Source organism: Streptomyces sp. NPDC030840 (assembly GCF_055572015.1).
Window position 1 is genome coordinate 542,155 of record NZ_JBVIEE010000003.1, and the last position, 57,351, is coordinate 599,505.

The 57,351-nt window shown below is 71.5% G+C and carries 48 protein-coding genes and 3 pseudogenes (1 of these 51 only partly in view); 29 read left to right on the plus strand and 22 right to left on the minus strand.

Features of this window, described 5'->3' with window-relative positions; all coding sequences use genetic code 11:
• Positions 1–424: 424 nt before the first annotated feature.
• Positions 425–1,924, plus strand: a complete 1,500-nt coding sequence (locus ACZ49J_RS09780) for an MFS transporter (protein ID WP_467447051.1) — start codon at positions 425–427, stop codon at positions 1,922–1,924.
• Between the two features lie 101 nt (positions 1,925–2,025).
• On the plus strand, positions 2,026–3,120 hold the full coding sequence (locus ACZ49J_RS09785; protein WP_467447052.1) for a Gfo/Idh/MocA family protein: 1,095 nt from the start codon (positions 2,026–2,028) through the stop codon (positions 3,118–3,120).
• Positions 3,121–3,435: 315 nt separating this feature from the next.
• Here ACZ49J_RS09785 and ACZ49J_RS09790 read toward each other — a convergent pair.
• Positions 3,436–3,483, minus strand: a pseudogene (locus ACZ49J_RS09790) (hypothetical protein); the annotation flags it as partial.
• Positions 3,484–3,809: 326 nt separating this feature from the next.
• Complete coding sequence (locus ACZ49J_RS09795; protein ID WP_467447054.1) at positions 3,810–4,754, minus strand: alpha/beta hydrolase; 945 nt, start codon at positions 4,752–4,754, stop codon at positions 3,810–3,812.
• Positions 4,755–4,950: 196 nt separating this feature from the next.
• Here ACZ49J_RS09795 and ACZ49J_RS09800 point away from each other — a divergent pair, with 196 nt between their 5' ends.
• The gene (locus ACZ49J_RS09800; RefSeq protein WP_467447055.1) at positions 4,951–6,096 is read left to right on the plus strand and encodes a PucR family transcriptional regulator; all 1,146 of its coding nucleotides are present in this window, start codon (positions 4,951–4,953) and stop codon (positions 6,094–6,096) included.
• A gap of 685 nt (positions 6,097–6,781) precedes the next feature.
• Here the strand turns inward: ACZ49J_RS09800 and ACZ49J_RS09805 are convergent.
• Positions 6,782–10,099: a family 78 glycoside hydrolase catalytic domain gene (locus ACZ49J_RS09805; protein WP_467447057.1), complete on the minus strand. Its 3,318-nt coding sequence runs from the start codon at positions 10,097–10,099 to the stop codon at positions 6,782–6,784.
• A gap of 571 nt (positions 10,100–10,670) precedes the next feature.
• Here ACZ49J_RS09805 and ACZ49J_RS09810 point away from each other — a divergent pair.
• Positions 10,671–12,359: a peroxidase family protein gene (locus tag ACZ49J_RS09810; RefSeq protein WP_467447058.1), complete on the plus strand. Its 1,689-nt coding sequence runs from the start codon at positions 10,671–10,673 to the stop codon at positions 12,357–12,359.
• Positions 12,360–13,155: 796 nt separating this feature from the next.
• Here ACZ49J_RS09810 and ACZ49J_RS09815 read toward each other — a convergent pair.
• The gene (locus ACZ49J_RS09815) at positions 13,156–13,722 is read right to left on the minus strand and encodes a TetR/AcrR family transcriptional regulator (RefSeq protein WP_467447060.1); all 567 of its coding nucleotides are present in this window, start codon (positions 13,720–13,722) and stop codon (positions 13,156–13,158) included.
• 85 nt (positions 13,723–13,807) lie between these two features.
• Between ACZ49J_RS09815 and ACZ49J_RS09820 the strand changes: the two genes are divergently transcribed.
• The 5 genes from ACZ49J_RS09820 to ACZ49J_RS09840 all read left to right on the plus strand — a co-directional run bounded on the left by ACZ49J_RS09820 (position 13,808) and on the right by ACZ49J_RS09840 (position 19,256).
• Positions 13,808–15,268, plus strand: coding sequence for an MFS transporter (locus ACZ49J_RS09820; protein WP_467447061.1), 1,461 nt, complete (start codon positions 13,808–13,810; stop codon positions 15,266–15,268).
• 92 nt (positions 15,269–15,360) lie between these two features.
• On the plus strand, positions 15,361–16,617 hold the full coding sequence (locus ACZ49J_RS09825) for an FAD-dependent monooxygenase (RefSeq protein ID WP_467447063.1): 1,257 nt from the start codon (positions 15,361–15,363) through the stop codon (positions 16,615–16,617).
• Between the two features lie 293 nt (positions 16,618–16,910).
• A complete protein-coding gene (locus tag ACZ49J_RS09830) occupies positions 16,911–17,348 on the plus strand; it encodes an NfeD family protein (RefSeq protein WP_467447064.1) in 438 nt (145 codons plus the stop codon).
• Positions 17,349–17,377: 29 nt separating this feature from the next.
• On the plus strand, positions 17,378–18,487 hold the full coding sequence (locus ACZ49J_RS09835) for an SPFH domain-containing protein (RefSeq protein WP_467447066.1): 1,110 nt from the start codon (positions 17,378–17,380) through the stop codon (positions 18,485–18,487).
• A gap of 280 nt (positions 18,488–18,767) precedes the next feature.
• Positions 18,768–19,256: a hypothetical protein gene (locus ACZ49J_RS09840; protein ID WP_467447067.1), complete on the plus strand. Its 489-nt coding sequence runs from the start codon at positions 18,768–18,770 to the stop codon at positions 19,254–19,256.
• A gap of 17 nt (positions 19,257–19,273) precedes the next feature.
• Here the strand turns inward: ACZ49J_RS09840 and ACZ49J_RS09845 are convergent, their stop codons facing one another.
• Complete coding sequence (locus tag ACZ49J_RS09845; protein ID WP_467447068.1) at positions 19,274–19,540, minus strand: hypothetical protein; 267 nt, start codon at positions 19,538–19,540, stop codon at positions 19,274–19,276.
• Positions 19,541–19,887: 347 nt separating this feature from the next.
• On the opposite strand from ACZ49J_RS09845, the gene ACZ49J_RS09850 reads away from it, so the two are divergent.
• From ACZ49J_RS09850 to ACZ49J_RS09860, 3 genes are all read left to right on the plus strand, one after another.
• Positions 19,888–20,967 (plus strand): PucR family transcriptional regulator, encoded by a 1,080-nt coding sequence (locus ACZ49J_RS09850; protein WP_467447069.1) that lies wholly within the window; start codon positions 19,888–19,890, stop codon positions 20,965–20,967.
• Between the two features lie 198 nt (positions 20,968–21,165).
• Positions 21,166–22,482, plus strand: coding sequence for a Na+/H+ antiporter NhaA (nhaA, locus tag ACZ49J_RS09855; protein WP_467447070.1), 1,317 nt, complete (start codon positions 21,166–21,168; stop codon positions 22,480–22,482).
• A gap of 97 nt (positions 22,483–22,579) precedes the next feature.
• The gene (locus ACZ49J_RS09860; RefSeq protein ID WP_467447071.1) at positions 22,580–23,437 is read left to right on the plus strand and encodes a potassium transporter TrkG; all 858 of its coding nucleotides are present in this window, start codon (positions 22,580–22,582) and stop codon (positions 23,435–23,437) included.
• Positions 23,438–23,741: 304 nt separating this feature from the next.
• Here ACZ49J_RS09860 and ACZ49J_RS09865 read toward each other — a convergent pair whose 3' ends face one another.
• The 6 genes from ACZ49J_RS09865 to ACZ49J_RS09890 all read right to left on the minus strand — a co-directional run bounded on the left by ACZ49J_RS09865 (position 23,742) and on the right by ACZ49J_RS09890 (position 32,194).
• Positions 23,742–24,089, minus strand: coding sequence for a hypothetical protein (locus tag ACZ49J_RS09865; RefSeq protein WP_467447072.1), 348 nt, complete (start codon positions 24,087–24,089; stop codon positions 23,742–23,744).
• A 41-nt stretch (positions 24,090–24,130) separates the two neighbouring features.
• Positions 24,131–28,627 carry a CHAT domain-containing protein gene (locus ACZ49J_RS09870; RefSeq protein WP_467447074.1) on the minus strand — a complete coding sequence of 1,499 codons (4,497 nt, stop codon included), beginning with the start codon at positions 28,625–28,627 and terminating at the stop codon, positions 24,131–24,133.
• Positions 28,624–29,565, minus strand: a complete 942-nt coding sequence (locus ACZ49J_RS09875) for a hypothetical protein (RefSeq protein ID WP_467447075.1) — start codon at positions 29,563–29,565, stop codon at positions 28,624–28,626. The genes ACZ49J_RS09870 and ACZ49J_RS09875 overlap by 4 nt, the downstream gene beginning before the upstream one ends.
• Positions 29,562–29,960: a hypothetical protein gene (locus ACZ49J_RS09880; protein WP_467447076.1), complete on the minus strand. Its 399-nt coding sequence runs from the start codon at positions 29,958–29,960 to the stop codon at positions 29,562–29,564. Before ACZ49J_RS09880 ends, ACZ49J_RS09875 begins: the two co-directional genes overlap by 4 nt.
• 46 nt (positions 29,961–30,006) lie before the next feature.
• On the minus strand, positions 30,007–31,275 hold the full coding sequence (locus tag ACZ49J_RS09885) for a class I mannose-6-phosphate isomerase (RefSeq protein ID WP_467447078.1): 1,269 nt from the start codon (positions 31,273–31,275) through the stop codon (positions 30,007–30,009).
• 76 nt (positions 31,276–31,351) lie between these two features.
• The gene (locus ACZ49J_RS09890; protein ID WP_467447079.1) at positions 31,352–32,194 is read right to left on the minus strand and encodes an SDR family oxidoreductase; all 843 of its coding nucleotides are present in this window, start codon (positions 32,192–32,194) and stop codon (positions 31,352–31,354) included.
• Between the two features lie 321 nt (positions 32,195–32,515).
• On the opposite strand from ACZ49J_RS09890, the gene ACZ49J_RS09895 reads away from it, so the two are divergent.
• The 6 genes from ACZ49J_RS09895 to ACZ49J_RS09920 all read left to right on the plus strand — a co-directional run bounded on the left by ACZ49J_RS09895 (position 32,516) and on the right by ACZ49J_RS09920 (position 38,867).
• A complete protein-coding gene (locus ACZ49J_RS09895) occupies positions 32,516–34,210 on the plus strand; it encodes an NAD-dependent malic enzyme (protein WP_467447080.1) in 1,695 nt (564 codons plus the stop codon).
• A gap of 409 nt (positions 34,211–34,619) precedes the next feature.
• Complete coding sequence (locus tag ACZ49J_RS09900; protein ID WP_467447214.1) at positions 34,620–35,450, plus strand: hypothetical protein; 831 nt, start codon at positions 34,620–34,622, stop codon at positions 35,448–35,450.
• A gap of 408 nt (positions 35,451–35,858) precedes the next feature.
• A complete protein-coding gene (locus ACZ49J_RS09905; protein WP_467447081.1) occupies positions 35,859–36,419 on the plus strand; it encodes a hypothetical protein in 561 nt (186 codons plus the stop codon).
• 342 nt (positions 36,420–36,761) lie between these two features.
• Entirely contained in the window at positions 36,762–37,247 is a 486-nt protein-coding gene (locus ACZ49J_RS09910; RefSeq protein ID WP_468348586.1) for a hypothetical protein, read from the plus strand.
• 369 nt (positions 37,248–37,616) lie between these two features.
• Positions 37,617–38,273 (plus strand): pYEATS domain-containing protein, encoded by a 657-nt coding sequence (locus ACZ49J_RS09915; protein ID WP_467447084.1) that lies wholly within the window; start codon positions 37,617–37,619, stop codon positions 38,271–38,273.
• 270 nt (positions 38,274–38,543) lie between these two features.
• Positions 38,544–38,867: a hypothetical protein gene (locus ACZ49J_RS09920; protein WP_467447085.1), complete on the plus strand. Its 324-nt coding sequence runs from the start codon at positions 38,544–38,546 to the stop codon at positions 38,865–38,867.
• A gap of 254 nt (positions 38,868–39,121) precedes the next feature.
• On the opposite strand, the gene ACZ49J_RS09925 is transcribed toward ACZ49J_RS09920, so the two are convergent.
• Both ACZ49J_RS09925 and ACZ49J_RS09930 read right to left on the minus strand, forming a co-directional pair.
• Entirely contained in the window at positions 39,122–39,646 is a 525-nt protein-coding gene (locus tag ACZ49J_RS09925) for a GNAT family N-acetyltransferase (protein WP_467447086.1), read from the minus strand.
• A 212-nt stretch (positions 39,647–39,858) separates the two neighbouring features.
• Positions 39,859–40,407: a hypothetical protein gene (locus tag ACZ49J_RS09930; RefSeq protein ID WP_467447087.1), complete on the minus strand. Its 549-nt coding sequence runs from the start codon at positions 40,405–40,407 to the stop codon at positions 39,859–39,861.
• Between the two features lie 107 nt (positions 40,408–40,514).
• On the opposite strand from ACZ49J_RS09930, the gene ACZ49J_RS09935 reads away from it, so the two are divergent.
• The 3 genes and pseudogenes from ACZ49J_RS09935 to ACZ49J_RS09945 all read left to right on the plus strand — a co-directional run.
• The gene (locus ACZ49J_RS09935) at positions 40,515–41,147 is read left to right on the plus strand and encodes an RNA polymerase sigma factor (RefSeq protein WP_467447089.1); all 633 of its coding nucleotides are present in this window, start codon (positions 40,515–40,517) and stop codon (positions 41,145–41,147) included.
• A 1-nt stretch (position 41,148) separates the two neighbouring features.
• Complete coding sequence (locus ACZ49J_RS09940) at positions 41,149–42,096, plus strand: CU044_5270 family protein (protein ID WP_467447091.1); 948 nt, start codon at positions 41,149–41,151, stop codon at positions 42,094–42,096.
• Positions 42,097–42,191: 95 nt separating this feature from the next.
• Positions 42,192–42,432: pseudogene (locus ACZ49J_RS09945) on the plus strand (site-specific integrase); the annotation flags it as partial.
• Positions 42,433–42,626: 194 nt separating this feature from the next.
• On the opposite strand, the gene ACZ49J_RS09950 reads toward ACZ49J_RS09945, so the two are convergent.
• Genes ACZ49J_RS09950 through ACZ49J_RS09960 form a run of 3 tightly spaced genes read right to left on the minus strand, consistent with a single transcriptional unit; the run spans position 42,627 to position 45,940 of the window.
• Entirely contained in the window at positions 42,627–43,274 is a 648-nt protein-coding gene (locus ACZ49J_RS09950) for a MerR family transcriptional regulator (protein ID WP_467447092.1), read from the minus strand.
• 54 nt (positions 43,275–43,328) lie between these two features.
• The gene (locus tag ACZ49J_RS09955) at positions 43,329–44,984 is read right to left on the minus strand and encodes a phytoene desaturase family protein (protein ID WP_467447094.1); all 1,656 of its coding nucleotides are present in this window, start codon (positions 44,982–44,984) and stop codon (positions 43,329–43,331) included.
• Positions 44,981–45,940, minus strand: a complete 960-nt coding sequence (locus tag ACZ49J_RS09960; protein WP_467447095.1) for an ACP S-malonyltransferase — start codon at positions 45,938–45,940, stop codon at positions 44,981–44,983. Before ACZ49J_RS09960 ends, ACZ49J_RS09955 begins: the two co-directional genes overlap by 4 nt.
• Before the next feature lie 234 nt (positions 45,941–46,174).
• Between ACZ49J_RS09960 and ACZ49J_RS09965 the strand changes: the two genes are divergently transcribed.
• The 5 genes and pseudogenes from ACZ49J_RS09965 to ACZ49J_RS09985 all read left to right on the plus strand — a co-directional run bounded on the left by ACZ49J_RS09965 (position 46,175) and on the right by ACZ49J_RS09985 (position 49,839).
• Complete coding sequence (locus tag ACZ49J_RS09965; RefSeq protein ID WP_467447097.1) at positions 46,175–46,450, plus strand: acyl carrier protein; 276 nt, start codon at positions 46,175–46,177, stop codon at positions 46,448–46,450.
• Positions 46,443–47,699, plus strand: coding sequence for a beta-ketoacyl-[acyl-carrier-protein] synthase family protein (locus tag ACZ49J_RS09970; RefSeq protein ID WP_467447098.1), 1,257 nt, complete (start codon positions 46,443–46,445; stop codon positions 47,697–47,699). Before ACZ49J_RS09965 ends, ACZ49J_RS09970 begins: the two co-directional genes overlap by 8 nt.
• Positions 47,696–48,787 (plus strand): beta-ketoacyl synthase N-terminal-like domain-containing protein, encoded by a 1,092-nt coding sequence (locus tag ACZ49J_RS09975; RefSeq protein ID WP_467447099.1) that lies wholly within the window; start codon positions 47,696–47,698, stop codon positions 48,785–48,787. Before ACZ49J_RS09970 ends, ACZ49J_RS09975 begins: the two co-directional genes overlap by 4 nt.
• 117 nt (positions 48,788–48,904) lie before the next feature.
• Positions 48,905–49,330, plus strand: a pseudogene (locus ACZ49J_RS09980) (FAS1-like dehydratase domain-containing protein); the annotation flags it as partial.
• A 101-nt stretch (positions 49,331–49,431) separates the two neighbouring features.
• Positions 49,432–49,839, plus strand: coding sequence for a MaoC/PaaZ C-terminal domain-containing protein (locus tag ACZ49J_RS09985; protein ID WP_467447100.1), 408 nt, complete (start codon positions 49,432–49,434; stop codon positions 49,837–49,839).
• On the opposite strand, the gene ACZ49J_RS09990 is transcribed toward ACZ49J_RS09985, so the two are convergent.
• The 5 genes from ACZ49J_RS09990 to ACZ49J_RS10010 form a co-directional block, all read right to left on the minus strand.
• Positions 49,742–51,148 carry a DHA2 family efflux MFS transporter permease subunit gene (locus ACZ49J_RS09990; RefSeq protein WP_467447101.1) on the minus strand — a complete coding sequence of 469 codons (1,407 nt, stop codon included), beginning with the start codon at positions 51,146–51,148 and terminating at the stop codon, positions 49,742–49,744. The genes ACZ49J_RS09985 and ACZ49J_RS09990 overlap by 98 nt on opposite strands.
• Positions 51,149–51,242: 94 nt before the next feature.
• Positions 51,243–51,686, minus strand: coding sequence for an ester cyclase (locus ACZ49J_RS09995; protein ID WP_467447102.1), 444 nt, complete (start codon positions 51,684–51,686; stop codon positions 51,243–51,245).
• Between the two features lie 60 nt (positions 51,687–51,746).
• Positions 51,747–52,451, minus strand: a complete 705-nt coding sequence (gene fabG, locus ACZ49J_RS10000) for a 3-oxoacyl-ACP reductase FabG (protein ID WP_467447103.1) — start codon at positions 52,449–52,451, stop codon at positions 51,747–51,749.
• Positions 52,448–53,122 (minus strand): HAD-IA family hydrolase, encoded by a 675-nt coding sequence (locus ACZ49J_RS10005; protein WP_467447104.1) that lies wholly within the window; start codon positions 53,120–53,122, stop codon positions 52,448–52,450. Before ACZ49J_RS10005 ends, fabG begins: the two co-directional genes overlap by 4 nt.
• The gene (locus tag ACZ49J_RS10010; RefSeq protein WP_467447106.1) at positions 53,119–54,111 is read right to left on the minus strand and encodes an AfsA-related hotdog domain-containing protein; all 993 of its coding nucleotides are present in this window, start codon (positions 54,109–54,111) and stop codon (positions 53,119–53,121) included. The genes ACZ49J_RS10005 and ACZ49J_RS10010 overlap by 4 nt, the downstream gene beginning before the upstream one ends.
• 199 nt (positions 54,112–54,310) lie before the next feature.
• Here ACZ49J_RS10010 and ACZ49J_RS10015 point away from each other — a divergent pair, with 199 nt between their 5' ends.
• Positions 54,311–54,952: a MerR family transcriptional regulator gene (locus ACZ49J_RS10015; protein ID WP_467447107.1), complete on the plus strand. Its 642-nt coding sequence runs from the start codon at positions 54,311–54,313 to the stop codon at positions 54,950–54,952.
• Here ACZ49J_RS10015 and ACZ49J_RS10020 read toward each other — a convergent pair.
• Positions 54,940–55,602 carry a class I SAM-dependent methyltransferase gene (locus ACZ49J_RS10020; protein ID WP_467447108.1) on the minus strand — a complete coding sequence of 221 codons (663 nt, stop codon included), beginning with the start codon at positions 55,600–55,602 and terminating at the stop codon, positions 54,940–54,942. The two genes, ACZ49J_RS10015 and ACZ49J_RS10020, sit on opposite strands and share 13 nt — an antisense overlap.
• A gap of 210 nt (positions 55,603–55,812) precedes the next feature.
• Here ACZ49J_RS10020 and ACZ49J_RS10025 point away from each other — a divergent pair, with 210 nt between their 5' ends.
• Together ACZ49J_RS10025 and ACZ49J_RS10030 are read left to right on the plus strand one after the other, a co-directional pair.
• Complete coding sequence (locus ACZ49J_RS10025) at positions 55,813–56,508, plus strand: DedA family protein (protein ID WP_467447109.1); 696 nt, start codon at positions 55,813–55,815, stop codon at positions 56,506–56,508.
• Between the two features lie 68 nt (positions 56,509–56,576).
• Positions 56,577–57,351, plus strand: partial view of an MMPL family transporter gene (locus ACZ49J_RS10030; RefSeq protein WP_467447110.1) — the 5' portion only. 1,430 nt of this gene lie beyond the right edge of the window; 775 of the gene's 2,205 nt are visible here — the first part of the coding sequence; it begins with the start codon at positions 56,577–56,579; its stop codon lies off the right edge, out of view.

A 57,351-nucleotide genomic window follows, 5' to 3' on the forward strand; every position in this document is an offset into this window, starting at 1 on the left:
CTCGGCGAGTCTCGGAGGATTCAGTCAGCGGGCCGGCGCGGCCGCCGCGGGATTTGTTCTGCCGCACGCAAATGAAGTCGTGCCCACCAGCACATTGATGCATCGACGGGCATGCGGGGCCCGCGGGCGACGTCACTCCGACGACGGATCCCGGCTACCGGCTCACTGTCGGCGACCTTCACGACGTACCTCGACGGTGTCGGGGCACGGAGCGTGCGGGTGCGGCCCGACACGTAGGTGTTCGGCGTGGCGGCCGGCGCCGCGGCGACCGGCGAGGTCGTGGACGCGCTGCGTGACGCGCTGGAACCGGCTCCGGCTGCCGTGTGAGAAGTCGTCCATCCTCGCGCCCACGCGTGGATCTGGCGTCGGCGTCGAGCTCACAGTCCACGACCGGATTCCGATGTGACGACGAAAGAAGTGAGTGATGACCCCCCCGACAGCACAGGCCCGCACCTCGCGCGGGCCGGCGCTCACCATCCTCTGCGCGATGCAGCTGATGATCATCCTTGACGGGACGATCGTCACGGTCGCGCTTCCGACCATCCAGGACGGGCTCGGCTTCTCCCAGAGCGGCCTGTCCTGGGTGGTGAACTCCTACCTCATCGCCTTCGCCGGACTGTTGCTGCTGTCCGGCCGGCTCGGTGACCTGATCGGCACCAAGAAGGTGTTCCTCAGCGGTCTGATCACCTTCACCATCGCCTCGCTGGTGTGCGGTGTGGCGAACAGCCCGGAGACGCTGATCGGCGGCCGCTTCCTGCAGGGCGTCGGCGCGGCGCTGGCGTCGGCGGTGGTGCTCGGCATGATCGTCGGCCTGTTCCCGGAGCCGAACGAGCAGGCCAAGGCCATGGGCATCTACAGCTTCGTGTCCGCGGGCGGCGGCGCCCTCGGTCTGATCGCGGGCGGTGTCATCACCGACACGTTCGGCTGGCACTGGGTGTTCCTGATCAACCTGCCGATCGGCGCGCTCACCCTGCTGTTCGGTCTGAGGCTGCTGAGCGAGCAACCGGGTCTCGGCCTGAGGGCGGGCGCCGACGCGGTCGGCGCGGTCCTGGTGACGGCCGGTCTGTCGCTGGGCGTGTTCACCATCTCGCAGGTGTCCGAGGACAAGTTCTCCGGTGGTGAGCTGTCGCTGTACGGCGCGGTGTCGGTGGCGCTGCTCGCGGCGTTCGTGTGGCGGCAGGCCACGGCGCGGCGTCCGCTGCTGGCGCTGCGGATCTTCCGCAGCCGGGAGATCGTCGGCGCCAACATCGCGGTGGTGCTGGTCTTCTCGGCCGGCTTCGGCTTCCAGTTCCTCAACGCCCTCTACCTGCAGCGGGTGCTGGGCTTCGACTCGATGCAGACCGGCCTGGCGTTCCTGCCGGCGCCGCTGGTGATCGGCACGATGTCGCTGTTCTTCACGGCGAAGCTGGTCGCGCGCTTCGGTACCCGGCGGGTGCTGCTGACCGGCCTGCTGTTCCTCGGCGTCGGTCTGCTGTGGCTCAGCCTGGCACCGGTCGACGGCAACTACTGGACGGACATCGCTCCGACGCTGGTCGTCCAGGGCCTCGGCATGGGTCTGACGGTGCCGGCGGTCATCATGCGCGCGATGTCGGGCGCGCAGCCGGAGGACGCGGGTCTGGCCTCCGGCCTGAACAACACGGCGCAGCAGGCCGGTGCGGCGGTGGGTCTGGCGGTGCTCGCCACGGTCGCCACGTCGCGCAGCAACTCGCTGATGAGCGCGGGCCGCCCGGAGATCCAGGCCCTGCGCGACGGCTACAGCCTGGCGTTCGTGTGCGCGGCAGGGTTCGTGTTCGTGGCCTGGCTGGTGACGTTCTTCGTGCTGCGGGACGCCAGGCAGCCGGCGGCGGAGCAGGCCGGGGCGGCGGCGGCCGACGTGACGCCCGAGGTGACGCCCGAGACGGCCCCGACGGTCGGGCACGTCTGACAGACACGCACCTGACAGTTCATCAACCGTCGGAGCGTGGCCGGGGCGACCGGTCACGCTCCGGCCCTTGTCTACGGAAACTCAAGCACTCAAGGGGAAACGTGGCGGACAGGATCCGAGTGGGAGTCGTCGGCGCGCACGCCGAACGGGGGTGGGGACGCGGCATCCATCTGCCGGCACTGAAAGCGCTGGACGACTTCGAGATCACCGCGGTCGCCGGTACGAGTATGGAGTCGGCGCGGGCGGCGGCGGCCGTGTGGGGCGCGGGGAAGGCCTACGACGACGCGCGGGCGCTGATGGCCGACCCGGACGTCGATCTGGTGACGGTCGCCGTCCAGCTCCCCTCCCGGGACGGGCTGGTGGAGGCGGCGATCGCCGCGGGAAAGCACGTGTACAGCGAGTGGCCGCTGGCCCCGGACGCGGCGACCGCCGAGCGCTTCGAGTCGGCGGCGCGCGCGGCGGGCGTACGGCACGCGGTGGGCCTGCAGAGCCGGCACCACCCCGCCGTACGGCTGCTGCGGGACCTGCTGGGGCAGGGGCTGATCGGTGAGGTGCTGTCGGCGTCCCTGCTGTACTCGCTGTCCACGCCCGAGGTGTGGTCGCGGCGGTACGCGGCGCTGTTCGACGAGACGAAGGGTGTCAACCACCTGGCCGTGGTGGGCGGGCACTCGCTGGACATGTTCCAGTACGCCGTCGGGGACTTCACCGAGGTGTCGGCGACCCTGACGACGTTGATCGACCGGATCACCATGGAGGAGACCGGCGAGCGGATCGAGGTGACCTCGCCGGACCAGATCGTGCTGGGCGGCCTTCTGGAGTCGGGCGCGGCGGCGTCGGCACACTTCATGACGGGCGGCCCGCGCGGTGATGGTTTCCGCGTCGAGGTGCACGGGCGGACGGGCCGGCTGGTCCTGGTGTCGTCCGACGACTCGCTGGTGGGCCCGCGGTTCACGCTGACCCACGAGACCGCCAACGGCGCGCCCGCGGCGGAACTCGACGTCCCCGACGCCTACCGCCCGCTGCTGGGGACCCCCTCCCCGGTCAGCAACGTGGCCCAGGTGTACACGGACCTGGCCCGGGCGATCCGTACGGGCGGGGACTTCGGCCCGGACTTCTCCACCGCTGTCCGCACGCACCGGCTGCTGGACGCCGTCAAGTCCTCGGCGAGGAGCGGCAGTCGCGTGCGCCTGGTCTGACCCGGCACGCCTCGGGGCCGCCTCCCGTCGAGGGAGGCGGCCCCGAGAGCGTCGTGCCGTGCCGCTCAGGCCTTGACGGCCGCCTTGCGGCGGGCCCGCCGGGCGCGGTGGCGGGCGGATGCCTCGCGTTCGATCAGCCACCACTCCGCGATCAGCAGCGGCAGGATCCAGCCCGGCCAGGAGGCGAGACCCGCGCGTTCCTGGCCCCAGGCGATGAGGGCCGCGATGTCCGGGTGGCCGGGGGCGGCAGATCGTGTGGTCGTGGACGACGCCCAGGACCCGGCTCACCACGATCGACAACGTGAGCGCGAAGCTGCGCACCATCCAGCGGCGGTGGTCGGCGATCCGGCCCTGCCGGGCCATGCGGAAGCCCACCACGGCCGTGGCGATCCACAGCACCGACGTCGTCAGCTCATCTGCAGGGACAGCCCCGAAGGGCTGACGTACGCCACCGCCAGGCCGGAGAGGCCGCCCGGCATTCCTTCCCGCTGCTGCTGCTCGGTGTGCGGCGCATCAGGGCGGAGTGGCTGTGGTGGTGGGCCGACGGCACGGCGGCGGCAACGGTCGGGGTCGGCCCGGTGACGGTGTACCTCCTGCCCGACACGCCGCGGATCGAGATGATCCCGCTCTCCACCAGAGCCGCAGGGCCCGCCCTCCCGGCGGACGGAGGGACTCCCCGGACACCACGCCTAGGCGCCGCCGAGTCCGCGGCGCAGCGCCGCGATGCGGTCGGAACCCATCCGCTGGGACACCGCCACGCCCGGCACCACGAACGCGCAGTGGAAGGTCCCCGGGTACAGGTGCAGCTCGGTCGGCACGCCGGCCTGCACCAGGCGTTGCGCGTAGGTGATGCCCTCGTCGCGCAGGGGGTCGAACTCGCTCACCGCGACCCACGCCGGGGGCAGCCCCGACAGGTCCTCCGCACGTGCCGGGGCGGCATACGCGGACACGTCCGGGCCGCCGGCGGCCTCCCCCAGGTAGTACTTCCAGCTGAGGACCGCCTTGGGCCGCGACCACACCGGGGTGTCGGTGAAGGACCGCATCGACGGCGTGTCCAGACGGTCGTCCAGCTCCGGGCTGTCCAGAGCCTGGAAGCACAGCTCCGGCCCGCCCCGGTCGCGGGCGAGCAGCGCGGTCACAGCGGCCAGCCCCCCGCCCGCGCTCTCGCCGAAGACGCCCAGCCGCCCGGGGTCCACGCCGAGCCGGCCGGCCTCCTTCGCCAGCCACAGCAGGGCCGCGTACGCGTCCTCCACCCCGGCCGGGAAGGGGTGCTCGGGGGCGAGCCGGTAGTCCACGGAGACCACGACGGCGCCCACCTGGTCGGCGATCTCCCGGCACGAGGCGTCGAGGTTGTCGAGCCCGCCGGCCACGAAGCCGCCGCTGTGCAGGCCGAGCAGTCCGGGCAGGGGACCCTGCCGGTCGGCCGGGGCGTAGACGCGTACGGGCACGTCGGGCGCGCCGGGCGGGCCGGGCACGACGGTGTCCTCCACGGTCAGCGGGGCCGCCGACTCGTACGGCGGGAGCTGGCCGGCCACCTGGGTCATCGTCTCCCGCGCCACCGCGGGGTCCGTCATGTCGAGATCGGGCAGCATGGCCGCCCAGGGCGCCAGCTCGGGGTCGAAGCGGTACGTCATGGTGCTCTCCGGTGCCGTCGGTCATACCAGGCATCCCGTCCTGGAATGCGCCTCATCCTGCGCCCGCGTTCCTCGTCCGGTAACCCGCCGGGCGGCCGTGGATCGGCCGCTTCCCCCCGACAGATGGCGGGCGCGGGGTGAGCCCGACCGTTTCCGAAGCCTTCCCGCCCCGCAGCTGCCGAAGTAGCGTAACCGCATGAAAGCGCTGCTCCTGCGGCTGTCGGAACTCGACGCCGACGCGGGGAACGCGGTCAGGGTGATCGCGTTCTTCGACGCCCTGATCCGGGACGGGGCCGAGCCGGACACCGTCGCGCGGGCCGCTGCCCGCCTGGCCGAGCGTCCCGTCGGCGTGGACGCGCCCGGGAGCGCCGTCCTGCTGCGCTTCGCACCCGACGGGACGTCCCTCGACCCCGCGGCACGGCCGGTGCGGGTCGCGACCCACGACCTGGGCGGAGGCGGCTGCGTATGGCTGGAGCAGCCCGGCGGTCCGCTGCCGCTGGACGCCATCGTGCTGGAGCGGCTGGCGATCGCGGTCGCCGGGGCGCTGGGCCACCGCACCCTCCCCGCCCCCGAACTCGGCGACCCCGCGCTGGTGGAGCTGGTGCTCAGCCGGACCGCGGGTGACGCCGAGCGCTCGCGGGCGCTGCACCTCCTCGGGCTCGCGCCCGCCCGGCCCGTGCGGTTGCTGGCCGTCGACTCCGACGACGCGGGTGTGGCGGAGTGGGCGAAGAGCGTTTTCAGTACCCGCGGCGGCACGGGGAACGGCATACGAACGGCGGCCCTGGGCGAGGCGTACGCCGTGCTCACCACCGAAGACCCGCCCGCGGACCGTCCGGCGCCCCCGCCCGGCGCCCGGGTCGGGGTGGGCACCCGGGTGCCCGCGGCCCAGGCGTGGCGGTCCTGGCAGACCGCTCGTACGGCCCTGCGGTTCGCGGGCCGGAGCGTGCTGCCGTACACGGACGCGACCGCCCACCTCACAGGCGCACCCGTGTGCTGGTGGGACGCGCTCGGAGGCTTCGCCCTGCTCGCCGAGCACCTCCCGGCCACGGCCGTCGCCGAGAACGCCGACGTCGCCGCCCTGCACCGGTTGGCCGCGGAGCCGCAGGGCACCGCCCTGCTCACCACGCTGCACGCTTTCTGCGCCGCCGACTCCCTGCGCCGTGCGGCCGTCGACCTGCACCTGCACCGCAGCTCGGTCGCCGACCGGATCTCCCGCGCCGAGGCGGCCCTGGGCTTCCCCCTGACCACGCCGGAGGGCCGCGCCCGGCTGACCCTCGCCCTGGTCCTGCGCCGGCTGTCCACCGCGGCGGACCGGGAGAAAACCGAAACCGCGGGCCGCTGACCCGGAGCTTCCAACGGAGCGGGGACCGCCGAAACGCCCCGCGCGACATTCGCGTCACTCCGTCCGCGTCGGCTCTGTCCGCGTCGGCTCTGTCCGCGTCGCGTCCGTCCGCGTCGGCTCTGTCCGCGTCGCGTCCGTCCGCGTCGGCTCCGTCCGCGTCGCCTCCGTCCGCGTCGGCTCCATCCGCGTCGACTCGACCCGCGTCGACTCGACCCGCGGCAACTCGACCCGCGGCAACTCCACCCGCGGCAACTCCGTCAGCGCCCCCTCACCGACGGCGGCCGCATCGGCACCGCACGGCGAGCGGAGCGCCGGCTGATGCCGCCCGTCGGGGCCGGCGCGACGAGAAACCCGACCGGCGCGATCGAAGCCCCAGCCGAGGCACGGTCGGCTCGGCGGGGGCCTCCCCGCAGGTGGCTTCCCCGCCATGTCCCCCGAGATCGAACCGAGGACACGCGAACGGCGAGGCCCCGCGGGCCGACCGCCCCACGGCGCCTCGCTCGTCACGTCGGGTCGTCGCGCCGGGTCGTCGCGCCGGGTCGTCGCGCCGGGTCGTCGCGTCGGGTCGTCGCGTCGGGTCGTCGCGTCGGGTCGTCGCGTCGGGTCGTCGCGTCGGGTCGTCGCGCCAGGTCGTCACGCCAGGTCGTCACGCCAGGCCGTCACACCGGGTCGCCACGCCCGGCCGTCACGCCGGTCCGGTGAAGGCCCACTCCCCGTGCCCGACGCGGAAGACGACGAACGCGGGGTCGCTGCGCACGAACTCCGCGCCCTCCGGCGCGGCCACCCGGTCGCGCGCCCTCCCCGGTACGTGCACCTCGGCCGTCGAGCCCACCGGCACCCGCACCGAGAGCCGCAGCTCCCGGCCCAGCCGCGACCAGGACACGGCGGCCTCGCCGCGCACCGTACGGATCGACGTACGGGCCCAGTTCACTCCCGTACGGGCGTCGGGGCGCACCGAGAAGGTGCGGTAGCCGGCGTCCCCGGGGCGCAGCCCGGCCACGTTCTCGTACAGCCACTGCGCGACCGTGCCCAGGAAATAGTGGTCGCGGGAGCGGGAGTCCAGCGGCCACATCTCCCACATGGTGTCGGCGCCGTTGGCCTGCCAGTACCCCCAGCTCGGATAGGTGCGCTGCGTCGCGACGGCGTGGGCGACGTCCGGGTGACCGTGGGCGCACAGCACCTTCAACAGCACGCTCGTGCCCAGGCAGCCGGTGTTCAGATGGTTGCCGCGCGCCTCGATGTCCGCCACCAGACTGTCCACCACCGAGGCGCGGGCGCCGGCCGGTACCAGGCCGAAGGCGAGCGGAATCGCGTTGGACGTCTGCCGGTACCCGGGGTCCTTCGCCGTGCGGTAGTGGCCCTCGGGGCCCAGGAACGCCTCGTTGAACGCGGCCTTGAGCTTTTCGCCCGCCTCCCGGTACCGCTCGACGGCGGCGCCCTCACCCAGCAGTTCGCCCAGTTCGGCGGTGTGCAGCAGTGCCCGGTAGAGGTACGCGGTCGCGGTCAGCCGGGTGTCCTCCGGGGGAATCTCGTAGCCGGGCGCCACCCAGTCGCCGAGCGCCGTGACCGCCAGCCCGTCCCGCAGCCGGGACAGCTCCCAGTCGAGGTACCGGGTCAGCGTCCCCCAGTGCTCGCGGGCGACGCGCTCGTCCCCGTACGCCCGGTACAGCTCACGGACGACGAACGGCTGGACGGTCGTCCATTCGGGGGAGGGGGCCAGCTCCCGGTAGCCCCAGCCGCCGCTCGGCACGATCACCGGCAGCTGCCCCGCGTCGTTCTGGCTGTCCGCCAGATCGCCCAGCCACTTGGACAGGAAACGGTGTACCCCGAAGGCGTACGTCATCACCGGCGTGCCGACCTGGGCGTCGCCGGTCCAGCCGTTCTTCTCGTACATGGGCGTGTCGGTCGGTATGCCGTGCAGGTTGTTGAGGACCGTGCGGCGCATGGCACGGTCCAGCCACTCGTAGAACGGCTCCGAGCACTCGAAGGAGCTGACCTCCTCGACGCGGGTGTGCACCAGCCGCCCCAGCACCTGCTCCGGGGACGGGCGTGCCGGCAGGCCGTGGACCTCCACGTAACGGAAGCCCTTGTACGAGAACTTCGGCTCCCAGACCTCGTCCTCGCCACCGCCCGCGCAGATGTACTCGTCGGTCTGGAAGCGGCCGGGGACGTGGCCGGTCTCCGCCTGCACGCTTCCGTCGGCCTTCAGCTTCTCACCGTGGACGAGGCGGACGACCGTGCCCGCCTCGGCGCCGCGGACGGTCAGGCGGGTCCAGCCCGCCATGGTGCGGCCCATGTCCACCACGTACACCCCGGCGCTGAGCTCGGAGATCTCCGTCGGCCGCACCGTCCCGGCGATCTCGATCGGGTCGTGTGGCTGCGCCCTGAGCGCGCCCCGGGGAGCCTGCTGTTCCCCTGCCCTCCGCCAGCCGCTGTCGTCGAAGCCGGGCCGGGTCCAGCCGTGCGGGGCCCGGCCGGCGTCGTACGTCTCCCCGGCGTAGAGCGAGTTGGACAGGGTCGGCCCGTTGGTGATCCGCCACTCGCCGTCCGAGGCGACGGTGGTGCGGGAGCCGTCCGGATGGTCGATCTCCAGCTGGGCCAGCAGCCGGGGCTCGCCGTGCCACGGAGGGGTGTGCCAGTTCCAGACGTTGGGGGTGGTCATGCCGAAGAAGCCGCGGCCGAGGGTGACACCGATGGCGTTCTCGCCCCGCCGGAGCAGCCCGGTGACGTCGTGGACGGCGTACAGCACGGTCTCGTCGTAGTCCGTGAAGCCCGGGTCGAGCACCTGCCGGCCGACCCTGCGGCCGTTGATCTCGGCCTCGTAGTAGGCGAGTCCGCTGATGTAGAGACGGGCCCTGGAGATCCTCCTCCGCACGGTGAAGGCCCGGCGCAGCAGCGGAGCGGGCTGCTCCGGCACGGCGACGCTCACCCCACTGCCCCAGGGCCCCTGCCCGTACGGGGCGAGGACCGCGGCCTCGGCCCAGTCCGTGTCGTCGAACTCCGGGCGCTGCCAGCCGCCTTGGGGCTCGGTGTCGGCGACGCGCCAGCCGGGCCCGGTTTCCAGCTCGTACGGCCCGCCGTCCGCCGTCTCGACGACCAGCCGGGCCAGCAGGCCGCCGGGGTTCACCGAGGCGCCGGGGCGGTTGGTGGCGCGGGCGGCGAGCACCACCGGGCGGCCGGCGGCGCGGGCCTCCTCGACGGCTTCGGTGACATCGGCGGCGTGGCCGGTGCGCCAGCCGTCCTGCCGCTCCGGCGCGTGCAGCACCTGCCGGCCGTCCAGATGGAGCGTGAAGTCGTCGTCGGCGGTGGCGACCACGGTGGCTCGCCGCACCCGCGCGCCGCCGGCCGGCAGACGCAGCGCCGCCCGGAACCAGCGCGGTCCCGCGGGGGCGTCGGAGGAGGTGGCGCCCGGTGACCAGATCCACGAGGCACCGGCGAGGGAGGGCGGTTGCTCGGGAGCGTCGGCGCCGATCCAGCGGGCCTTCCAGTCGGCGGCCGACAACGTTGTCTCCCACCAGCTGACCTCACTCCAGCGGGAGGGCCGCCCGGCTCCGTCCCAGGCCCTCACCCGCCAGTGGTAGCGGGTACGGGGGCGCGGCGGGGGCCCGCCGTAGGGGACGCCCACGCTGCGGTCGGACGCCACCTTCCCCGAGTCCCAGACCAGCTTGGCCGCCTTCCCGGTGCCGTCCGTCAGCGCCCGCGGGCTGAGGGCCACCTGGACCTGGTAGGCGCTCTGCCGGGCGCCGCGCCCCGGCGCGGACAACTCCCAGCCGAGGCGGGGGCGCTCGACATCGGTACCGAGCAGCCGCTCGGCGTACTCGACGGTGGTGCGCTCGATCCGGAGCGCCCCGGTGCGGCCGCCCTCCGGACCCTGCGCCGGTGTGCCGGCGGCGGCCGCGGGCGCGGCGGCGGCCGTGGGCGCGGAGGAGAACGCGGTGAACCCGGCGCCCGCGCCCGCCGTCGTGCTCTTGAGGAAGAGTCTTCGGTTCCAGACCTGGCTCATGCGCGCTCCTCGCTCGCTGTGTCGTCCCTGGACAGTGACCGGACTTGAAACGATTCAAAACCGCGCGTGCCGGGAAATGCTATGTAGGCGCACTCGCTCCAACAAGGGGTGTGACGGCGAGGATTCGGGCGGGAGGGACACCGGCTCGCACGCGTCCTCCCCCTCCCCCTCCCCCTCGCCAAGTGGCTCCGGAGGCCCAGCGACACGCCGTGAAGGCGGCGTGTCGCTGGGGCTGGGAAGCCAATTGCTCTCACTCGGTGGATTCGCCGGCGGCATCGGGTGGTCGGGGCGGGTGGTCGGGACGGCGGTCGGCGCGGGTGGTCGGCGCGGGGGGTCGGGGGGGCTTACGACGGCCTCGGTAGCGTGCCGTTCGTGCGGAGAGCCCACGGTGCGTAGAAGCTACCGAATGCATGCGGCGCCGCAGGCTCGGCAGGCGGCGTAGGGGTTCCGGCAGGTGTGCAGCTCAGGGGCGTGGATGCGCATGTCCCCGGCGGAGGTAGGGAGTTCCCCGAAGCGGTGGTGTGGGCGCGCGGCAATACTCGCCTGATCCCAGACCGGAAAGGGGCCGGTAATGGCCGAGCAGGGACAGTTCCATCGAGTGATCACACACCTCACGCACGGCGGGCACGCGATTCTCGACAGTGCGGACCAGGCGGAGAAGACCGCCCAGACGCAGGAGAGCCTGAGCCCGCGCAGCACGGTGGTCCAGGCGTCCACCGACGCCGCGGCGCACGTGGGTACCACCGCCTTCGGCTACCTGTTCCCCGGCCTCGCGCGGCAGTTCCCGGAGCGTCACCTTCCGCAGGGCGACGTCACGACGGTGGTCAAAGCCCTGCTCGCACTGGGCTCCGCGATGGTGGAGTCCGCGGACGAGGTGCGCGACCCCGAGCTCAACTCGCCGATTCCGGCGATCTACACGTACTGGGGCCAGTTCGTCGACCACGATCTGACGGCCGCGACCGACCGTGACCTGGTCATCAACATCACCGACGAGCATCTGCCACCCGTGCCGCCGAAGGAAGTGGTCAAGAAGCTGGAGAATCTGCGGATCCCCTCACTGAACCTCGACTCGGTGTACGGCGACGGGCCGTTCGCGCCACCGGTCGCGGGCCGGGACGCCGTCCCCTACGACGGGATCAAGTTCCGGCTGGGCCTGCTCTCGCCGGTCCCCGCCGGGGTGGGCGCGCTGATCCCTCCGGTCGACGACAACGAACGGGACCTGCCGCGCAAGGCCGACCGCACCCCGCTGGTCGGCGACACGCGCAACGACGAGAACCTCGTGGTGGCCCAACTGCACGTGGCGTTCCTGCGGTTCCACAACGCGGCGGTCGACTGGGTCCGCGACAACGAGCCCGAGTTCGAGTCGGACGCCGAGGTCTTCCGGCGGGCCAGGGACCTCACCCGGTGGACCTACCAGTGGTTGTGCGTGCACGACTATCTGCGCACCGTGGCGCGCCCCGACATCGTCGACCTCGTGGACACCGCGGAGGGGAACCTGCTCGACCTGGACCGTCGCGGCACCTACATGCCGATCGAGTTCGCGGTGGCGGCCTTCCGCTTCGGCCACAGCATGGTGCGCGGCGCCTACGACTGGAACCGCAACTTCGGCCGCCCCGGCGACAGGGCGCCCGTGTCCACCCTGGACCAGCTCTTCCAGTTCACCGGCAGGGGCGGCTTCGCCGGCTCGCTGCCGACGCTCCCGTCGAACTGGCCGGCCGAGTGGGACCGGATGGTCGACAGGAACAGTCAGTTCGCCAACCGCTTCGCGCGGCTCATCGACACCCGGCTCGCGCCACCGCTCGCCCAACTGCGCGGCGAGGGCAACGAACCCGACCTGGCGGACCGGATCAGGAATCTCCTCAAGCACCTCGCCCAACGCAACCTCCTGCGCGGCTACCGGCTGGCGGCCCCCACCGGACAGGCGGCGGCCCAGTCACTGGGGATCACACCCCTCAGCCGCGCGGAACTGGAGCAGGGCAGCAGCGCCGCGGTCAAGAACGCCCTGGAGGCCGGTGGTCTGTTCGACAGGACCCCCCTGTGGTTCTACGTGCTGAAGGAGGCCGAAGTCAGGGAACTGGGCCGACGGCTCGGTGAGGTCGGCAGCCGTATCGTCGCCGAGACCATCGTCGGCCACATCCGCAAGGACCCCGGTTCCTACACCCACCAGACCAGCTGGAACCCCGCACGGGGCGTCCGGCTCCCGAACGGCCGGCCGGTGCGCACGATCGCGGACTTCCTCCGCTTCGCCGGCGTCCTCTGAGCCGCCGCCACGACGCGCGAGCGATGCCGGCGGCCGAGCCACCGCCGCATGAAGTGCGGTGACCTGCGGGGTGACCTGCGGCGGGTGACCTGCGGTGGGTGGCGGGCGGTGGGTGACCTGCGGTGGGTGGCCTGCGGCGGGCGGCGGGCGGCAGGTGGCCCGCGGCGGGCGGTGGCAGGTGGCCTGTGGCAGGTGGCCCGCGGCGGGCGGTGGCAGGTGGCCTGTGGCAGGTGGCCTGCGGCAGGTGGCCCGCGGCGGGCGGTGGCAGGTGGCAGGTGGCAGGTGGCAGGTGGCAGGTGGCAGGTGGCAGGTGGCGGGCGGCAGGAAGTGCGGTGGCCCGCGGCGGGCGGTGACCGGCGGTGGGTGGCCTGCGGCAGGCGGATGGTGGCGGGCGGCAGGAAGTGCGGTGACCCGCGGCGGGCGGTGACCGGCGGTGGGTGGCCTGCGGCAGGCGGATGGTGGCGGGCGGCAGGAAGTGCGGTGACCCGCGGCGGGCGGTGACCAGCGGCGGGTGGCCCGCGGCAGGCGGATGGTGGCGGGCGGCACGCAGTGCGGTGACCCGCGGCAGGCGGCATGAAGAGTGGTGACCCGGCAGGCGGCATGAAGAGTGGTGACCCGGCAGGCGGCCGAAGCGGTGCCTGCCGTGGGTCACGGCAGCCCTGCGCGGGGCACTGGGCGACGCCGCACTGCGCGACGCCGCACTGCGCGACGCCGGATCTCCGGGAGGCTCCCTGGCAGGCCGCCGGGAGCGGCGCACCACGTTCTTCACCGTCCGGCTGGCGGACCAACCGTCCGGCTAGCGGACCAGTGGGAGGAAGATCGTGTCGACGATCTCCTCGATCGCCTCGGGTGGGACCGGCCGTAGCGTCATCATCGTCTCGCCTCGAAGCAGGTCGAAGGGGAGTGAGGCGATCCGTGGAGTGAGCTTGGCCGGGTCGATCTCGCCGCGTTCGATGGCGCGCTCCATGATCTCGTCGCGCCCGGAGCGGCGCCCGGCGAGGAACATCTCGCGCAGCTCGGCGAAGCTCGAGTCGGTCTCGGCGAAGTAGCCGGTGAGCAGCAGGCTGAGTTGGACGAGGAACGGCCCCTGCTTCTCGCTCAACTCGGTGAGGATGGCGATCAGGTCGCCGCGCAGGGACCCGGTGTCGGCCGGGGTGACCTGCTGGAGGGCATTGCGGTGTACGACCGCCGCCTCGACCAGCTTCTGCTTGTCCGCCCAGCGCCGGTAGAGCACCGGTTTGCTGGTGCCGGCTCGCCGGGCGACGGAGTCGACGGTCAGGTTCGTGTACCCCCGCTCGCTCAACTCGTCCCAGGCCGCTTCGAGGATCGCCGCCTCGAGCGCTTCGCCGCGCCGTCTTCCCACAACACTCCTTAGAAACTTTGACGTTTCTTATCGGGTACTCTACTCTCTCGAATAAGAAACCGATACGTATCTTAAGGGGGTGCGTGTGAGCACCGGAAGCACGAACGCCGGATTACACACGAGATGGAGCGGACGGCTCATCGGCCTGGTGGCGGTCCTGGCCATGGTGAACTTCGTGGTCGACTCGGCCATCACCGCGCCACTGCTCGTCCTCCCGGAGATGCTCGACCACTTCGAAACCGACCAGGCGGCATGGCTCAACGCCACCGCGATGCTGGCGGGAGTGCTGTGGGCACCCCTGCTCGGAAAGAGCGCCGACATCTACGGCAAGCGCAAGGTGCTCGTGCTGACGTTGCTCCTGAGCTGCGCGGGCGCTGTCCTGTGCGCGGTGGCCCCCAGCATCTGGGTGTTCGTGCCGGGGCGCATGCTGCAGGGAGCGGCTCTGGCCACCGTGTTTCTCTCTGTCGCCATCGTTCGAGGGCTCTGCGCACCCCGGATCGCGATGATCATCGTGGGTATCGTGACGTCCGGCTCCGCGGTGCTGAACATCGCGTCCCGTTTCCTCATCGAGAAACTGGCCGCGGAGTTCGGCTTCCAGATCCTGTTCCTGCTGTCGGCCTTCGTCGCGGCCGTGATGGCGGTCTGTGTGCACCGCGTCCTTCCCGAGTCCTCGATCAGGACACCGGGCAGGATCGACGCCGGCGGTGCCCTCCTCCTCGGCGGGGGCCTCGCCGGGGTGCTCGGCTACGTCAGTGTGGGCTCGGACCTCGGCTGGCTCGCCGTCGGCCCGCTGGCTCTCCTCGCCGGTGGCGTCGCCGCACTGGCCAGGTGGTTCCTGGTCTCCAGCCGCAAGCCCGAACCCCTGATCGACGTCAGGGACCTCAGTGGGCCGTTGGTGCTGACGCTCCTCGTCGTCTTCCTCGCAGCCGGTTCGTACCAGAGCATGCTTCAGCTCATCCCGCTCATCGGTGATGTCTCGACGGATCAGCGACTCGGGTACGGACTGGCCGACCAGGGATCCGTGGCACTGCTGCTCGCGGCGCCGGGAGTCGGCGTCACGCTCGGAGGCCCGGGTGCCGGATGGCTTGCCGCGCGCATCGGACCGGCCCTGACACTGGCCGGGGCGATCATGCTCGGAACGGTGGTGACCACCGGGATGTTCCTCGGGGCCTCCCTGCTCGCCGTCGCGCTCTGCTGCGGATTCCTGCTGGGCGTCACGGTGGGAGCGCTCGGGACATCCGGCTTCAACATGGCGGGGAGTCTGGCGCCCGCCGAACGGCAGGGCATCGTGTCCAGCCTGGTCATGGTCATGGTCTCGATCGGGTCCGTGGTGCTGGACTTCGTGGGCGCGGCTGTACTCAAGTCGACCGCCGTGGTCGTCGACGGCGAGACGACGAATTCGGCCACGGGTGTGTACGGCTGTATCGCGATCGCTTCCGCCGCGTTCGCGATCGCCGCGGTGCTGGTCGTCATGCTCGTGCGCGGCACACGCCTCAGCGGCGACGCGCCGTCGTGGCCGCCGGCGGTTTCCTCGCCCACAAAGTGATCCGAGCAATCCGAGCCGGCTCTCACATTTCTCGTGACGGACTGAGGAGTTGGCGAATGAACAGAGGAATGGACAGAGGAATGGACAGAGCAATGAACAGTGGAACGGACAGAGGAACGGACAGAAGAACGGGCAGAGGAACAGGCCGAAGGACCGCGTCGAAGGGCACCGTCCTGGTGTCCGGTGCGAGCATCGCGGGTCCCGCCGTGGCGTTCTGGCTGCACCGGTTCGGATTCGCGGTGACCGTGGTGGAGAAGTCCGCCGGACCGCGGGGCGGCGGGTACCCGATCGACGTGCGTGGCACCGCCGTTGAGGTGGCTCAGCGGATGGGAATCCTGCCGCGACTCCGGGAAGCGCATATCGAGTCCCGCCGGTTGACCTTCCTCAACGCCGATGGCAGTGAGGTGGCGGTGGTGCACCCGCAGGCCGTGGCCGGCGGGATCGAGGGGCGTGACGTCGAGGTGCCTCGCGGGCAGCTGACGGAAGTCCTGTACGGGGCCGTCCGGGACGAGGTGGAGTTCGTGTTCGACGACTCCATCGAGGGGCTCACGGAACACGAGCACGGTGTGGACGTCACCTTCCGCAGCGGCCTCCAGCGCGGCTTCGACCTGGTTGTGGGCGCGGACGGGCTGCACTCGCACACCCGGAAGCTCGTCTTCGGCCCCGAGCGGCAGTTCCACCGCTATCTGGGGTACCGCTTCGCCGTGTTCACCATGCCCAACACCTTCGGGCTCTCCCATGAGGCGCTCATCTGGAACACCCCCGGAAGAGCCGCGGCGCTCTACGCGGTCGGAGACAGCAAGGAACTGCACGCGTTCCTCAACTTCGCCGACCCCGAACCACCCCACGAGGCCCTCCGCGCGCCCGAGGCACAACGTGACCTCGTCGCCGCCACCTTCGCCGGCGACGGATGGGAGATCCCGGCCATGGTCGCCGCCCTGGGCCACGCGAGCGACGCGTTCTTCGACACCGTGAGCCAGGTCCACATGCCGTGCTGGTCCAGCGGCCGGGTCGCGCTCGTCGGGGACGCCGCCTACGCCCCGTCGTTCCTGACCGGGCAGGGGTCCAGCCTCGCCCTCGTCGGCGCCTACATGCTCGCCTGCTCGCTGGCCGCCCAGCGCGACCACACCGCCGCCTTCGCCGCGTACGAACGCGACATTCGCGGATTCGTCGAACTGAACCAGGCACAGATCGGTGAAGGCGACGCGGCGCTCTTCCCCACCACCGCCGAAGCCCTTGAAACGCGCAACAACAGACTTCGCGGCCTGACCGCCCTGCCACCGGCAAGCGGGCGCCCGGCCCACACAGCCCTCACCTTGCCCGAGGACTCGGCTTCACCGGCCGTCTGATACTCCACAAGCGCCGGGCGCATCGAGAGCTCCCAGGTGGATGTAGTCCTCGCCTGTGCCACGAGCCAGGGGCGGATGCCGGTCGGCCGCCGGCTCTGCCTGCCCGAGCAGTCCTCGTGCGGCGGAACGCGGCTACGACGCGCTGGTCGAGATGGACGCCGACGGCTCCCACCGCCCGGAGGAACTGCCGCACCGGGCGCCCAGCGATCAAGAACCGCCGCTGCCATGTCTGTTCTGCCCGGCGTGTCCGGGCGGTAGCTTGGTGGAGAAGGCCCCTGAAGGAGGGCGGTTCGATGCCGTGGTTCGTATGGCTGCTCGCCGCCGCGGCACTGGGCGCCGCGGAGTTCTTCACTCTGACACTGGTCTTCGGGTTGCTGGCGGGCGCCGCGTTGGTTGCCGCCGTGGTCGCCGGTGTGGGCATCGGCCTTCTCGGCCAGCTGTTGGCCCTGGGGGCAGCAGCGGCAGCGGGCCTGGTCATCGTCCGTCCTGTCGCGCTGCGGCACATGGCACAGCAGCCGCTCATACGCGAGGGCAGTGACGCGCTGATCGGCAAGCGTGCCGAGGTACTGCAGGAGGTCACCGCGACCCGTGGCCTGATCAAACTCTCCGGCGAGGAATGGTCCGCCCGCGCCCTCGACGAGAGCCTTGTCATCCCGGTGGGAGCAGTGGTGGACGTCATGGAGATCGAAGGCGCCACCGCCATCGTCTACCCCCGCGCACTCCTTCCGTGAACCGTTGAACACACAGCAACGGAGGCACTGTGGATCCCGTCGTCATCCCCATTCTCGTGGCGGCCCTTGTCATGGTCTTCCTCGTGGCCTCCACGGTGCGCATCGTCCCGCAGGCGCGTCGATACAACATCGAGCGGTTCGGCCGGTACCGCCGGACGCTGCAGCCCGGCCTGAACCTGGTCGTGCCGGTGGCGGACCGCATCAACACCAAGCTCGACGTGCGCGAGCAGGTCTATTCGTCCGACCCCAGGCCGGTGATCACCGAGGACAACCTCGTGGTGAACATCGACACCGTGCTCTACTACCAGATCACCGACCCGCGGGCGGCGGCCTACGAGGTCGCCGACTACCTCCAGGCGATCGATCAGCTCACCGTGACCACGCTGCGCAACGTCATCGGCAGCATGGACCTGGAGGAGACGCTCACCTCGCGCGAGGAGATCAATTCCCGGCTCCGCGCCGTCCTCGACGACGCCACCGGCAAGTGGGGCATCCGGGTCAACCGCGTCGAGATCAAGGCCATCGATCCACCGGCCACCATCAAGGAAGCGATGGAGAAGCAGATGCGGGCCGAGCGTGACAAGCGCGCGGCGATCCTGCACGCCGAAGGAGAACGGCAAGCCAAGATCCTCACCGCGGAAGGCACGAAGCAGAAGGACATCCTGGAGGCCCAGGGCGCGCAGCAGGCCATGATCCTTCGCGCGGACGGCGAGGCCAAGGCGGTGGAGCTCGTCTTCCAGTCCGTGCATCGCAACAACGCCGACCCGAAGGTCCTGGCCTACAAGTACCTGGAGACACTCCCGCACCTGGCGAGCAGCGACAACAACACGTTCTGGGTGATCCCGGGGGAGCTGACCGAGGCGGTTCGGACCGTCACTCGAGCGTTCGGTGACCAGGCGACGGCGGGCACTCCCACGCCTGGGCAGCCTGAGGAAGCAGGCACCGCCGATGGTCAGGAGGCCTCGGGCGAGGTCCGTGTTCCGCAGCTTGAGGCAGGCTCGACTGTTTCCCTCGACGCCGCCGCGGCTGCGGACGAGGCAGGGAAGCAGGCTGCCGCGGCGGTGAACGACGCCAAGGCGGAGGCCGAGGCCGCGAAGTCGCACCAGGTGCCGCGCCGGGCGCGGACGTCCGACGATTGAGCCCCCTCGGCGGTCGCCGGGAACCGGGTGAAGCGGTGACCCAGGACTCCGAGGGGGCAGCCTGACGCCCCTTGACGCGTTCTTGGCAGGACACCGGCATGGACGATCCGGTCAAGACTGCCGGGATCCGGCAATGCGGTGAGGTGCCGACGCGGGCAGGATGGGGAGCGAGGGAAGCACGCGACGGAGGGCTGGGTGCCGGGCACCGGCAGGTGCCCGGCACCCAGCCGCCGGGGGCGTGCCGAGGCCGTCGTGCGGCGGGGCTGATCGGGGGTTGGGCATGCGGACGTTCTTGGAGGCCGCCACAGGCTTTCCGACCTTCCTGTTCACCGTCCCCCTGCTGGCGGCCGCGGGCTTCTGGCTGCTGGTCGCGGTGGGTGCCGCCGACTCCCGTACCTTCGACGAGGACGCCGACCTCAGCGCGCTGGGGCTGGGGGGTGTCCCCGTCGCGGTCGCGTTGTCGCTGTGGACGGGCTTCGCCTGGGCCGGCAGCCTCGGTGCCGTCGTCCTGCTGGAGCTACCGGCTTCCTCGGGGCCGGCGCGTGCGCTGACCGGGCTCGCCGTCCTCGTCGCCGCCCCCTCGGTGTCGTGGTGTGCGACCCGTGCGCTGGTACGCCTGCTGCGCCGCCTCCATCCCGATGAACCCGGGCCGTCCTCACGGCACGTCGTCGGGGCGACCCGCACGGTCCGTTCGGAACGGGCGGACGACGGCCTCCCCCAGGGCGACCGCCCCGCCCCGGAACTCCACGTGCGCCGCCGGGCCGCCTGAGCCGCACACCCCCCTGCCTACAGGGTGCCCTCGGCGAGGTCACGCGCCGGCACGGCCGGCCTCCTCGGCGGCGGGCGGCGTGCCGGCACCGGAGGGTGTGTCCGTGAGGTCGTCGACGTGGAAGAGACGGGCGATCGGCACGTGATCCAGCCGAGGAAGCCGTCGCTGACGAGCGCGCCACCCGGGTGGAAGAGCAGCGACGTCGACAGCACCGTGCGGGCGGCGAGACCCGACAGCAGCACCGCTATCAGCAGCGCCACCCCGAAGACCACGACGAGCACCATGAACAGGCCCCACGATCGGCGAAGAGAGCTCTCCCAGGACCGCCGACCAGACTTCCCGGCACACCGCGGGGAACCTTACCTGCTCTTTACGCGATCCTGACAGGCCCCCGGCACGCAACTCCGCAGCCCCGCACATTGCCGGGTTCCGGCAACCCGCGCAGCCCGTGAGGTGAAGGGCGCCGTGCACCCGTCGCGGCTTAGACGGCCCACGTCCGTCAGACCACCTCCAGGATGTCAACCCGCCGCTCGTTGCCGGGAACAGGCAATGGCCCCGGAACGGACGGAGTACGCTCCTGCGACCACGGGTGAAGAAGACGCAACGGCGCACTCGATGCGGAGGGACCTCTATGGCGGGACGGGACGTGCCGGAGGGGCACGAGAGACACGAGGCGTATCTGGAGGGGTACGCCCGTATCCTCGCCGACGCTTCGGCGACCGGCCGTCGGCTCTCCCGGGACGAACTGGCTTCGCGCCGCACCCTGGGCGAACAGGCCGCCGAGGCCGGGATCGGGCTGCGCGCCCTGGTCGGCGCCCACATGGCAGCCACCCGAGCGCACTGGCCCACCGGGAGCAGCGCGTCCGCGGACGACGTGCTGTCCGCCGCCACACAGGCCCTCGACGCGTTCGCCGAGGGCTACGAGCGGGCGCAGCGGCACGCCGTACGCCAGGAGGAGGCCGCCCGCCGGGAGTTCATCGACGACCTGCTGTACGGCCGCAGCGACCTGGGCCGACTCGCCCAGCGCGCGGAACGCTACGGGCTGCGGCTGCCGTACGAGCACGCGGTCGCCGTGGCCCAGGGCGAGACCACGTACGACGAGGGGGACCCGGTGCCCCGGGAGGTGGAGCGGGCTCTGATAGGCCGGTTCGGCGACCGCAACATCCTCCTCACCACCAAGGACGGCCGACTCGTCTGCGTCGCCCCCGGCGACCAGGACGACATCCTCGGCCACTTCGCCAAGCAGGCGTTCGCCGCGACCGGCGGCGGCCAGGTGGCGATCGGCCGCCCGCACGTCGGCCCGGCGGGTGTCGTCCAGTCGTACGAGGAGGCCCTGAACGCCCTCGACCTGGCCGAACGCCTGGAACTCGACGACCCGGTGCTGCGCGCCGCCGACCTCCTCGTCTACCCCGTCCTCACCCGTGACCGGCAGGCCATGGCCGATCTGGTGGAGAACGCCCTCGGCCCACTGCGCCAGGCCCGGGGCGGCGCCCAGCCGCTCCTCGACACCCTCACCGCCTACTTCGACTCCGGCTGCGTCTCCGCGGAGGCGGCCCGGCGGCTGTCACTGAGCGTGCGCGCCTTCACCTACCGCCTCGAACGCATCCACAAACTCACCGGCGCCGACCCGTCCGACCCGGTGCACCGCTACACCCTGCAGACCGCGGTGATCGGCGCCCGGCTGCTGGACTGGCCGACGAAACCCTTCTGACCCGCGCTTCCCGCAGGGCACCCAAACGTGACGATGATCGCATCGGCCCGCCGGTATCGGGTGCGCTCGGGCCGCATGCCCCGAGCGGTGGCGGTTAGTGTGTAAAGAACGCGTCAAAGGCGCGGGGTGTGCCGGGAAGTCTGGTCGGCGTCGAAGGGGCACGTACGCCCGGAACTCGATGCTGTGGAGGTCTCCCGGATGCGTGCCCCCCGTCGTGAGCGTTCCGTCTTCCTCGGTCTGCTGCCCTGGCCGGAGCGTATGCGGGTGGCCCGCGCCCTGCGTACGGAGACGGTCGGCGGGCTGGTGCTGCTGGCGGCGGCCGTCGTGGCGCTGGTGTGGGCGAACACCCCGTGGAGCGGGGCGTACGAGCACCTGCGCGACGCACACTTCGGGATACCCGCGCTCGGCCTGGACCTGTCGGTGGGGCACTGGACGGCGGACGGGCTGCTGACCGTGTTCTTCCTGGTCGCCGGGATCGAGCTGAAGCGTGAGCTGGTGGTCGGCGAACTGCGGACACCGGCCACGGCCGCCCTCCCGGTGGTCGCCGCCCTGTGCGGTATGGCGGTCCCCGCCGGCGTCTACCTGGCCACCACCGGACTCGGCGGGGGCAGCGCGCAGGGGTGGGCGGTGCCCATGGCCACCGACATCGCGTTCGCGCTCGCCGTCCTCGCGGTCCTGTCCACCCACCTTCCCTCCGCCCTGCGGGCCTTCCTGCTGACCCTGGCCGTGGTCGACGACCTGGGCGCGATCCTGGTGATCGCGCTCTTCTTCACCAGCGATCTCAACCCGGCCGCCCTCGCCGGAGCTGCGGCCGGCCTGATCGTGTTCTACCTGCTGCAGCGGTTCCGGGTACGCGGCTGGTGGTGGTACGTGCCGCTGGGGCTGGTGATCTGGGCGCTGATGTACAACGGCGGGGTGCACGCCACGGTCGCCGGTGTGGCCATGGGCCTGATCCTTCGCACGACCCGCGACGACGGCGAGGACGCCTCGCCCGGTGAGCGGACCGAACACCTGCTGCGGCCGGTCTCGGCCGGGGTGGCGGTGCCGCTGTTCGCGCTGTTCGCCGCCGGGGTGAGCGTGTCGGGTGACGCGCTGGGCGAGGTGTTCACGCGTCCGGAGCCGCTGGGAGTCGTCCTCGGGCTGGTGCTGGGCAAGACGGTGGGGATCTTCGCCGGCACCTACCTCGCGGCCCGCTTCACCCGGGCCCGCCTCAACCCCGACCTGGCCTGGGCGGATGTGTTCGCGCTCGCGGTACTGGCGGGCATCGGCTTCACCGTCGCCCTGCTCATCGGCGAACTCGCCTTCACCGATCCGGTCGCCGCCGAGCACATCAAGGCCGCCGTCCTGCTCGGCTCCCTGATCGCCGCGACGGTCGCGGCCCTGCTGATCAAACGCCGCAACGGCGTCTACCGCCGCCTGTGGGAGGCCGAGAACCGGGACGAGGACGCCGACGGCATCCCCGACATCTACCAGCGCACCGGCTCCGCGCACGATGGTGTCGAGAGCACGGGCTGACGGAGACGCCCTCGTCCCCGGGACCTTACGGTCCATACGAGCCGCCGCGGGGTAGCGTGACGGCCGCGCGGGGTTTGACGGGCTCCGAAGGAAGTCCATGTCAACCCTTGACGGACTGGACATACGCAGAAGGGGAGCCGTGGCGGGACGTTCCGCGCATCCGCGCAGGTCGCTGTTCACCGCCCACCCGGCCCGTACGGTCGTGCTGGCCTTCGCCGCCGTGACCGTGCTCGGGACCGGGCTGCTCGCGCTGCCGGTCGCCGCCGAGGGCGGTAGGGCGACCGGGCTGGTGACCGCGCTGTTCACGTCCACCTCGGCCGTCTGCGTGACGGGCCTGGCGGTGGTGGACACCGGCACGTACTGGAGCGGCTTCGGAGAGGGTGTGATCCTCGCGCTGATCCAGGTCGGCGGCTTCGGCATCATGACGATGGCCTCCCTGCTCGCGCTGCTGGTCTCCGGAAAGCTGCGGCTGCGACTGCGGCTCACCGCGCAGGCGGAGACCAAGAGCCTCGACATCGGTGACGTACGCCGGGTGCTGCTCGGCGTCGCGGGCACGACGCTGGCCGTGGAGCTCGCGGTGGGCGCCGTCCTCTCCCTGCGCTTCCGCCTCGGCTACGGCAACCCCATCGGCGAAGCGGTGTACCTGGGCTACTTCCACGCCGTCTCGGCCTTCAACAACGCCGGCTTCGGCCTGCACGCCGACAGTCTCACCCGTTACGCCCAGGACCCGTGGGTCACCCTGCCGATCGCCGCAGCCGTGATCCTCGGCGGGATCGGCTTCCCCGTCCTCCTGGAACTGCTCCGCCACCGCAACCGCCACCGCACCACCGGCCGCCGCAACTGGACCCTGCACACCAGGCTGACGCTCGTCACCACCGTCGCCCTGCTCGCCGTCGGCACCCTCGTGGTCACCGGCAAGACCCACGCGGTGGAGACCTTCGCGGAACCGAGCTGAGGCGCGCTGGGCCCGCAGCCGACAAGAACTGGTGTGAGAAAGCGACGGACCGGGTGCCCTCATGAGGGGCGTAAAGGACGGCTTCGACTACGTCACGGCTCGGCCGCTACGACGCGCCGGCGACCGCGGCGGAGGCGGTGGCCTGCGTGGCGTAGGAAGCCGGTGTGAGACGAACGCGCCTCTCGGGGCCATGGAGCGAAGACCGTATCCGAGCGACTTGAACAGCACCTCACGGACCCGTGAGCAGGCCGCACCGGTGTGTCCGGACGTGCCCGGTCGCGAAAGGGGTGAAGCCCTCTCCTGGTCAGCCGCAGGTGTCCAGAAGGGAGCTCGGCGCGGCCTTTTCGTTCTTGGTCACCGAGAGTCCGTAGATGAACCTCACGTGAGTCCAAGCCCTGGCGTACACGCAGTGGTAGGCAGCGTTCGGTGGAACCCACTGGTCGGGTGACTGGTCGCCTTTTGATCTGTCGGCAACGACCGAGACGGCGATGAGCTGCGTCGTCGACAGATCGTTGGCGATTGTGTGGCGCCGTGCGGGGCTCCACTTGTCGGCTCCGGACCACGACATCCCTTGGGTCCAGACGACCGACAGTCTGACGTCTCCGGTCAACAGGCCGGTGGCGACATCGACTTCCGTGCCGTTGCCCGTCACGTCCCGCCCGGGGTCCCGAGCCGAGGCAGCCTGAATGGGCGTCACGGACCGACATGCACGAACAGCGCCCACGTGGAGGGGCGTTGGGGCAGGCTGTTGCGCATGGCCAGCGTCGCCCCGTGCAGCGCGCGGGCGACCGAGTCCGCGTCGATCCCGCCGTCGCGCACGAGGTGCCGGTACGTGGCTGTCGTGATCGTCGTGGCCGCCGCGTCCCCCACCGACCACAGAGTTCCGACGACGTGCCGCCACCCGGCGTGCTGGAGCGCCGACGTCAGGGTGATCGTCTCGTCCAGGTGGTGCACGCCGCCGAGCGCCGTCTGACAGGCCGACAGGAAAGCCAGTTCACCCTGGGTGGTATGACGGGCGGAGGTGAGCTCCTCGACCGTCAACATGCCGTCGTGGAGGTGGACACCGCCTCGGGACGGGTCCACGACGTTCTGACCTCCGTGGCAGCTGAAGTGGACCCAGGCGTGCCGGGGCAGCGCCTCCGCGACTGCCTCCCGGGTCGCCCGCCGGCCGTCGAGGGTGGTGCACCGGCCGGGAAGCAGCGCGGTGAGCGCAGCCGTCTCCTCGCGGACTCCCGGAAGGGCGGGCAGCTCCGGCAGGTCCGCCAGCGCCACCAGCAGCAACCGCGCGTCACCGTCCAGGGGCTCGTCGGCCCGGCCACGGCCGAGGACCCTGAGCGTCGGGGCGTACGACGAGACGACACGGTCGATGACCGTCCGACCGGCGCCCTCCCCGTGGTGTCCGGCGGCGTGCAGGGGGAGCAGGGTCAGCGCGCCCGTCGGGTACCACCAGAGGCGGGGCCGGTCCTCTGCCGGGCCGGTGACGCCGAGCGCGTCCAGCACCGGGGCCGTGACCGTGTCCCACAGCCATCGCAGCAGCTCGTCCACCGCCTGCTCCAGCGCCACCTGTTCCGCCAGTCCTCGTCGTCCGCGGGCGAACTCGCGCAGGGCCGCGAGGTAGGCGTTGGTCCGCCGGGCGGCTTCCTCGTCCGACAGACCGGGAAGGGGCAGGCTCCGCACCCCGTCGGCCGTGACCAGCAGCGCGTCGCAGCGCCGGCCACTGACGTTGATCACCAGCACGGGGCCGTCGTCGACCGTCTCGCACAGTGTCGGGGCGGACAGCGGCTGCAGGAACGACTCGAACCCGGGGACCGACCGGGTCTGCCGGACGAGCGTGTCCCAGCGGTCGGCCAGGGCCATGCGGTGGTCCGCCGGGACGGGGACCGGCTCGCCGAGCAGGGTGTCGGCGGGAGAGTCGAGTTCGTGGCGGACCCGGTCGAGTTCCGCCGCCAGGTCCGGGGCGGCCTCGCGCAGGGCGGTGAGGTCGGAGCGGACGTCGAGGAGCTGGGACCAGATCACCCCGCGTCCCTGCTCCAGCAGTTCCAGCGCGCGGTCGGGCCGTCCCGCGGCGACGGCCGCGGCAGCCGCGTCGGCGGCCAGTCCACGCGTCCGGGTCAGCAGCCGTTCGCGGTCGCCGCGGCCGAGTCCGTGCCAGGCCAGCACGGGGAGCTGGGCGACCGCTGTGGTGTAGGCATCGAGGGCGGAAGAGGGCTCTTCGGCCAGCTCCGCCGCCGTCTCGCCCCATCTCCGGGCGCAGGCCAGACGGGGCCAGCTGGACGCGGCCGGGTGCTCGGCCACCTGCCGCCAGCAGGCGACGGCTTCCTCGGCGCGGGAGCGGTCTCCCGACACCTCGTAGCCACGCCACAGAGCTTCGCCCAGGTTGGCCAGGAGCGCGAACCGCTCGGGGGCGTCGTCGGCCGCCACTCTCAGGCCCTCCCGGTAGAGGCGGATCGCCTCCGCCAGGTCGGCCTCCGCCACTGCCGCGTCCTCCTCGGCGGACGCGCGCGCGACACGGAAGACACCGAGGTTGCTGAGGCATCCGGTGTGCATCGGGTGCCCGGGGCCGGTCACGGCGAGGGCCTGGGCGGCGACCTCGACCGACCGGTCCGCGTCTGCGGGGTCGTTGTCCCGCTCGAAGCGTTCGTGAAGGCACTGGGCGAGACCGATGAGGACGATGGCGCGCTGGGCGTGCTCCACCGGCAGCTCGTCGGCGGCGGCCTCCGCCATGCTCGTGGCCCGGTCGAGGTCCTCGGGTTCGCGGGTGCGCTCGTAGCGCTCGTGCAGGACCCGGGACAGGTTGCTGAGACGTACGGCGCGTGCCGCGGACCCGGGCGGGGTCAGGTCTGCGGCCTGCTGCACGAGGTCGATGGCCTCATCGAGGTCGGCGCCGGCGCCCCGCTCGCCGTACCGGGTGCCGAGGGCACTGACGAGGGTGCCCAGGAGGGCCGGGTAGCTGCTCGCGTCCGGGGCGGACCGGTCGAGTGCGAGCCGGCCGTACGACACCGCGCCGTCGAGGTCCGCCGTGTCGCCGAGGCGTCGGAACCGCAGGAGAAGGGCGCTGGACAGGTGCCCCAGGGCGCCGCCCGACGCGGCCGACCGTTCCGTGGGGTCCGGGGGGAGCGGGAGCGTGTCGGATCCGGCGGGGGTCCTGCGAGAGGCCGGCCCGGCGTCCTGGGGGTGGCCGGCGCCGGCGGCGGGGCCGTCCGCCGTCCGCACCGCCTCCCTCGCCACCGCGACGGCCTCGTCGAGATCGGCGGCGTCGCCGTTGGCCTCGTACCGTTCCCGCAGCGTGGCGCTGAGCTGGGAAAGGCTCTCCGCCCTGTCGGGGTGGCCCTCGGGCGCCGCGGCCACCGCGTGTCTTCCGTACTCGACGGCCTCGCGCCAGTCGGCCGACGTGCTCGTCACCCGGGCCCGGTCCCGCAGGCTGGTGCCCAGATTGCACAGCAGGGCGGGACCGGGTTCCTCGGCGACGGCGGACCGGAACAGCTCGATCGCCTCGTCCAGCGAGTCGAGGTCGCCGGTCCGGTCGAACCGGACGGACAGGAACAGGCCGACGGAGCGCCGTACTTCCGCGGCGCTCATCCCCGCGTGCCCGGTCCCGAACAGGTCGGCCCGGGCCACGACGGCCCGGCCCTCGACAAGTGCGGCGTCCATGTCCTCCCGCGTGTCGGTGCGGCCGAAGCGTGCGCCGGCGAAGGCCCACGGCATGGCGAGCCGACGGGTGTACTGCGGGTGTTCCGGCGGAGTGGCGGCGAGGGCCGACCGGCCGGCGTCGAGTGCCGCGTCGAGGTCGGTCAGGTCATGGCCGTCCTGGTACCCGAGCCACCGGATCCAGCCCAGCCGCGCGTACAGCTCGCCGAGGTCGGCCCCCGGCTGTCCCTGCCCCTCGGCGACGGCCTGCTCGGCGTACCCCGAGGCCTCGTCGAGGTCAGCCCGGTCACCGCGCAGTTCGAACCGTTCGCTCAGCACCCGGGACAGGTTGTGCAGGACGCCGTACCGCTCGGGATTGCCCTGCACGGCCAGTGCCCGGCGGCCGATGTCGACGGCCCGGTCCAGGTCGGCGGGATCGGCGCCGTGCAGGTAGCGCACAGCGAGCGCGGAGGCCAGGTTGCCCAGGATCTGGCCCCGGTACTCGTACTCCGGTGTCAGCAGCCCCACGGCTTCCTCCGCCAGCTCCACGGCCGCCGCGATGTCGGCCGGGTCCGTTCTGTCCGCCGACTCGGCGCGGGTGCGGAACGCGCCGGCGAGGTTGGAGGTGTACCGGGGGCGGTCGACGTGCGTGTCGGGCACGGCCGCGTGTCCGAGGCGGCCCGCTTCGACGGCCCGGTCGATGTCCGCGGGATCGCCGGTGAGGCTGAACCGCATCTGGTGGGCGACGCCCTGCTTGGCGAGCAGGACCCCGCGGCTGGGGTGTCCGGCCGGCAGTCCGGCGACCGCCCGGCCCAGCAGTGCGATCGCCCGGTCGGCGGTCGCCGGGTCCGAGATCCAGGACAGGGACAGCATGGCCCGGTGCGCGGCCCGCGCCGCGGCCGGGTCCGTCCCGGCGAGGGACCAGAGCTCTTCGGGGAGCCACGAGGAGCGGGTGGCGTCGAACTCCCGGAACATCCCCATGGCCACGTCGAGCGAGGCCGCGGCGGCGTCCGCGTCGGAGACGGCCAGGTGACGGCACCAGTGGAACAGCGCGATGGTGTGGGCCACGACGAACGGGAGCCCGCTGCCGGTGTACGCGGCGCGGGAGAGCCGACCCGCGACGTCCGGTCCCTCGGCGCCCGACAGGCCGGAGGGATCTCCGTGAGCGCGGTACAGGTCGATGCGTCGTCTCAGGTCGGCCAGCAGGTCCTCCACGTCGTCGCCCCGCACGTCCAGCAGGTCCTGTGCCATCAGCGGCAGGATGTGGGGGGCGGTGTCCGCGAAGGGAGCGAACAGGTGGAGCGCCTGCCGGAGGTCGTCCTCCTTCTGCCCCTCGGGCAACGCCAGGTGCCGGCACCAGTGCAGCAACCCGATGACGTACACCGTGTACGGGTCCACCGACGTCGTCCCGTCCGGCCGCTCCTCCATGGGTTGCGCCTGCCAGGCCGCCTCGGCCTCCGCCAGGGCCTCCGGGGCCAGGACGGTCATCGGATCGCCTTCCCGCTGGTAGCGGTCGACGCGTTTCCTGAGCCGGTCCACCGGAGTCCGGGTGTCCTCGGTCACGGTTGCTGCCCCCCGTCGGGCTCATGTCGGTAGGTCGGAGAGAACGGCACGTTCTGCCGCCACTCGTCGCTCAGCGCCCTGTTGACGGCCTGCTCCTCCGCCCGGTCGGCCGGCAGCGGAAGGTGCAGGGCGGTCAGGAGCGTGAAGCGGTGCAGGTCGATCGCCGCGTGCACGGTCTCCCCGTAGGCGAGGGCGGCCTGTACGGCCCCGGAGTAGGCGGTCACGGCCAGCGCCAGCGGCAGCAGCACCAGCCACAGCCACCAGCCGGACCTGCTGAGCAGCGCGGCGGAGACCACGGCCGTGACGGCACCGGTGGCCGTCATGCGCACGGCGGCGTCCAGGGCGTTGCGCCGGTCGTCGACCACAGCCCGGACCTTGTCGTCGAGGAGCGGATACAGGCGGGGCCAGGCCACGACCGGGTCGAGGCCGTAGGCCCGGCCGGCGGTGTCCTCCATGGCGGCGAGGACGTTGCCCAGCCTGGTCGGCCGCACCAGGTGGTCCGGCGTGGGGAAGGAGCGCGCCAGCGCCGACGCGGCCGTACCCGCCCGTTGGGTCTCCTCAGCGGTGGGGACCGTGGAACCGGCGATGACCCGTGCGTCCTCCAGGCGCCGCTTGCGACGGAGTTGCCGCCGCCGGGCCGTCCCCGTCCCGAGCCCACGCGGCCAGTCGCCCTCCAGTACTCGGATGAGCGGCAGTTGGAGGGGAGCGGCGAGCAGCGCCACGAGCAGTACGGCGAGAAGGATGCCGAGGACCTCCCCGGCACCCAGGGCCGCGGCGGTGTCCCACGCGGTTCCGAAGCGCAGGGTCGGTCCCGGCGCACCGGCCCAGACCAGGACCAGCAGATAGAGCAGGGCCGCGCAGGCGGGCAGGTAGCCGATGGTGAAGAAGCGGACGGACAGCACGTCCTGCGGGGGTTTCAGGACGTCGCCGACCTTCACGTCACCAGCTCCATCGGGCGCCCGCAGAGCGGACACGCCGGGCGGAACCGGTCGTCGTGGTAGGCGGCGTACGCCTCACCCGCGCAGCCCGGCTCGGCGCACGCGTACCGCAGTGCCACGTAACGGGTCGACGCGCCGGGGAGGGTGGCGCCGTCACCGTCCCCGGTTCCCTTGTCTCCGACGGGCGTGAGGAAGGCGCGGGTGAGGAAGGAGCGGGAGGTCAGGGCCGCCCGGCGGCCGCCGACCACGAGCGCCACGGTTTCGACGCCGGGGAACCTGAGCAGGACGTCCTCCAGAAGGGCCGCCGCCGCCACGACCGACGTGCCCTCCGGCACGTGCACCGCGACCGCTCCGGTCGACTCCGCTGCGGGATCCACGAGCATCCGGTAGTCCACCGGACGAGAATGACACGCGAGGAGGCCGTATGCCCCCGAATGTCTTCTATTGATGCGGAGTTGTCCTTCTTCCCCTCGTCCTTCCCCTCGTCCCTGACGCCGGAAAGCCCGCCCGTGGACGACTCTCGTCGCCCTCCCCGCCGAGCAGCGGCTTCTCGCCGTCGACGGTGTGGGTGACGGATTCGCCGGCCGAGCGGCACACTGATCCGGCCCTTGCGGGCGATCGCGATCCGCCCGGCCCCGGCGGCACCGGGGAGAGGCCCTCACCGAGCGCGGCCACGGCGGCTGCCCCGTGCCCGGCCGCGAGCAGCGGCGAGCGGATGTCCTGTTCCAGGTCGGGCAGGTAGCCGAGGAGGACATCGGCGGGCCCCTGGATCCGTACGCGGCCCAGCGCGGCCGGCAGCAGCAGGCTCCGGGCGCGTCCAAGCCGCTCGGACCGGCCACCGGACTCCACGGTCACCGGGGCACCCGCGTTGCTGACGACCAGCGCGGTGGAGAAGTCGTGCACCAGCGGGGCCGTGGTGTCAGCCTGCCACCGCTCCAGGGCGAAGTACGGGCCGGCGCACAGCACGGTGCGCTCCACCGCGTCGTCGACCTGGACGCTCAGGCCGGAGTGGAACTCGGGGCGTGGACCGGGACGCCACTCGTCGAGGAGCCGCCTGAGGTTGGTGTGCCACTCCTCGTCGTCCAGTGCCGAGCCGTCCTCCATGTGACGGCGCATGGCGTGCTGCTGGATGTCGGAGGTCTGCTCGATCTCGTAGACCAGGGTGCCGGGGCCGAAACGGTGCAGGGTGCCGCCAGGCACGTAGACGGTCTGCCCCGCCCGCACCGGAAGCCGTCGCGTGACCGCGTCGAAGTCCTGTGCGAGCAGAGCCCGGTGCAGCGTGCCCCGGTCCACACCGGCTTTCGTCCCCACCAGAGCGGTGGCTCCCGGGACCGCGTCGAGCACGTGCCACGCCTCGGTCTTGCCGTGGGGCTCGCCCTCCAGTCGGCGTGCGGTGTCGTCATCGGCGTGCAGATGGACCGGGAGGGCACCGGTGCCGTCGATGAACTTGGTCAGCACCGGGAAGCGCGGGCCGCGCCACCCGCGCCCCACGAGTTCGTCGGGGTGGTCCTCGACGAGCCGGCGCAGCGTGTGGCCGGCCAGCGGGCCGTTCGCGACCCGTGCTCCCTCACCGTCCACATCGCTGACCTCCCAGGTCTCGGCGACCGGGCCGTCGGGCAGGCCGGTACGGCCCAGCCGTTCGGCGAGGGCCCGGCCGCCGAAGACGTGCTGCTTGACCGGGGTGGTCAGCCGCAAGGGGTACCAGTCCACAACCTCTCCTGGTTCCTGATGAAGCGTCAGGCCACGTGAGTGCCTGAGCGGTATGAGTGGTCGGAGCGTGTGAGTGTCAGAGGATGGGCCGGCCGCCGGTGACGGCGATGCGCGCACCCGAGACGTACGCAGCCTCGTCCGAGGCGAGCAGGACATACACGGGGGCGAGTTCGGCCGGCTGTCCGGCCCGCCCCAGTGGCGTCTGCGCGCCGAAGTCCTCGACCTGCTCGGGCGGCATCGTGGCCGGGATCAGCGGCGTCCAGATGGGCCCGGGGGCGACGCTGTTGGCGCGGATGCCCCGGTCGGCGAGCGACTGGGACAGCGAGCCGACCATGTTGGCCAGGCCCGCCTTGGTCGCGTTGTAGGCCAGCAGGCCCGGCGGCGGCGTGTCGGAGTTCACCGAACTGGACGCGATGATCGACGCACCTGGCTTCATGTGCGGGACCGCCGCTTTGCAGAGGTGGAACATGGCGCTGAGGTTGGTCGCCAGAGTGTGGTCCCACTCGGCGTCCGGGATCTCCTCGATCGACGGACGATGCATCTGGAACGCCGCGTTGCTGACCAGGACGTCGATGCGGCCGAACACCTCGATGGCCCTTGCCACCACCTTTCGGCAGTGGGCGGGATCGGACAGGTCACCGGGCACCAGGACCGCCTTGCGGCCGGCCTCCTCCACCCAGCGCGCCGTGTGGCGGGCGTCGTCGTCCTCCTCGTCCAGGTACGAGATGAGGACATCGGCGCCCTCGCGGGCGTAGGCGATCGCGACGGCCTTGCCGATGCCGCTGTCGCCCCCGGTGATCACGGCTGCCTTCCCGGCCAGTCGGCCCGATCCGCGGTAGCTGTGCTCACCGTGGTCGGCCTGAGGCCGTAGGGCCGCCTCGGTACCCGGAGGCTGTTGCTGCTGTGCGGGCTTGCTCATGCGGACGTACCTCGTTCTCTTCCCAGCGATTTCCCTGCGTTCCCGGTCGAGTGGCAGGGCGCGTGCCTGCCCGCTCCCGGCGGGGCCCGTCGCCGCGGGCCGTGGGACCGGCCGGAGCACCCCGAGCGAGCGGGGGCCCTCACCGGGACGGAGGTGGTGGTGCCGTCGGGCCTGAGGGGACGACCACGTCAAAGGAGCGGCAAAAAGGGAGGGCGACGGCGCCTCCGTCCTGTCGAGCGGGTTACCCCAGTGCGTGGGAACAAACGAGTCCTGAAGGGACAAAGGAGTCCTGACGGCGAGAGCCCGACGGAAGGAGACCCAATGGCCCCGCCCCGGAATCGCGCACAGGACACCCGCAAGGCAGCGGGAAAAGGCCACACCGGCCGTGAGGGACCGAGCGGCCGCGCGCTGCTCACGGACCCGCTGCGCAACAAGGGCGTCGCCTTCACCCAGGAGGAGCGGGAACGCCACGGCCTGGTCGGGACGCTGCCGCCCGCGGTGCTTCCGCTGGAGCTCCAGGCACGCCGCGCCTGGGAGCAACTGCGGGCGCAGCCGGACGACTTGGCGAGGAACGTCTACCTGGAGCAGCTCCACGACCGCAACGAGGTCCTCTACTTCCGGCTGCTCTGCGACCACCTCACCGAGCTGCTGCCGATCGTCTACGACCCGACCGTCGGCGAGGCGGTCAAGCGCTACAGCCACGAATACCGGCGGCCGCGCGGTGTCTACCTGTCCATCGACCGCCCCCAGGACATCCGCCCCGCGTTGCAGGCGCTGGGCCTGGGCCCCGACGACGTCGACCTGCTGGTGGCCACCGACGCGGAGCAACTCCTCGGCATCGGCGACTGGGGCGTCGGCGGCATGCAGCTCGCGGTCGGCAAGCTGGCGGTCTACACCGCCGCCGCGGGCATCCACCCGGGGCGGGCCGTCCCGGTGATGCTCGACGTCGGCACCGGAAACCAGGCGCTGCTCAACGACCCGCTGTACGTGGGCAACCGTCACAACAGGGTGCGCGGCGAGGAGTACGACGCGTTCGTCGCCGCCTTCGTGGAGGCGGTGGGCGAGCTGTTCCCGCAGGCGCTGCTGCACTGGGAGGACTTCGGCCCCGGCAACGGCCGCCGTATCCTCCAGCAGTACGGCGAGAAGATCTGCACGTTCAACGACGACATGCAGGGCACCGGCGCGATCACGCTGGCCTGCGTCCTGAACGCGGCACGGGTCACCGGCAGGCCCCTGCGGGATCAGCGGATCGTGGTCTTCGGCGCCGGGACGGCGGGCGTGGGCATCGCCGACCAGGTCCGTGACGCCATGGTCCGCGACGGACTGGACCACGAGGAGGCCACCCGCCGCGTCTGGTGCGTGGACCGCCAGGGCCTGCTGCGGCAGTCCACCGAGGGACTCCGCGACTACCAGCGGCCGTACGCGCGGCCCGACGACGAGTGGCCCGACGACCGGCCGGCCGACCTGCTGAGTGTGGTGGACCAGGCACAGCCGACCGTGCTGGTGGGAACGTCCACCCAGCACGGGGCTTTCACCCAGGACGTGGTGCGTTCCATGGCCCGCCACGTGGACCGGCCGGTCGTCCTGCCGCTGTCCAACCCCACGGAGAAGATCGAGGCCATGCCGGCGGACGTGCTGCGGTGGACCGGCGGCAAGGCCCTGGTCGCCACCGGCATCCCGGTACCCCCGGTGGAGCTGGACGGCACCACGTACGTCATCGGCCAGGCCAACAACGCCCTGCTCTACCCGGGGCTGGGGCTGGGCGCCGTGGTCGCTTGCGCCGAGCGGATCACCGACGGCATGCTCCAGGCCGCGGCGGAAGCCGTCGCAGGCCTCGCCGAGCTGTCGGAGCCCGGCGCCGCCCTGCTGCCGGAGGTGGACAACCTGCGCACCTCTTCGGCCGTGGTCGCCGCGGCCGTCGCCCGCCGCGCGGCTGAGGAGGGCGTCGCCCGGGCCCGCCTTGACGACGTGATCCAGCAGATCCAGGACGCCATGTGGCAGCCGGAGTACGGCTGACCGCCTGGGCGGGTGCCCGGTCTGCCGGCTCGGCATCGTCCTCGGCGCCCGCCCGCACGTGGCCCTGGCTTCGGCGCCCGCCCGCACGTGGCCCTGGCCTCGGCGTCCATGAGCACCCGGGCCGGAACCTGCCCCGCACGGAACCCAAGGTCGCCGGGCCCTGGTCGCTCGCACGCCGCCAACCGCGTCGGCCCACCGCCGATCAAGATCTGAAAGGCGCGGGCCGCTCACGCACGTACGTGGTGCACGATCGCCGGGATACAGCCCGTAGAGGTGGGACAGGTGCCTGTTCCGGACGGTCTCGTCATGGAGCGGCCGTCAGTGGGCGATCGTGGTTGGCCCGACCGGCCAAGTACACGCCCAGTAGCCGGTGGTGCCGAGCCACGACGTCCCGTACGGTCGGTCCGTGATGATCAGATCGGGCAGGCCCCGCAGGCTCGGCGTCCCGGCCTCCGAGTCGCGCTTGCGCTTCGAGAAGGAGCAGCGGGAGACCGGGGGAGGGCCGGGGCGCAGGTTGCTCGTGGTCGACGAGGAGCCCGCCTTCGAACTCAGCTTCTGGTGCGGAACGTGCCCGTTCCTGTTCCGCCGGTTGGATACCGCCCGGCAGACGCTGTCGCTGGAGAGCGTGCAGGAGTGGCTCACCGGAGCGCAGGCTGATCCGGACGACGGTGACGTGATCGATGCCTTCGGTGCGCTGTTGCCGGAGGGCGAGTACCTTCCGGTGCTGCTCCGCGTCGAGCCCCGTCTGGTCGTCCCCGGCCAGGAAGGCGACTACTTCAGCGAGGAGCAGGTGGCCACGTGGGGGCTCGACCAGTTCTGGGGCCTCCCGGAGTACCCGCACACGCCGTACTACCGGACCTTCGAGACAACGGTCGACGGGTCAGCTCACCTCTATGAGTTCGTCGTGCCCATGGTTCCCCCGACGTGGAACGCGAGGGAACGCGTCGAGGAGTACATCGAACTCATGAGCCGAGGATCGGTCCCGACAGCTGTGGCGGTCTCGACACTCGACGTCTGCGAACCTGCCTCCGGCGTGTGGGCAGACCACTACCGGCACTGGGGTCTGACGCACTTCCTGCTCGACGGCCACCACAAACTGGAGGCCGCGGCCACAACCGGCCGCCCGGTGCGGCTCCTTTCGCTCCTGGCCATGGGCGAGAGTCTGGCCGCATCCGCAGACTGCGCCCGGCTGCCCACCCTGCGCGCTCAACTCCGCTCGGCCCGAGCGACCGGCACCTGACCAGCACCGAAGACCGAGGTGTCGTCGAACCGTCGCCGGCGGTGAAGTCGGGGAGGGTGGCGATCCTCACCCTCGACCGACGGGGGACGGCACCCCCGGGCCGTACGCCGGCAAGCCGCGTTGACCGCCCGCACACGCCGGCTTCCCGCTGATGCCCGCACGGAGCCGGGAGCAGCTGATCCCCGAGCACCTCTTCCGCTACCGGCTGGTCGACGGCGAAGGCCGCTCCGTGGACGTCCAGATCTACGGGGGCATCACGGGCGTGGGCGGGCTGCTGTGGGAGCAGGAGGTGCGGGTCCTGCTGCGGGCGGGCGCGACCGGGCAGCCGGCCTGCCGCGGATCCTGGACGGTGGCTTCCGCTCCCCGGAGGAGACGAGCGACGCGATCGGCAGCGATGCCCTGCGCGGTGTGGCGGTGGTCGTCACCCGCGGCAGCAGCAACACCCTGGCCGACCCGGGGGCGGTCGCCTACATGCACCGCGATCCCAAACTGTCGTTACGTCAGTTCGTCCGGCTCGCCGAGGCGTTGGCGACTCTGCACGGCCTCGGTTCCTACCATCGCAACCTGTGGCCCGGCACCATCGGCGCGACGGACCAGGACCCACCGGACATGTGGCTGGCGCGCTTCGAGATGAGCGCGCTGATGGCGAACCTGGTTCAGAACTCCCTGATCGACGCCCATGGCGAAGGGCGGCAACTCCGCGATCTGTATCTGTCACAGCCGGTTCGCGCGCTGGCCTTCGCCCCCAAGGAGCGGCTGGACTTTCTCTTCCCGGACGGCGAGCACGCGCCCGTCGCGGAGGACGAACGCGCTGACGTCCACGCCCTGGGGGCCCGTCGTCTGGGAGTGGTTCTTCGGCCCGATGCCGGCCGAACTGCTCCCTGTGGAAGGCGAGTTGTCGAGCAGTACGCCGGAGCGCCTGGAGCGGCTCAACGCGCGTCGTGGAGCGGGCGACAGGAGCCGGACTGATCGCGCCCAGGTGCACGGTGTGTCATCGGAGTGCGTATCGGATCAACATCCATACAGATCAACCCGTTACTGTCAGAGGAAAGACCCTGTCGGCGCGAGGCGCCCGAACAACCTCTGGAAGGCACCCTGACCCAGCCGTCACGGAAGGAGTCCGCGTCCCGTCGCAGCCACTCGTCCACGCAACTCGAGGCGGCGCAAAGGCTGGTCAGCTGCCGACCCCTCGCTGAGGACGAACTCATGGCAGAAGACGCCGAGGACAAAGACGCAAAGGGGTCTTGGGGGTTCTCCTGGAGAGCCTCGCCCCAGCACTGGTTCCTGGAATGCGGGGGGTTTCCGATCCTGGTGCTGGCCCCAGCGGCCGCCGTGCTCGCCTTCTTCTCGGCGGGCTGGGCGTTCATGGTCGGCGCGTCGAGCCTCGGGTGGATCGCCTACTCGGTGCGGTACTGGATCCCTCTGTGGCGGTCAGTGGTCGAGATACGGGTAGGGCGAGGCGAGCAGGGGCAGCTCCTGCTGCGGCAGCGGTACGGGCGCACCCGCACGTACCCCCTGACAGCCGTCACGGGCCTGCGCCCGCTTCAGATCGGCAGCATCTCCTTCGCCGGCCTGGGGGACGGAGACGTCCGGGACTACGAGGAGAAGGACGAACTGGTGCTGCGGCTGGACGTCGACAGCACGGAATACACGACATACAACCACCCGTACACGGCGGCACAGATGCAGCCACTCATCACAGCGCTGCACCACGCCTGCCCCGACATGACCGTGCACGAGACCGAGTCCCGCAGGGCGACCCATATCGATGTGGAGCGGGGCATGTCACCCGGCTGACATCAGCGACAGCCGCACGAGCTCGGCTTCGTGTTCCTCCACCCGCACCGGCGCGGCCTTCCGCCGCGCTTCCAGAACCGCCCGCATCGACGGCACCCGCCACCGCACATGAGGTGCGGAAAGAGAACGACCTCTGCAGTCCCGGAGCCGACCGCCCCAGTCACGACGTGTCTGCCCTCATACTCCGTGTGCCTGCCTCTTGGGCGGGAGCGGGCGAACCCGTGAAGGAAGTTGTCACTCACGATGTAGCAGAGCCCGGTCAAGGTCGCGCATCCGCTTGCGTGTTGGGTGTCTTTCGCCGGGTTGCGTGCAAGGATCGGTGCCCGCCCCTACGGCACAGGGCAGGGGCCGACCTCGTCGGAGGCGATCATGAGCGCGTACGTTCCCCTCCTGCAGACGCTCACTTGGGTTCTCCTCATAGTCGGAGTCCTTGTCGCGTTCCGGAAGTCGGTCGCCGGCCTGGCTGCCATCCTTCGAACGCGCATCGAACGTGGCGCAGGGGTCGCCCTCGGCCTCGGCAGTGTCTTCTCTCTGCAGGTGGGGGACCTGCCTGTCTTCCCTCCGCAAAGCGCAAGCGAGCAGGACACCACAGCCCTGCCCGCTGAGGGCGCCGCGCCGAGTCGCTTGCCGGACCCGGATGACTCCGGGGCACCAGCGACGTGGGGCCAGTACCGCATGGAACGCAAGGACAAGACGCGAAACATTCACTTGGCCCACGTCATCAGCCCGTCGAGGACCCCTGGACAGCGTTTCGATATTTTTACGTACCTCGTAGAAGGTCCCGGTGGTCGCCTCAGCGACGTCGAGAAGGCGCAGTTCTTCCTCGGCCGGTACTGGGGCAATCGAATCTTCGAAGTACCCAACAGAGGTAATGGCGCGCACGTCGGCTTTGCCACCTCGGCGTACGGGCCTGCTCTCTGCATCTGCCGAGTCGTCTTCAAGGACGGCAGCGAGACTGTGCTCGAGAGGTTCCTCGACTTCGAGATGGCGTCCGTCTTCGAGACTTCAGCCTCGCATGCAGCCTGAAGACCCACCGTGATTCCCGGTTGTTCCCCGCTCGATGTGGTGCGCTTGCGGTGCGCCCCCAAGGCCGTGTTGCCAAAGGAAGCTGGTGAGCCGGGCGCACCCCGGACTTCGGCGTCGAGCAGCGTCATTCCCGGCACGGGCCACGCCTCCCGCCTGCGACGGCGCAGCCGCGTGGTGTCCAGCTCGCTGCGTAAACTGTTCGCTCGTATGCCTGTCTGCGATGGCTGCGCGCACACTGACGGTTTCCTGGTCGACCCGAAGGACTGAGCCGTGCCCGACCGACCTGAGATTGTCTGCATCTGCGGCTCTACCCGGTTCGTGGACGAGATGAGCGCGGCGAACCGTGAACTGACCTTCGCAGGTGTCATCGTCGTCGCGCCAGGCGTCTTCCTGCGCGCCGAGGATCACGAAGCAGACGAGTTGATCACCAACGAGCAGAAGGCCGCGCTGGACGCCCTCCACCTGCGCAAGATCGACCTGGCTGACCGGGTCCTGGTCGTCAACCCTGGCGGGTACATCGGCGATTCCACGAGCAGGGAGATCGCATACGCCCACGCCACCGGCAAGCCGATCTCGTTCACCGATCCCTTCTGACCAGTAGAAGCTTCGTGGTGCGCGCGGGCAACGAGTCTCGGTCAGCCTTAGTGCGCAGCGCAACGGGCCCAGGTGATCGCCCAGGCCGGCTTACAAATCCACCCGTGTTTCGCTGTCGCCGTGCCTGAGGAGGACGCGCGCCGGCCTGAACGGCACCATCGCCCGCCGAGCTTCGCGGACGAGCCGGCGTTGGTCCGCCTCGGCGAAGTCACCGTGTGCGAGGACGGTTTGATCTGGGACCACCGGGCGGCTGGTCAGGACGTCGGCACCCAGTAGCGGCGCTTGTCACCAACCCTGTCGATGAACTGACCGCCGTTCGTTTCGATCACGCGCTGGGAGGCGGTGTTCGTCTCGTCGCAGGTCAACAAGGCCCGTGTGATGCCGAGCGAGTGGGCGATCGGCAGGGCTGCGGCGAGCATCGCGGTCGCGTGCCCTTGGCGGCGTGCGCTGGGCCGGACGTCGTAACCGATGTGGCCGCCTGCCTTCTCCAGAGGCGGAGTCAACCGGTGGCGGATGGCCAGCCTGCCCAGCATCTGGTCACCCTCGGCCCACCACAGCGTTGTCATCGGCACGAACCAGTCCGCTCGCCCGGCTGCCTCGTCCCGTTCGCTCAGCACGCGCGTCACGTAAGCGGCGAATGCGGCGGTGTTGGTCAAGGCCGGAGGGTCGACGTCGTTGACGAACCATGGAGTTGGATAGTCATGATCTTCGTGGAACTCGTTCACCGCCGCCAGGAAGGAAGCCTGCAAGCGGACGGTCGGATCGATCAACTCGGCCATCTGGTCATGATGTCCGTCCGTCTGCCGTGGGCCCAGCTGTTATCGGCAGCGCGCCAGGCCTCCCGTGGGTTCGCGTGCTGGACAGGCCCTCGCGTTCGGCGCGGGCGATGGTGTCGGCGGCCTGGCTCGCATGGTGGGCAGACGGAGCATGCGGCAGGCGGTGTCGATTGCGGCGTCGGACGGCTGGGCGGTGAGGGCGTGACGGGCAGCAGTCACGACGAGTCCTTCCGGCGCGGGTTCAGCAGTTCGTCCCACTGCTCCAGGCGGGGCAGGGGGCGGGCGTCTTCGGGCAGGGGCCTGGCCAGGCGGTGCGTGGTGAGGTGGCTGACCTGCGGAAGCTGCGGGTCGGCAGGCTCCGGCCGGCCGGGGGTCGCCGGGGCGGCGGTGACGGTCGGGGCCCGGCCGTCGGCCTGCGCGGCCTTGCGGGCCTCCAGAGCCACCACGTCCTCGCTGCAGGTGTCCAGCGCGATGGCGGCGCGAAGGCCCGCAATCACGTGGGCGTGCTGCTGATGGCGGTGTAGGAGAACGAGCCTGACCAGGGCTTTCGTCCCGTCAATCTCGCCGAGCTGCTGCCTGGCCAGAGCCCAGAACGACTCGTGTTCGGCGGTGGAGGTGTCCTCGGTGCGGGCCTGGTGCAGCGCCTCGGAACGGCCAGTGCACCGGGGGGCCGGTCCTGACGGCCTGCGCAGCAGCACCTCGATGTAGTGGTCCAGGACCAGGTGCTCAAGGTCCCGGTCGGCGAGCCGGACGTGGCGGTCCATCTCGCGGCGCCTTGGTGCACCCCGGTGACCTCGGCTGTCCGAGGACACGAACTGGCGCATCTCCTGCGCGTGAACCCTTCTGGCCGCTTCGGACAACAGGGGGTGGAATGCACTCCACTCCTACTGCACGAAGAAGCGAGGGCCTCGTGGGGGATCCACCCACCGACGACGCGCTGGTCATCCAGGAATCCCTGGAGCGGCCGGAGACATTCGCCAGGCTTTACGACAGACACGCCGCCGAGATCCACCGGTATGTGATGCGCCGGCTGGGCGACAGTCACGCCGACGACATCACGGCGCAGACCTTCCTCATCGCCTTCCGCAACCGCGCCCGCTACGACGTCGCGCGCGCCAGTGCCCGGCCGTGGCTCTACGGCATCGCCAGCAACCTCATCGGCAGCCACCGCCGCTCCGAAGTGCGGGCGCTGCGGGCGCTGGCCCGTACCGGCATCGACCCGGTGGCCGAGTCCTGGTCGGAACGGGCCGACGAGCGGGTGACGGCCGAGGCCTCGCAGCAGGCGCTGGCCGGGGCGATCGCGGCCTTGCCCGGGAAGGACCGGCATGTGCTGCTGCTGGTCGCCTGGGCGGACTTCACCTACCAGGAGTGTGCCGACGCCCTCGGGGTGCCGGTCGGCACGGTCCGCTCCCGGCTGAGCCGGGCGCGGCGCAAGATGCGTGCGGCGCTCGGCGCCGACCCCACCCTCGTAAGCGACCACAACGGGGCGGTAACCCATGGATGACATGACCAAGATGCGCGAGTTGCGCGCCGATGCGCCGACGCCGGACCGGGTGCGGCTGGTTCCCGGCCGCCAAGAGCTGCTGGGAGCAGCGCAGCAGGGCTCTGCCCGCAGGGTGCGGCTGGACTGGCGCGTGACGGCTGCGGGGGTCGCCGCGACGGTGGTCACCATCGCGGTGCTGGTGACCATGCTCGTCGGTGGCGATGGACCCGAGCGCGGCGTGCAGCCTGCCGGCCCGGACCTGACGTCCGCGACGGCACTCCTGGAGCAGGCGGCGGAAGTGGTGTCGCAGCAGCCGGATCTGCATCCGCGCGACGGCCAGTGGGTCTACCTGAAGACCGCGCAGTGCCGAAACGGAGCGTCGGACGCGGCGCCCGATGCCAAGCCCGAGGTGAGCGAGGAGTGGGTCCAGTACGACAGCCCCGTGCGGGAGGACGACAACGACGGCGACAACGAGCCCTCGCAGCGGCGGCTGTATCGCCTGCTCGCCTCGCTGCCGGACGACCCCGCCGAGATCCGGAAGCAGGCGGCGGACATGTTCCCCATGGGCAAGGACACCGGCCTGACGGGTGAGCAGCGCGAGACCTTCGCGCTCCTGGCGACCCTCGACGAGGCCTATCCCGTGCCTCCGCAGGGGATGGCCAAGCTGTACCGGGCCCTGGCCGCGGACCCCGGGATCGAGGTGGTCCCGCACCTGGTGAAGGACCCCATGGGGCATGACGCCATCGCCATTTACCCGGACCTGGGCAGCAAGGCCGTTCAGCGCCGGGAGTACCTCCTCGACCCCGACACCTTCCAGTACCAGGGGAACCAGTCGGTTGCGGTGCGCGACTACGAGGAGAAGTACGAGGACGGCTCGTCGGCTGGGCGCTCGCACAAGAAGGGCGAGGTCACATTCTGCGAGATGAAGATGACCCAGTCCCTCGTCGACCGGGACGGCGAGAAGCCCTGAACCGACCGGGCGGAAGTTGCCCAGTGCTCGTGAGCCTTTCGGCGGGCCGACCCGGCGGCGCGCTGAGCGGCCAGCCCCGCGCAGAGGCGGAGGGGCGGGCGGAACAGCCGGCCGGCCTCCGCCATCCGGGACGTCGACCTCGACAACCTGCGCATACGCGTCCGCCTCGCCGATCCGGAGCGGATGAACGGGCGGCGCGTCCAGGGAGACACCGAGTCGGAGGCCGGAACCCGGACTGTGATTCTTCCCCGCTTCCTCCACCGGGAGCTCCGCCGGCACCTGGAGCGCTACGCCGAGCCGGGCCCGGACGGTCTCGTCTTCGTCGGCGAGAAGGGCACCACACACAGCAACAAGGCCCAGGTCTTTGACCTGGGCCTCAATCATGGAGCGGGTGACGAGAACCGAACTCGCGCTCTCAGCTTGGGAAGCGATGGTGCTCGCGCGGGCGCATGGCTGGTGACTGGGGACGAGTGCTCATGTCCTGACATCCGTCATGACCGCATGACCGGTTTCGGGCGGTGGCTCGCACCTCAGGCGTCCGTGGGGCTCCCACGGGCCCACTCGTCCTCCTGCGCCAGCCGTCTGAGGGCGAAGAGCGCGGGTTCGAGGAGAAGAGCCAGGAGGACCGCGGGTCCGGACCCGACCGATGTGCCCTCCCCGCCCTCCTGCCCGCCTTCCTCCCGGCTGAACAGCTCGCGATCCAGGAGCACCGTCTCCTTGACGAGCCGGGCGTAGGGGACAACGGATCGCCAGCCGTCGACCAGGCCGAACGACCGCATGGCGTCCAGCGCGGCGGCCAGGACCTGTCGGGCCGGTGTGTCCTCGGAGGCACTCCAGCCCAAGTGCGCCAGCAGCGCGTCCACCTCGGGGGCCGACGGCGCCGCGCCGCACTGCCGCACGTACGCGTCCGGAACGACCGCGAGGGTCCGCCCCATGGCCCGGTGACGGCCGCCCTCCCGGTCGTCGAGCGCGTCGAGGACGCTCCTGGTGCCGCGGACCGACAGACCACAGGTTCCGATCAGAGTCCTGATGAGGTTCAGACGGAGGAGGTGGCGTTCTCCGTACTCGGCACGCGTGGTGGACGTGGGGCGGCCCGGCGGCAGGAGCCCCTCGCGCAGGTAGTACTTGATCGTCGCGATGGGTACGCCGCCGCGACTGCTCAGCTCGGACAGACGCACCTGCCCCACTCCCTTCTGATGTCGTGCCGGACGAGACGAGCGCCCGGGGGAGGCTCAACCGGGCGCGTTCCCCCGTGACGCCGCCAGCGGATCCCAGGCCGGGCCCCGGGCGGGAAGCAACGCCGTATCCCCCAGGACCGCTCCCGAGTGCACCTCGTGCATCAGACGGCGCTCCAGGATCTGACCGGCGCAGGCGATGCCGCTCACCGCCGAACCCGTGATGCCGTTGCCGTACCGGGTGTTGGCGCCCGCGACGTACAGCCCGTCGATCAGGGTCGCCGTGTCGGGGCGGGCGCCGACGGGGCCCCACTGCGCCATGCCGAAGGGAGTGCCGCCACTGGACAGCGTGTAGCGCTCCTGGGTTAGCGGGGTCGCGGTCTCCAGGTGGGTGATGTGGTCCCGGAACGGCCCGAGCACCTCCTCCGCCGCGTCCAGCACGCTCGCGGTCAGAGCGGCCTTCGCCTGCCGGTACGCCGGGTCGTGGCGGTAGCCGCCGCCGTCCCCCGGCCGTGCGCCGGCCCCCCACCGTTCGAGGCCCGGTGGGCAGAGCGTCATCAGCTGGAAGTTGGAGTGGCCCGGTGGGCAGATCCGCCGGGTGACGGGATCCTTGCCGGACGCGAAGGAGGCGAACAGGAAATCGGTGCTGTCCGTCCCGCCGTCGCGCAGACCGTCGTAGTACCGCTCGATGTCGTCGCCGCGGTACCACCACAGATTCGCCCGCTGCTCGATCTCCTTGTCCAGAGCCACGTACACGGTGGCCCAGGGCAGACCCATCCGGGCGTCCCGGGTCTTCGCGGCGAGACGGCGGGGCAGGTGCTCCTCACCGACCAGGTCGAGCATGGTGCGCCGGTAGTCGGCGTTCGAGACGACGATCGGGGCGCTCGCACACGTGCCGTCCGCGAACCCGACACCGCGTGCACGCCCCCCGTCGACCAGGACGCGCGTCACCCTGGTGCGGGTCCGCAGGGCGCCACCGTGCGCGCGGACGACTTCGAGGAGCCCGGCGGCCAGCATCTGCCCGCCGCCCTCCGGGTAGTAGGCGCCGCGCAGGTAGTGGTCGACGAGCGTGGCGTGCAGGGCGACCGTCGCCTCGTCCGGACTCATGCCGTAGTTGGGCGACTGGGCGGCGAGCAGGGTGCGGGCGCGGGCCGAGAGGCCGCAGTGGTCGAAGAGCTCCCGCACCGTCCGGCGGCCCCAGGCCACCGAGTGCGGAGCGCGCAGCGCCAGCTCCGCCATGGGGACGTCGGCGGCCGCCAGGATCGCCTCCCGCCGCTCGGCACCGAGCCCGGCCACCACGTCCAGGAACGTCTCGACCGCGCCGGCCTCCTCCGGACAGAGCTCCGTCAGCCGTTTCCGGTACGCCTCCCAGTCGGCCGGTACGTCGAGCACCGCGCCCGGAACCATGACCCGGTCGAAGCCGTCCCGGTCCATCTCCCGGTAGGTCACGCGGCCGCGCAGCCCGAGACCGTCCAGGATGGCGGGCAACACGCCGTCGGGGCCGCAGTCGCCGAGATAGTGCACACCGACGTCGAACTCGTACGCCCTCCGGCGGCGGAACACATGGCTGTTGCCGCCCGCGACCGATGCCTGCTCGACGACCAGGACCCGCTTGCCGCCGACCGCGAGGTAGGCGGCGCAGACGAGACCGCCGATGCCCGAACCCACGACGACCGCGTCCCAGCTCCCGCCCTTCAGGGAGCGGGCCGTCATGCGGCGCTCCGGGTCAGGGTGGGCGGTACGGCGGGAAGCTGACCGGGCTCGGCGATGCTGAGCCGGGAGACCTGTGGAGCGATCCTGCGGGCCAGGCCGGTGAGGGTACGGCCCGGACCGATCTCCACGAACATGTCGCAGTGGAGCGAGTCGGCCATCGTCCGCACCGACCCGGCCCACTGCACGGGAGCGGTCAGCTGCCGCTGCAGCAGCCCGGGCCAGCCGTCGGCGTCGCGGTGGGGACGCGCGTCCACGTTCGCCACCACGGGGGCGATGCCGTCACGGAAGGCGGTGCGCCGCAGGGCGTCCGCGTAGGAATCGGCGGCGGATGCCATCAGCGGTGTGTGGAAGGCCCCGCCGACGGGGATCGACACGACCCGGGAGGCACCCGCCTTCTCTGCTTCGGCGCAGCACCTGGCAACGGCGTCCACATCCCCGGACAGCACGCTCTGCTGCGGTGAGTTCAGGTTCGCCACCCAGACCTCGCCGCCGTCCGCGCGCACCGACTCCGCGGCCTTCTCCAGCTCCTCGGGGGCGAGCCCGAGGACCACCGCCATCGTGCCCGGCCGGGCCGCGCAGGCCCGGCGCATCGCGCTGCCACGGGCCGCGACCAGCCGCACACCGTCGTCGAAGCCGACGACTCCGGCGGCCACCAGTGCCGCGTACTCCCCCAGACTGTGGCCCGCGCACACCGTGGGGCGGCCGGCGGCGGGGAGCACCTGCCGGAGCTCGCCGAGGATCACCATCTCCAGGACGAAGGTGGCGAGCTGGGCGTTGTCGGTGCGCCTCAGGTACTCCTCGTCGGCACGCAGCAGCAACTCGGCCACGTCCCGCCCGGTCACCTCGCTCGCGCGCTCGACGACGTCCCAGCCGGGGCAGGCGCTCCAGGGACGCCCCATTCCAGGGTATTGCGCCCCCTGGCCCGGAAAGACCAATGCCAAACGTGGACCGCTCATTTTTCTCCTTCTTCCGTCTCGCCGGAGCAGGACCGCGAAAGGGATTCTGGCAGGCCGGTTTGGAAATGCCGTAGAGCGCGGATAAAAGCAGGAACAAACGGCGGCGCCCCGACCCGGAGCCGCTCTGTCACTTTTGGCGAGTGGGTTGTTCCTTTCGTTGAGAGCCACTTGTCCTGCGGACTTCCGGCTGCCTACGTTCCTTTGGCCTGATCCAGCCGAAAGTGAGGAAAGCACATGACTCAGCAGACCGTGGCCGCTGCCACCGACTTCCACGCGCAGGTCAGCGAAATCGTCATCGAGGAACTCGAGCTCGAGGACGGCGAGCTGACCGACAACGGTCACTTCATCGACGACTACGACAGCGACTCGCTCTCCCTGATCACGGTGGTTTCCCGAATCGAGAAGGAATTGGGCGTCGCCATACCGAAGACCGAGCTGGGCGAACTCGTGAACCTGCGCCTTCTCGTGGCCGCGGTCGCTCAGCACGCCGGGGAGAGCGAGGATGCCTGAGGCCCAGCGCCCCGACGCCGGTGTGGACCCGGCAAGGGAGTTCCGCCGGGTCGTCATCACCGGCCTCGGCGCCGTGTCCCCGGTCGGCATCGGGGCCGACGACTTCGCCTCCGCCGTCCGCGCGGGCGAGGTCGGGACCAGCTCCATCCGGAGTTTCGACGCGAGTGGCTTTCCCCGTCGCCAGGCAGGTCAGGTCCTCGACTTCGAGCCGACGGACCACCTCAAGAGGCTGGACCCGCTGCGCTGGGGGCGCAGCGGTCTGCTCGCGGCGGCAGCCGCCCGGCTGGCCGTCGCGGACGCCGGCATCGACGAGGACGAGCTGGATGCCGCCGGTGCCGGGGCGGTCATGGGTACCACCAGCGGAGAGTCCGCGGTCATCCAGGCGCTGGCGGAACAGTGGGTGGCGGGTGGCCTCGAGTCCCTGGACGGCGAACTCGCGGGGCAGACACCGGCCTCGCGCATCGCCAACGCGGTCAGCACCGAACTGCGGCTGAGCGGAGAGACACAGACCATCCCCACGGCCTGCTCCGCCTCCAACTACGCCCTCGGATACGCCTACGACCTGGTCCGCAGCGGCGCGGCCGACGTGATGCTGGCGGGCGGCGCCGACGCCGTGAACCGGCTCACCCACGCCGGTTTCTACGCCCTGGGCGCCATGGCCGACGACGTTCCGAGGCCGTTCGCCGCCGACCGCACCGGGATCGTCACGGGCGAGGGCGGAGCGGTGCTGGTCCTGGAGACCTACGAGCACGCGGTCCGGCGCGGGGCGCGCATCTACGCGGAGGTCCTCGGGTACGCCGCCAACTGCGACGCCGAGCACATGGTGCACCCCGATGCCGCGAGCATCGCCGCGTGCATCCGGGCGGCCCACGAGGCGGCAGGTGTCGACCCGTCGCAGATCGACTACATCTGCGCGCACGGCACCGGCACCCCGACCAACGACGCGACCGAAGTGGCCGCCGCCCGCGAGGTGTTCGGCGACCGGATCCCGCCCATCAGTTCGATCAAGTCGATGCTCGGGCACACCATGGGCGCGGCGTCCGGCTTCGGCGCGATCGCCTGCTGCAAGGCGCTGGAGCAGGACTTCCTGCCGCCGACGGCCAATGTGACCGAGCCCGATCCGGAGCTCGGTCCCGGGGTCGACTGCGTGCCGGGCAGCGGTCGCGGGGCACGCCTCGACATCGTGCAGAACCACGGCTTCGCGTTCGGCGGGAACAACGTGATCACCATTCTGGGGAGGGTTTCGTGACGACCGCGACAGCTTCGGCGGTGCAGCCGCTGTACGTCGCCGCGGCGGGTGTCGTCTCCCCGGCCGGTCTGGGGCTCGGTCCGCTGGCCGAGCTGCTGAACGGCCGGGGGGAGATCGAGGAGGGCCCGGTCGGGGAGGACGCCGAGGCCTACCCGCCCCGGCGCGTCCGGGCGGTACGGGGCCTGGACGTCAAGGCGCACCTGGGGCGCAAGGGCACCAAGTACCTGGACCGGCTGACGTCCTTCGGCCTCGTCTCGTGCAAGGAGGTGCTCCGGGGCTGCGAGATCGACGGGGCGCGGACCGGCGTCGTGCTGGCCACCAACACCGGTTCGGTTTCGACCCACAGCACCCTGCTCCACGACACGCTCACGGCGGAGAAGCCGTACCTGGTCAACCCGGGCCGGTTCCCGAACACCGTCATGAACAGCACCTCCGGACAGATCGCCATCCGTAACGGCCTGCGGGGCCTCAACGCCACGGTCGCGGGCGGTCAGAGCGCCTCCCTCCTCGCCTTCCGGCACGCCCGGCTGGCGCTCGACCTCGGGCGCTGCGACCGGCTGCTGGTCGGCGGGGCGGAGGAACTCAGCGCTCCGGCGGCCTGGGCCTGGCACCGGACGGGAGGCCTCGGCGAGGGCGCGGCGCTCGGCGAGGGCGCGGCGGTCTTCACGGTGCAGCGGGAGCGGCCGGCAGGCGGAGGGCTGGCCGAACTGCTGGCGTGCGAGGTGCGCTTCACAGCGGAACCGAGGGAGTACGCGAACGGGCTGGCGACCACCGTCGGACGCGCCCTCGACCGCAGTGGCCTCCGGCCGGAGGACGTGGAGGTCGTCTCCCTCGGCGCCGTCAACCAGCGGGGTCTGGAGCGGATCGAGGAGCGCGGTGTGCGGACCGCGCTGGGCGGCGCTCTGCTGCCCACGGTCCGGGTCGCCGAGGTGCTCGGCGAGACGTACAGCGCGAGCGGCGCGATGCAGCTCGCCGGGCTGCTCGCCCTGTGGCGGAACGACCCGCCGGCCCCCGGGACGACCGCACTGGTCACCTCGGTGGGTCGGGACGGCAACGCGGCCGCGCTCGTGGTGCGTGCGCCCCGCTGACCCCGTCCCGCTCCGCAGCGGCGCCCGCCGTCCCCCGCGGGCGCCGCTGTGCTGTGTCCGCACCCGCATCCCGCACCCGTGTCACCCCTCACCCATACACCCATACGAGGAGGCCCCGTGCCGACCACCCTCAACCGGTCCTTCGTGGGCCGGGTTTTCCCACCGACCCGTCCCTACGAGGTGGGCCGCGAGAAGATCCGGGAGTTCGCCGTCGCCGTGGGCACCGATCCCGGGGACGGGCTGGTCGCCCCGCCGACCTTCCCGATCGTGCTGTCGCTGGCCGCCGAGAAGGTCGTCGCCGATGATCCCGGCCTCGGCTTCGACTTCTCCCGTGTACTCCACCGCGATCAGCGGTTCGAGCCGGAGCGGCCCGTGCGTGCGGGCGACCGGCTGACGATCACCGTCGAGGTCCTGGACGCCCGGGCCGTCGGTGAGAACGACCTGCTCCAACTGCGCGGCCACGTCCGTGAGGCGGACGGCGGGGCACTGGTGTGCACGACGACCTCCACCCTGGTCTCGCGCAGGGAGACCGGAGAGGACGCGGAGACCGGAGAGGACGCGGAGACCGGGGCGAACGCGGAGACCGGGGCGAACGCGGAGACCGGAGAGAACGCGGAGACCGGGACGAGCGGGGAGGGCGCGCTGTGATCCGTGCCGGCGACAGGCTGCCCACCCGCGTGTTCCGTGTCACCCGCGCCGCCCTGGTCCGTTACGCGGCAGCGTCCGGTGACCACAACCCCATCCACTGGTCCGACTCCCAGGCGATCCGGGCCGGGCTGCCGGGCGTCATCGCCCACGGAATGCTCAGCATGGGACTCGCCGCCACCGCACTCACCGAATGGGCGGGGGAACGGGCCGCCGTCGTCGAGTACGGCACCCGCTTCACCCGCCCCGTGGTGGTGCCCGACACCGCCGACGGCGTGGAGCTCACCGTCGACGGCACGGCCGCCGAGCTCAGGGAAGACGGCTCGGTTCGGGTCGATCTGACGGTCCGCTGCGGGGCCGAGAAGGTGCTGGCGCGGACGCGGGCCGTGCTGGCGTACGACCGATAGCGAGCCCTGCGAACGCACCCGCGCACACCACGGCGGCCCCCGTCAGCACCGCGCTGCGGAGGCCGCCGTGGGCATGGACCACGGTGAGCACCGCGATGCCGAGCGCACCCCCGAACTCGCGGATGGTGTTGTTCACTCCGGACGCCACGTTGTGCTCCTCCTCGGCGACCGAGCCGATCACCGTCGCCGGATTGGCCGCGAACACCAGACCCATGCCCACCCCCGCCAGGGCCATGGCGCCGACCATCGCCGCGTACGGGACTCCGGGCCGGGCGACCACCGCCAGCCACACGAGGGCCGCCGCCTGCATCAGGCAGCCGGTCGCCTGGAGCACTCCGCCCCCCACTCGGTCGACCAGCGCACTGGCCAGCGGGACGGCGACCATGGGAGCCGCGGTCCACGGCAGCGTCCGCAGCCCGGCCTCCAGCGGTGAGTACCCCATCGGTCCCTGCAGGAACTGGGCCAGGAAGAAGATCGAGCCGAACACGCCGAAGTACATGGCCAGGGCGAGCGCGTTGCTGAGCATGAACGCACGTACGCGGTAGAGACGGCGGGGCACGAGCGGGACCGCGGCGTGCCGCTGCCGCACGGTGAACGCGTGGAAGAGCAGGCCCGACAGGACGAGCCCGGCCAGGGTCCGGGGCATCGCCTGCGCCCCACCCGCCGATTCCACGATCCCCCAGACTGCGGCGACGACAGCGCCCGTCACCAGCGCGGTGCCCGGCAGGTCCAGGGGGCGCGGCGCGCCCCTGGACTCACGCAGCGACCACAGCGTGAGGGGGAGGGCGACCACACCCACCGGAACGTTGATCCAGAAGATCCAGTGCCAGTCCAGGCCCTCGGTCACCAGGCCGCCGGCGAGGGGCCCCAGGGCGATGCCCAGGCCGTTGACGCCTCCCCAGACCCCCACCGCGAGGGGACGGCGTCGCGGGGCCACGGCCGCGACGGCGAGGGTCAGCGACACCGGCAGGATCGCCGCGGCGCCGACGCCCTGCACCACGCGTGCGGCGATCAGGGCGGCCGCCGAGTCCGCCAGCGCGCAGGCCGCGGAGGCCACCGTGAACAGGCCGATGCCCCAGGCGAAGACCTTGCGTCGGCCGATCCTGTCTCCCAGGGCGGCGCCGGCCAGCAGCAGCCCGGCGAAGGCCAGGATATAGCCGTTCATCACCCACTGCAGTCCGGCCTGACCGGTGCCGAGGTCGTCGGCGATGACGGCCAGGGCATTGGTCACGACCAGGTTGTCCACCGCCACCATGAACATCGGCAGCGAGGTCGCGGCGAGCGCCCACGCCACCCCTTTGGTTCTCATGAGTTGCTCGTCCTTCCGTCTTGTCCCGAACGGGCATGCGCGCAGGCCGCCGGACCCGTGATGACGGGGTACGGCGGCCTGCGGAGAGGGGGTGTTACGCCTGGGTGCCCGTGGGCGGCAGCTTCAGTTCGACGGCGCCGATCTGCGCCAGCAGGAACAGGTCCTGACGGCAGGCCCAGTGCTCGTGGACCAGACCGTCGTCGCCGACGCGGTAGATGTGGATGTGCTCGACGTCGACCTTGTTGCCGGTGCCCTCGAAGCCGAGGAAGTTGCCGGTGTGGATGCCGGTGAAGCGGACCCGGATCACGGCCTTGTCGCCGTCGGCGAAGGAGTCGATGTGGTCCCAGCTCGCCTCGGCGAAGACCGAGTTCATCCAACGGGCGGTACCGAGGTAACCGTCCGGACCGCCGGGGGTGCCGGGCGGGGCCTCGTAGTCGACGAAGTCGGGGGCGACCAGTTCGTGGGCGACCTTCTCGTCCAGGTCGTTGAAGATCTTGCCCATCTGGTGGGCGATCTCGAGCACCTTCGGATTGGACATGGGTTTCCTTTCGTGGGAAGGGGTGGTGGGGAAGGAGGAAGAGGGTCCGGGAGTCCGGAGTCAGTGACCGACCCCGAGGCCGCCCGTGACGGGGATGATCCCCGCGGTCACGTACGAGGCCTCCTCGCTGACCAGGAACCTCACGACGCTCGCCACCTCCTCCGGGCGGCCCGCGCGGAACAGCGAGGTCTGGCTCAGCACGTGCTCACGGCGTGCGTCGGTGACGTCCTTGACCATGTCGGTCTCGATCAGGCCCGGCGAGACGATGTTGACCGTGACGTTTCGCCTGCCCACCTCGCGGGCGAGCGAGCGGCCGAAACCGATCAGTCCGGCCTTGGAGGCCGCGTAGTTGGTCTGACCGGGGGCACCGGCCATCGCGCTCATCGAGGACATGAACACCACCCGGCCCCAGCGGGCCTTCAGCATGTCCGGAACGACCTCCCTGGCGACCGTGACGGCCGACATCAGGTTGGTCTCGATGACGGAGCGGAAGTCGTCGTCCTCCATGCCGACCAGCAACTGGTCCCGGGTGATCCCGGCGTTGGAGACCAGGACCTGGATGGGGCCGTGCTGGATGCGGGCCTCATCGACCGCACGGCGCACGGACTCCGGATCCGTCACGTCGCAGCGCACCCCGAACAGCCCCTCGGGCGGTTCACCGGTGCGGTACGTGACGGCGACCTTGTCACCCTGTTCGGCTAGGGCACGCGCGGTGGCGAGACCGATACCCCGGTTGCCCCCGGTGACGAGAACGGAACGGCTCATGGACTGTCAACTCCTCGTGGCTGGGCGGCGTCCGTGAGAATCGCGTCCACCTGCTCCGCCGCCGCCCCGGTGTCGGTGAAGTGGATCGCCTGCCACCCGGCCGCCTTCGCTCCGGCGCAGTTGTGCACCAGGTCGTCGACGAGCACACAGTCGGCGGCGGCCACGCCGGCCCGCTCCGCGGCGAGGGCGAACATCCCAGGGGACGGCTTGCGGTGGCCGGCCTCGAAGGACAGCAGTACGTCGTCGAAGAGCTCCGCCGGGTCGACCATCCGGCGCCAGTGCGCGTCCCAGGTGGGCACCATGTTGGAGAGCAGCCCGACGAAGGCCCCGCGCTTGCGCGCCTCGCGCAGAACGGTGACCCACACGTGGTTGGTCTCGCGCCCGTCGAACCACGCGTCCGCCAGCGTCGTCAGCCGTACGCCAGTGACGCCGTGGTCGGCGGCCAGCACGTCGGAGACCTGGGCGAGCCACTCCTCCTCGGAGACGAGAGGGGTGTCGATGGGCTCCATGATGTCGGTCGTGCCGTAGCGGGCCGTGACCTTCGCCAGGGCCTGCTGCAGCACGTCCGGGTCCAGGCCCTGCGTCCTGCAGAAGGTGCCCATCGTGTGGGCGATCGGTGGCGTCAGAACACCGCCGAAGTCGGTCCAGAGCGCGACGCGCCGTGTGCTCACAGCTCACCTCCGGAGGCGACGGTCACGGTGACCTGGGCGATCTCGGCGCCGTCCTGGAGGAAGCGCACCGGTATCTCGGCGCGCTTGCCGTCCGGCCGCCCGCATGGCGCCTCGGCCCGGACGACCGCGTCCAGTTCCGCGAACCGGGAGAACCGGGCCTCGAAGCCGACCGCGTACGTGGCGTGCGGCTCGCCCGCGGAGAGCAGGCTCAGCTGGCGTGCCGCCTCGACGAGCGTCATGGCCGGGAGGTGGTCGTACACGTGGTCGAACAGCGCGCGGTTGTCGAAGCGCGGGGTGACCTCGGCGGCGACCGAGTGAGGTGTGACCTCGGCCCGGGACAGCACCACGTTCAGCGGGTTGCCGCGGCCCACGAGATCGGGCCCCACGCGCAGGCCGTCGTCGGCGCCGGGTTCCTGATCGCGGAAGTCGGAGGTCAGAGGGGCGGGCGTGCCGCGCTGGGCGTGGCGGAGCACCTCGTTCTCGTGCCGGGTGATGAACAGCACGTCCATCTCGTGCTCGCCCACCTCTGTGCCGTCGATGACGTACCGCTGGGCGACCTTGCCCTTGCGGTAGCGTCCGCGCCGGGTCGGCTGCCCGATGTAGTCGGTGTCGATGTGCAGCCTCCCGGGCTCCGCCCCGATCACCAGCTCCTTCAGGCCGTACAGGTCGAGCCGGAACACGTCGACGATCATGGTGGTGTTCTCGGACAGCCCGATGTGGGCGTGCGACCCCGCGATGGCGGCCTGCCGGCCGGACTCCAGCAGCAGCAGCGCGTCGTAGACGGCGGGCCGCTGCACGTGGTCGCTGTAGTAGCCGTGGGTCAGGGGCAGCTGGACCGCCGCGCGCACCCGCTTGGCAGCCAGCGGCTGGATGTCGGTGACGAAGACTTCGGAGACCGCCGCTCGGTGTACCAGCGTGCGGTCCACGGTGTGCCGGTAGCTGAGTTCAGCGGGCGCCGGAGCCATCTCCGGTGCCGTTTGAGTAGTCATACCTGTTTTCCTTCGGCTGGCTTCCCGTCAAGGCGTCTGGCCAAGAGAAAGTCCCCTGGTGCCATGAGAGTTGCACGGGCGCATGGAAAGGCGATCGCACGGAAATTCAAGAGCGATAAAAGCGGAATTCGCTCCGCCCGCCGTGGCGGTTGGCGCTATGGGCGGACGCGTCGGAATGACAAGGCAGTATCCTCGTGGGATGCGTATCGGAGAGCTGGCGCGACGTACCGGAGTCCCGGTTCCGACGATCAAGTACTACGTACGCGAGGGGCTGCTGCCACCCGGCGAGCGCACCAGTCCGAACCAGGTGCGCTACGGCACCTCGCACGAGCGCCGCATCAAGCTGATCCGGGCCATGCTGGAGGTCGGCGGTCTCTCCGTCGCCGCCGCGCGGGCCGTGCTCGGCGAGGTCGACTCCCCGGAGGGAACGGTCCACGGCATGCTCGGCGTCGCCCAGTCCGCGGTGACCGGCACCGCGGTCGCCCGCGGCACGGCGGAGGAGTGGGAGCACGCCGAGCGCCAGGTGGAGGAGCTGGTGCGGCGGCACGGCTGGGCGGTGAAGCCCCAGAACCCCGGCTGGAAGGCGCTGGTTCAGATCGTCGTCACCTACCGCGGCCTCGACCGGGAGGACCTGCTCACCCTGCTCGACGAGTACGCGGGGGCGACGGGCAGGCTCGCGGAGGCCGAGTTGGCCACGATCGCCCACGTGTCCTCCGCCGACGGCAAGGCCGAAGGCGTGGTGCTCGCCACGGTCCTCGGTGACGCGGCCATGTCGGCGCTGCGCCGTATCGCTCAGGAGGACGCCTCCGCCCGTCTGCAGGCCGAGTATCAGTCGGTGTAGGCCAGTTGCAGGGCCTTCTCGGCGCGGAGGCCGGGAGCCGGAGCCGTGGGGGCCAGGTGGTGGACGCGGGCCGGCGGGAGGTTGCACAGCACCGTCTCGCTGCGGAACCGGTGCCTGCGCAGCGTCCGTTCCAGGACCCTCTGGGTGTCCAGGGCGCGCCTGAGTGTTTCGCCGGTGGTGAGCGCCCGGCGCAGCGGGCCCATGCCGGTGTAGGCGAAGAACGAGAGCGTGCCTCCGGGCCGTAACGCGCCGAGGAGGCACTCGAAGATCTCGTCCACGGTCGTGGCGTCGAAGTTGGCGAAGGGCAGACCGCACACGATCGTGTCGTACGAGCCGAGTCGCTGCTGCTGCACCAGTCCGGTCATCAGGCGCACCTGCGGGTCCGCCTGGTACGCGCCGCGGAGCAGGGCGGCGAACCGGGGGTTGGCCTCGACCAGTTCGAGGCTGTCCAGCGGGCCGAGCGCGGCGCGGATGCGCCGGGTCACCGCTCCGGTGCCGGGGCCGACCTCCAGGACCGCGCGCGGGTGCCCCGGGCTCGGGATCACGTAGCGGGTCAGGGCCCCGGCGAGCCGGGGGCTGCTGGGCGCGATGGCCCCCGTGTCCCGGCGGGTCCGGGCGAACTCCCTGAGGAACAGCGTCACGTCAGTCATGGCCCACCTGTTTCCTTGGTGATAGTGAAACTATCGATAGATTAGGTTACGGTCGGACTGCAGGACACGCCCGTCCTCTGTCGACGTGACGCTAACGGGCCTCTGACCTGGGGTCATCACCCACCAAAGATCCGGCGTATGCCTCCAAGGACACATACGCCGCCAGGACGGAGCCGCGTCGTGAGGCCGGCCTCGAACGAGGGGAGAGCCATGGACGTCGCCACCGTCGTGTCGTGGGTCGACATCACCTCGGGCATGGCTGCCCGGCTCCCGGGGGCGGCCTGCTGGGCGTACGCGATCCTGGCCCTCACCACGCTGCCGCCGCTGCTGCCGAACAACGTGCTGCTCGTCACCAGCGGCATGCTCGCCGCGCGCGGCGAAATGTCCCTCGCCCTCGTGCTGGTGTCGGTCGCGGGCAGCGCGCTGCTCGGCGATCTGATGCTTCACCAGCTCGGGCGGCACACGGGTGACCGGGCGCGCCGCGGCTTCGCGGCGCGCGGGCGCCGCGGCGAGCTGTTCGACTGGGCGGCGCGGCGGATACGGCAGGGCGGTGTCCCGTTCGTCGTCGGCGTGCGCTTCCTGCCCAGCGGGCGCCTGCTCGGCGGGCTCGCGGCGGGCGCGGCGGGCTTCCCGGTCGGCCGGTTCGCCCTCGGCGCGGCGCTCGCGGAGACGATCTGGGCGGCGTACTCGGTCGGGGTCGGTTACTTCGGCGGCGTCGTCAGCGACGATCCCGTGTACTCCATGGCGATCGGGCTCGGACTGTCGCTGGCGGTCGGCTCGGTCGCGGTGCTCGTGCAGCGGCGCACCGCCCGGCCGGGGGCCGTCACGAGAAATGCGGCGGCGCATGTACCGAAAGACATACGGCCCCCTTCCCGAACGGGTATTCCGCTCGATTCCGAGCTCTGAAAACGTTGTCGGCCGGTCCTGTACGGCAGCGAAAAACACTGCACTTCATTCGAGCCAGGGAGGCTCAATTGTTTGCCGCCATCGGAGATTTCACAGCGCGGCGCCGGAAATGGGTCGTCATCGCGGCCGTCGTCTTCACGCTGTTCGCCGGCGTGTGGGGAACCGGCGTCTTCGGCGCGTTCGCCGGCGGGGCGGGCTTCGACGACCCCTCCAGTGAGTCGGTCAGGGCGGACCGGGTCCTCGACGGCCCCCTCGGGCGCGAGTCCAACGACCTGATCGTCCTGTACGAGGCGGAGGACGGCACCCGGACCATCGACCAGTTCGGCGGAGCCGTACGCGCCGCACTCGACGGCGTCCCGCGGGAGGGCATCACCCGGCTCGACTCCTACTGGCATCCCGGCCGGCAGGACCAGGAGGCCTATGTCTCCGAGGACCGGCGGCAGACCTACGCGACCGTGCAGTTCACCAGCGACGACGACCAGGAACAGGTCGAGGCGCTGCAGAAGATCAAAAACGAGTTCGCGGCGGACGGTGTCACCGTCCGCTACGGCGGGGTCGCGGCCATGACCGAGCAGGTCAACTCCCTCACCGGGTCGGACATCGCGCGCGCCGAGATGCTCTCGGTCCCGCTCCTGCTCCTGCTGCTGGTGCTGATCTTCCGCAGCGCGGTCGCCGCACTGCTGCCGCTGGCCGTCGGCACGTTCGTGGCACTGGGCTCCTTCGTGGTGCTGCGCGTCCTGACGGCGTTCACCGAGATCTCCAGCACCGTCATCAACGTCATCACGATCCTGGGCCTCGGTCTCGCCATCGACTACGCGCTGTTCCTGGTCAACCGCTTCCGTG

Coding starts and splice junctions, on each gene's coding strand:
- ACZ49J_RS09780 (WP_467447051.1), top strand. CDS start 425: ATGACCCCCCCGACAGCACAGGCCCGCACCTCGCGCGGGCCGGCGCTC.
- ACZ49J_RS09795 (WP_467447054.1), bottom strand. CDS start 4,754: ATGACGTACCGCTTCGACCCCGAGCTGGCGCCCTGGGCGGCCATGCTG.
- ACZ49J_RS09800 (WP_467447055.1), top strand. CDS start 4,951: ATGAAAGCGCTGCTCCTGCGGCTGTCGGAACTCGACGCCGACGCGGGG.
- ACZ49J_RS09805 (WP_467447057.1), bottom strand. CDS start 10,099: ATGAGCCAGGTCTGGAACCGAAGACTCTTCCTCAAGAGCACGACGGCG.
- ACZ49J_RS09810 (WP_467447058.1), top strand. CDS start 10,671: ATGGCCGAGCAGGGACAGTTCCATCGAGTGATCACACACCTCACGCAC.
- ACZ49J_RS09825 (WP_467447063.1), top strand. CDS start 15,361: ATGAACAGTGGAACGGACAGAGGAACGGACAGAAGAACGGGCAGAGGA.
- ACZ49J_RS09830 (WP_467447064.1), top strand. CDS start 16,911: ATGCCGTGGTTCGTATGGCTGCTCGCCGCCGCGGCACTGGGCGCCGCG.
- ACZ49J_RS09840 (WP_467447067.1), top strand. CDS start 18,768: ATGCGGACGTTCTTGGAGGCCGCCACAGGCTTTCCGACCTTCCTGTTC.
- ACZ49J_RS09845 (WP_467447068.1), bottom strand. CDS start 19,540: ATGGTGCTCGTCGTGGTCTTCGGGGTGGCGCTGCTGATAGCGGTGCTG.
- ACZ49J_RS09850 (WP_467447069.1), top strand. CDS start 19,888: ATGGCGGGACGGGACGTGCCGGAGGGGCACGAGAGACACGAGGCGTAT.
- nhaA (WP_467447070.1), top strand. CDS start 21,166: ATGCGTGCCCCCCGTCGTGAGCGTTCCGTCTTCCTCGGTCTGCTGCCC.
- ACZ49J_RS09860 (WP_467447071.1), top strand. CDS start 22,580: ATGTCAACCCTTGACGGACTGGACATACGCAGAAGGGGAGCCGTGGCG.
- ACZ49J_RS09890 (WP_467447079.1), bottom strand. CDS start 32,194: ATGAGCAAGCCCGCACAGCAGCAACAGCCTCCGGGTACCGAGGCGGCC.
- ACZ49J_RS09895 (WP_467447080.1), top strand. CDS start 32,516: ATGGCCCCGCCCCGGAATCGCGCACAGGACACCCGCAAGGCAGCGGGA.
- ACZ49J_RS09900 (WP_467447214.1), top strand. CDS start 34,620: ATGATCAGATCGGGCAGGCCCCGCAGGCTCGGCGTCCCGGCCTCCGAG.
- ACZ49J_RS09915 (WP_467447084.1), top strand. CDS start 37,617: ATGAGCGCGTACGTTCCCCTCCTGCAGACGCTCACTTGGGTTCTCCTC.
- ACZ49J_RS09925 (WP_467447086.1), bottom strand. CDS start 39,646: ATGGCCGAGTTGATCGATCCGACCGTCCGCTTGCAGGCTTCCTTCCTG.
- ACZ49J_RS09930 (WP_467447087.1), bottom strand. CDS start 40,407: ATGGACCGCCACGTCCGGCTCGCCGACCGGGACCTTGAGCACCTGGTC.
- ACZ49J_RS09935 (WP_467447089.1), top strand. CDS start 40,515: ATGCACTCCACTCCTACTGCACGAAGAAGCGAGGGCCTCGTGGGGGAT.
- ACZ49J_RS09940 (WP_467447091.1), top strand. CDS start 41,149: ATGACCAAGATGCGCGAGTTGCGCGCCGATGCGCCGACGCCGGACCGG.
- ACZ49J_RS09955 (WP_467447094.1), bottom strand. CDS start 44,984: ATGACGGCCCGCTCCCTGAAGGGCGGGAGCTGGGACGCGGTCGTCGTG.
- ACZ49J_RS09960 (WP_467447095.1), bottom strand. CDS start 45,940: ATGAGCGGTCCACGTTTGGCATTGGTCTTTCCGGGCCAGGGGGCGCAA.
- ACZ49J_RS09965 (WP_467447097.1), top strand. CDS start 46,175: ATGACTCAGCAGACCGTGGCCGCTGCCACCGACTTCCACGCGCAGGTC.
- ACZ49J_RS09970 (WP_467447098.1), top strand. CDS start 46,443: ATGCCTGAGGCCCAGCGCCCCGACGCCGGTGTGGACCCGGCAAGGGAG.
- ACZ49J_RS09990 (WP_467447101.1), bottom strand. CDS start 51,148: ATGAGAACCAAAGGGGTGGCGTGGGCGCTCGCCGCGACCTCGCTGCCG.
- ACZ49J_RS09995 (WP_467447102.1), bottom strand. CDS start 51,686: ATGTCCAATCCGAAGGTGCTCGAGATCGCCCACCAGATGGGCAAGATC.
- fabG (WP_467447103.1), bottom strand. CDS start 52,451: ATGAGCCGTTCCGTTCTCGTCACCGGGGGCAACCGGGGTATCGGTCTC.
- ACZ49J_RS10010 (WP_467447106.1), bottom strand. CDS start 54,111: ATGACTACTCAAACGGCACCGGAGATGGCTCCGGCGCCCGCTGAACTC.
- ACZ49J_RS10015 (WP_467447107.1), top strand. CDS start 54,311: ATGCGTATCGGAGAGCTGGCGCGACGTACCGGAGTCCCGGTTCCGACG.
- ACZ49J_RS10020 (WP_467447108.1), bottom strand. CDS start 55,602: ATGACTGACGTGACGCTGTTCCTCAGGGAGTTCGCCCGGACCCGCCGG.
- ACZ49J_RS10025 (WP_467447109.1), top strand. CDS start 55,813: ATGGACGTCGCCACCGTCGTGTCGTGGGTCGACATCACCTCGGGCATG.